Origin of the sequence: Clostridium sp. HBUAS56017 (assembly GCF_007115085.1) — a bacterium.
GTDB classification, from domain to species: Bacteria; Bacillota; Clostridia; order Clostridiales; family Clostridiaceae; genus Clostridium; species Clostridium cibarium.
Window position 1 is genome coordinate 1 of record NZ_SULK01000002.1, and the last position, 57,671, is coordinate 57,671.

The following is a 57,671-nucleotide window of genomic DNA, read 5'->3' on the forward strand; positions in this document are numbered from 1 at the left end:
CTAATGAACCGCCGTATACCGAACGGTACGTACGGTGGTGTGAGAGGTCGGTAGATAAAATAATTATCTACCTCCTACTCGATTTATTTCATAAATAGCAAATTAATATTAGCTTTTACTATTGGAAGTGCAAAAATTTTTCTTTGATATTTAAGTGTATTAGCTTTATTATTTAGCTAAATAGAATTTGCATGTAGTTAAAAAGTAACTATTTTCAAATCTATAGTTTCAGAATTTTCGTCTAAAGATATATTTACTGTTACTGAATCTGATTCTATTATATTTGTGCTTTGCCCTTCTCCAGATACTTTATGTTCAAATGTTTTGGTATTAACTGAATCCCCTAAATCTATATCTCCACTTCCATGATTTGTGTTTGTTTTATAAGAATATTTTAAATTCTTATGAGCTTTTAAATCTGATAAATCACCCTTATAGGTAAAAGTTAATGCTCTTTCATCTTTAATTCCATTTAATGATTCAGTGAATTGTACTTGCCAATTTGAATTCTTACCTTCATATTTATATTCTTTTTTGTTATTGTTTTGTGGTGAACACCCTGTAATAATCAATAAAAATAATATTAATATTATTTTCGTTTTTCTCATTTCTTCACCATCCTATTTTTTGTAAATTTCTTATTATCAACATATTATCATAATTACACCAAAAAAATAATGTTTTGAGAAGCTGTATCCAGAATATTATTAGGGATAATAATAGTTTTAAAGTTGAATCTATTCTTTACACAATTTTAATGTATAATAAAGCAAGTAATGTATAATAATTGATAGAGCGTATTGTTAATTTATATTTTTGATCTTACAAAGATTAGTGAAAGGACGATGTTATGATTAATAAAAATCTTAATAACAAGCTTATTAATATAATTGTTTTTATTTTATTCATTATAGTAATATGTATGGGGATAATTTCTGTTATTGAATGGAAAAGGACAAATGATTTGATTTTTATTATATCTGGACTTGTTAGTATTTTAGGTATTTTATTTAATATCTACCTTTTATCAAGAGTAAAATCAAAAAAATAGGCAGTGATATTTTTCGTGAAAGAAGGAGGATAATATATGACTGATGAAGTGTTTGTAAAAAAGTGGTCTACAATAATTGAAAAAGGATATAAAAATTATATAATACCTAGGGTTATTTTAGGGGCTAGTTTAGGAGTATTTGGAGGAGTGTTAACTACATGGGTGTCATATATAACCTGGAATAAGGGTGCATTTAATTCTATAATGCGTTATATTGGCGCTGCTTCTATTGGTACAGTTATAGGTGTAATAATAGCAAGTAATTCTTTATGGAGAACTAATGAAAAAAGATATTTTAAATTTATGTCAAAGAATCAGAAGTTATAATTAGATAGATACATCATATTAACTAACAGAAACAATATTGTACAGGAAAATAGTCTTATCTAGATGTAATACTTACTCATCTTAATATGACAGATCCCATGGGACTGTCGCAGAACCATCTGCAAAAAAGGCTGTGCCATTCCCTTCTTTAGATTCACCAAATATAGGATCAATTTGAGTGAGGGGTTCTACTACTGTGTTTGTTGTTTCTGCAAGTGCTGAAACAGGTGTTACCAAAGTAACTGCCACCATACCTAAAGCTATTAATTTCTCGAATTTCATTGCTTGTGCTCCTAAATCTGTATTTGAGTTCAGATTACACTATATGGTAGTAAAGCGCTCAAGTTTTTGTATAATTTTAAATTAATTGAAATAATTCCGAAGAATATTAAAAGTATAGCTTGCTTTTGATATTATTTTTTCAATTTATAACTTTAAAATTATGTGGTTGATATATTTTACAATTAGTGACATAATATATATATAATAACAGATAAGGATAATTGAGGGGGACTGCGAGCAAAATGAATATTGAAAGCAAAATAGAAAACACAATTGTAAACGAAGTTTTTAAATTATTTACACAAGACAAATTTCAAGAAGGTAAAATGATATTAAAAAAAATATATTTGCAAAGCTATAGTCATATAAAAAGTTTAAGGGTTAGACGCTTGCTCATTCATAACCTAGCTTGGGTTGAAGATGAATTGGGGGAAGTTGAAAGTTCTAAAATACATATTAAGATGATTAAAGATGAATTAGAAAATGATCCTGATTATATAGATAAAAATATATCTGATTATTGCTTAATCTTAAATCTTTATTGTGAGATATTTAAGGATGAAATCAATATTAATGAGTATAAAGAAATTAATCTTTTTATATCTAACTATCATCATGAAAATGGAAGTTTAGGTCGAGAATATGTTGCATTAGCTAATGTGTATTTAATAGACAAAAAATGGGATAATATAATTTCATTGGTTTTAAAATTAAAAAAATATAATGTAAATAAATATTTTATAGATGGAATGCTAGAAGCATTAGGGAAACATAATGTATATGCTTTTCATAAAGCATATCATTTATTGAATGGAGGTGAGGTTTATGTTTAATTTTTTATTTAATTTTACTACTCTAATAAAAGACATGTGGGGATAAAAAATAAAATCACATGCTTGGTAGGCAAGGGAGCTGTCGCACTAATTAATTAGTGCGACAGCTTCTTTATTTCGCTTAAAATAATTTTTACACATTTTTATGATATCTGCCAAAGTAAATCTTACTTTCATGATATAAGAGAACTATCGTTACATAAATCTTTATAATTTTTTTTAGTTACATATGCATGTATTAAATTATGTAACATATACATATATTGAATTAGATTAATTTAATATTTAAAATTAAGGAGATAAAAAATGAAGCTATTGAAGTTTTAATTGTTGTTGATGTAGCAGGAGCTACAACAGACTCATCAAATTTTGGATAAAAGTATGTATATCTAGTAGATAATACAGGATATATAGGTGGTTCAGGAGAAGGTCAGTGTGAACTTTGTACTAAATGTCAAGCTGAACAAATTATTCATTGGAGAGTTGCTCCTATTTCTGCTGATGACAATATATCTATTTCTGGATTTACTAGTTGTGGTTCTAGTCAAATGGTGCCTAACATTTGTAATCCTAGACAAGAGGGAAGTGGAAGTGAAATATACTGGAGAGGGGTAGTAGACCCAAATGCTCAATCAGGTAGTTACCAATATTCAGTTAACCTTATCTTAAATGATAATACTACACCATTTACTTTTGACCCATTTATTATAGTTTCTTAGTGACATAAATATTACTTTAGTAAAATCAATAAAGGCATATACTTAAAAAAAGTATATGCCTTTGTTTTAAATTCTTTTCTATTAAGCTATTTTATTTAAGGAATGTAATTCAAGAAGTGGTCACTTACTTCGTAGTCATCTCTAGAAAATTCAGCCGAGATATGTTTATTTTCCAAATAGCATTCCGAATTTTTCCAGGATTTTAGGTTTATCATCATAAGACATGATTACTTCAATAAATCTTAGCTTATCTGAATTATGGACAGCATCATTTAAAGCTTCTTCAAGTTCAGTTTCACTTTGAACCTTAAATGAAATAAAATTTCTTTCATGAGTTAAAATGCTAGGTAATTTATGATATTGCCAAATTCCAATATCATTATAAGGTTGATATTTCCCATGAATTGCTCTTTCAATAGTATAACCATTGTTATTGATGAGAAAAATAATGGGGGTTATATTCTGTCGTAGTATGGTTGATAATTCTTGAGCAGTCATTTGGAAAGAACCATCACCAATTATTAAAATATTTCGTCGAGTTCTATCTGCAAGTTGTGTTCCCAAGAGTGAAGGAAGAGTATAACCTATGGATGCCCATAAAGGTTGACCAACAAAGGTTGCTTTATTTGGGATAGGCATTATAGAAGCACCACAAAAAGCAGTACCTTGATCAGCAAGTATAACATCTCCTTCTTGTAAAAAACCACATATATATTGCCAAAAACGTTTTTGTGTTAACTTTTCATTTGATTTGGATATAAATCTTGAAGTGAATGAAGAAGCATTAGAGAGATTAGGACTAATGTTTAATTCTTCAGTAGGTCTGTGATGTAATAATAAGGTTAACTGATTAAGAACATCTTTCATAAAAATAGAATTATAATTCTTATCTTCAACCTTTGCAGTATAAGGATGAATTTCTATAACTTGATTATCAGAAAAACCTTGAGAAAATCTACCTGTAATAGTGTCTATTAATTTTACTCCTATACTGATAATGCAATCAGATTCATCAACTCTTTTTCTTACATAAGGAGAACTTAAAGTTCCACTATAAACTCCAATAAATTGAGGATGTGTTTCAGGAAAAACTCCTTTTCCCATACTTAAAGATGCAACGGGAAAACCTGTTTTTTCAGCTAAGTCATATAAAGTTTGTTGAATTTCATAACGATTTACTTCAAAGTCAGTTAAAATAATTGGTTTTTTAGATTTATCAATCTTTGTAATAGCATCATGAAGGAATTGTTTCAATATTTTTTCATTTCCCTTGGTCGATTCAGCTAATAAAGTTAATAAAGATTTTTTAGGCTTATTAATAGGTTTATCACATATATCAATTGGTAAATTAATATGAACGGGACGTTTTTCTTTTAAACAAACTAATAAAATATGATCAATTTCTTGGTCAGCATTTTCTTGTGTTAAAAATGTTTGCGCAACAGTTACTTCCTTAAACATATTTATAAAGTGTTGAAAATTTCCATCTCCTAATGAATGATGAACGTACAAGCCCTTTTCCATCACTATTGTAGATGGTGTACCAGTAATTTCTACTACAGGTACATATTCTGCATAAGAACCTGCAATACCATTAATTGCACTTAATTCTCCAACACCATAGGTTGTAATAAGTGCTGATATTCCATTTATTCTAGCATACCCATCTGCTGCATAGGCTGCATTAAGTTCATTACAATTTCCAATCCACTCTAGTCCATCATGAGCAATAACATGGTCTAAAAATGAAAGATTATAATCACCTGGAACGCCAAATATATGGCTAACGCCTAATTCATAAAGTCGATCTAATAAGTATTTGCTTACTGTATATTGATTATTCACACAAAACACCTTCTTATATTACTAGAAATATATCTTATATTTTATAATTAAGTTTTCACTAACTTTGAATTTATACATAATTTTATAGCTTCACTAATAGGAAGCTGTAATCTATCATCTAATCCATTTTATATCTAATTGTCGTTAATTATGCTATCATTATTTACAAAAAGTGTAAATTGTATTTTTGCCTAAATTTATATATTTTTTCGCTAGTGCTTAATTATGAGCAAATACAAATTATTAAATAAGAGTAATAAATAACATAATACAAAAAGTTAAGTAATTAATTGAGATGCAGTAAACATTTCAAATACAAAGAAGCTATCTTTACTTTATTAAGATAGCTTCTTATAATTATAACTATTTAATTGTTTTAAATTCAAAACCTCTTTCTTTAAACATATCTATTATTGATTGCAATGATTTAACGGTTTCTTCTTTTCCATAAGTATCATGCATTAAAAATACAACACTATCTGCATTAGGACCTAAAGCATTGAGAGTTTGTTTACTTATGTCTAATAATTCTTTTGCTGTTTTATTTGGCTTTCCTTCAGCATCTTTTGATAAAGCATCCCAATCTATGCTAGCATAGCCTTTTTCATCAAGGATAGGCCTTATTTCTGTTCTTCCATCCCAAGACCAATATCCACCTGGAAATCTTATGACTCTTGTTGTAAAATCTTTACCTAGTATGCTTTTTAAAGTTTTATCACACTTGTCCACATCTCCCATAAAATTAGTAGGACTTATTACTCTATTAGGATATAAATAATGAGTATTATGACTATAGGTATGATTACCTATAGCATGTCCTTCTTTAACAGTTCTCTTTAATAGTTCCTTTGATTCTTCTGAACTTTCTGCATTTTTTCCCATTATCATAAATGTAGCTTTTATTCCATTCTCTTTTAATATGTCTAATACTTTAGGTGTATTAGTTGTAGATGGGCCATCATCAAAAGTTAAATAAGCAATTTTCTTTCCATCTGTACGTACTGGATACTTTATTTGATTTTTATTTAATTTATTTGTAATATTAGATATTGTAATAGCATCCTCAGCATTTGGATCCTTTTCTAATGGAATATATCCACTATTATCTAAATCAGAATTATCTGTTTTATCTTCTGTATTAGGCTCATTTGTCACTATAGAATCTTCTACAACTTCTGCCTTGGTATAAAGTTTTTCTTGATCGCTTTCAAACTTTATCTTTGCTGCAACTCCACAAACAATAATAACTATTATAATTGTTATACCTAAAATAATTCTTTTTTTAGCATTTCTTTTATATCTTTCTCTTCTTTGATTCATAACACTTTTTCTTATTTTCTGTTGTCTCATATATATAATGCCTTTCTATTTATAATATTATCTACCAATTATTGTACTATTTTGTAGATATATATTCAAGAAGTATATATTTTAAGTTTATAAAGAAAAAGGTAGGATTCGTGTATAACAAACATGAATTCTATCTTTTAAAATTAAGTATGGTGTATCAAAACGTATTTCTTAAAATTTTACTATGGTTAGGGTTTATTTTTCTTGTAATATCAATTTTTTTACAAAAAATAAGAAAGAAACAACTGAAAGAATTGGATAACATATTCTAATTATATAAGGAGTGAATATGGACAAAAGAATAAGAATATTGGTGATACTTAACTATATTAGTTGTTCTAATAACTAAAAATATGGGTCTCTGTATCAATGGAACAGAGACTGAAATTATATTATGTTTCTCTGCTAAAAGAAAAATGAAATAAAACATATCTTGAATGTATTAAGGTCTGTTCTGTTCCATCCATTGAACAGCCCAATCTATCAAGGGTCTTTGTTTCATAAACCTTACATCTGCATTACCAACCTTATTAACTTTAATGTTCATTTCTTTATCATATTCAGCTCCAAGTTTAATGAAATCACGATCATCTACTGCCTGAGTTTTATATGTTACCCATTTTCTAATCCCATTAACTAAAATAGCGCTACTTTCATCTACAAATTTTTTGCTTGAAAAGTTTGCTTTGGCTTCTGCTAAATGAAGAGAAGTATTTTTATCATAGCCTACGCCAATTAATAGTACATATCCATCTAGCTCATATAATTTATCTAAGGGTGAGCCTTTTCCAAAAATATTACTTAAATCATGTGTAGATGTAATATATTCAGCATGCTTGCCGATTGAAGCAATTGACCTAGCTGGATGTTCTGTTCGTTTAGCACCTGGCCATTTTCTGAACATTTCTGCAACAATGCCCATACCTATAGCAGGAGTAATTTCCTTATCATAAGCGGGCCAGTTTTCTCGAATTATAGGCCAATATTTTTCAGGAACTTCCCAATGAACTCCGCTAGATGGATCTAAGTTTTTCCAGGTTTGCGAAGGCATAATTAAAGTTCCTTCATCTCCAACAATTTCTAGAAGTGCTCTTATTAAAGTTTCAGCACCTCCAACAACAAAGCCTAATTTACTTAAAGAAGTATGAACAAATATAGTTTGTCCTTGAGATAGCCCGCAATTTTTAAATTGATTAATTAAATCTTCTTTGGTTAGTATTGATATTTCCTCCATTTTAAAACCTCCTAAATAGAAATAGAGTTTAAATCTTAAATATTAGTCTATTTACATAATAAGTTATTTAAATTTAAAATACAAATATTACCTTTTGAGTTTTTGTAGTACAAACATTTCCGAAAAAACCTAAACAGATATATAAGATAGTTGGATACAGGCATAATATATTTTAATTTTACTTCACCATATATATGGTAATATTCTAAAGAATATGCTGGTAAAATGCTGGGTGAGGGAGTGTAGGAATATAATTCACATAATTTATTTTAGAAACATAGTATGTATTATATTAAACTATTTGGAGGAAGTTCTAATGGGCTATAAAGAAAATCAATATGAACATTGTTCTAAAGATAAAAATAAATGCTTAATCCCAAATCATAATCATGAATTCCTATCAAGTACAGATTATGCTAGAGACGATGAAGGAGAAATCCACAATCATCGTATTGCTGGAGTAACTGGACCTGCAATTAGATTTGGTAATTCTCATGTTCACAAAGTAGAAGCCTTTACAGATACTTTTGGCGATCATTTTCATAGAATATCAGATACTACTGGGCCTGCAATTTTTCTTCCAGGAGGAAAACACATTCATTTATTAGAAGGAGAAACATCTTTCAATGATGGACATGATCATGATTACTTCTTTGCTACACTAATTGAGAATCCTAGTGAAGTACCAGAGAGTAAAAAGTGTTAAGAATTATATTATGGAGTAAGAATTTTCTTACTCCTTTTTATATTAATAAATTAGAAAAATAGCTATGAAAAATAAACATATTTATGGAAGTATATAAATAATTATAAGTATACCCAAATTTCAAGTGGATAGGGGTGATAAGCATGGATTTTTTAAGTTTAATTAAAGATAATTTATTGGAGCTTATTCCGGCAGTGTACATTTTAGGGCTAATATTAAAAGGTACAGAGAAAGTACCTGATAAATATATACCTGTCATTCTCCTACCAATAGGAATCGTAGGTGCTTTTGCATTTGCTGGCATAAGTGCGCAATCAGTTGTACAAGGGATATTAATTACTGGAGCTGCTGTTTATGTTAATCAACTTTTCAAACAGGTTAAGAAAAATGAAAATTAAAAAAATTGCTATAATCTATAGCAATTTTAATATTCCTAGGTTAGGCTCAAAAAAAATAATATAGTTATTTAATTTTACATGAGTACCATATCTTCTTTTATAATATTCTAAAGTTAAGTCAAGAAAGTGAGGTGTAACATCTAAATAGTTGGCTAAATCACTTTTATTTGTTATTCCATCTTTGAAAGCTGATGTTAAGTGTGACAATGTAATTAATTTTTCACAAGCCCACCTTCTTGCTATTGATTCTTTCTTTTTAGAAAGTATAGAATTATCTAAAATATCTCCTGTACTAGTATAGAAGTGTCCAAGCTCTTCGGCAAGGATACATTTTTTTTCTGTATTTGTTTCAATTTTGTTATCTATAGCTATTACTCCATCAGAATAATATCCTTTAGCTTTTCCTTTAAATGAAACTTCCAATATATCTACGTTGTCATTTGTAGCTTTAGCAATTAATTCGTCGTATTCCATACATATCCTCCTATGAAAGTATATCCATTTATATGAATAGTATAACATAAAATACGAACAAATGTTCTAAAAATTAAAATATTTTATTTTTTCTTTTTTGAAATTACATACCTTATAAAGTTTTCTATGTCCTCTAGATCATCTTCTGTAAACTCTTCACCTTCAAAATGGGCAGCAAGAGTATTTATATTATTTTCTTTTACTAATTTATTTATTTTGTCCATTGGCTTAATGGTGTTATTGTAATTTCTTATTTCTGATTTACCTAGAAGATAATCCAAGGATATGTTGAAGTAATTTGCTATTTTAATTTTTATTTCATCATTAGGAGTACTATTACCATTCTCGTACATAGAGATTGTGGTTTTTCCAACTCCTAAAATTTTACCCAAGTCAGATTGAGTCATATTATTTTCTTTTCTTAGCTCTTTCAATCTATCTGATAAAGCAATCATATTTACTCTCCTTTTAAATACATGTTCAATAACATTGTACTTAATATTGAAAAATATTAAAAGATAAATTTAAAAATCTATATTGACGGTTCAAGTAATTTGGACTAATATAATGAATATAAGTTCAAGTAATTTGGATAGGGGTGAGAAAATGTTAAAAAAATTAAGATTAAGAAATGGCTATACTATTGCTGAAATAGCTAAGTTACTAGGTTATAAGAGCAAAAGTGGATATTGGGCATTAGAAAATGGTAAAGTTGAACTTACTATGTCTAAAATAAAAAAACTTTCCAAGATATATGGAGTAGAGATGAAAATTTTTTTTGAATAGTAAGTTCAAGAAACTTGAAAGAGGTGTTAAGATGAAAAATGCAATAAGTGGGTTTAATCAAGTGAAGCTTATAGAGTTTGGATTAGATTTAAAATATGCGTTACTTTTACGATATTTTGTTGATTTTAGGGATACTAAAAGTATGACTATAATTATAGTTAATAATGAACCATACTATTGGTTAAGTTACAAGCATATGAAAGAGAATATTCCTATAATTGGAATAAAGAGCAATGACGCTTTAAGAAGAAGACTAAAAAAACTTGAAGAGTGTAAGATCCTTGGACATTATCATAAGCTTCAAGGTGGAAGTTATTCTTATTATTGTCTTGGAGAAAATTATCCTTTGTTAATGTTAGATAATACTGAAAAGAAAAAAGATTATAATAACTATAATTCAGAGATTAAAGCAGAGAAAGGTTCAGACTTAAAAGTAGGATTCCTTGAGAAAAAAAGTTGCACTCCTCCTACTGAAAATAAGGAACAAAATAATCTTTCTACTATAAATAATAAGTTTAAATATAATAAATATGATATAGAGGAAATATGGGGATTATATCCGAATAAAAAGGGAAAGGCAGAATCTATAAAGAAAATCCCGAAGATATTAAAGAAGATATCAAAGGAAGAGCTTATAAGATGCATTATGAATTACAAAGGGGAAGTGAAGTATAAGGATAAAAAATATGTTTTAAACAGATCTACTTTTTTTAATGGGAGATATGAAGATTATCTTGAAGAAGAAAGTGAAAATTTAAGCCTGGTGAGTAGTGGAGAAGACAATATTTCATTTAGCATAAATCTGGAGGAGGATATGTAAATGAGTGAATTAAGAAGATTGCCTTATTCTACTGATGCTGAAGAAGCTGTTTTAGGATGCATTATCAATAATATAGACAAGCTATTATTTGTTGGAGATGTTTTAGATATAGAAGATTTTTATTGGGAGAAAAATAAGTTAATATTTAAAATAATTAAAAAATTGTATGAGAAAAATATTAACGTAGATTTAATTACATTACTTGAAGAAATAAAGGCTAGTGGAGATGTAGAAGTCTGTGGGGGGATAAGTTATATAACTAAATTAAGTGTTGATGGAGCATTTAATAACAATATCAATGATTACATTAGGATTATAAAGGATAAAGCTAATAGAAGAAAACTTATCAATGTGGGTAAAGAAATAGTATTGAAGAGTTATGAAGAATGTGAAGTTAATGAGGTTATTAATGAAGCTGAGGATTTATTACATAAAATATCTAATAACAAGAATTTGGAGAATATAGAACCTGTTAAAGTAGTTTTAAAGGAAGCTTTAAACAAAATAAAGGAAACATGCACCTTGGAAGATGATATCTTAGGAAATTCAACAGGTTTTTTAGAAATAGATGAAACAATATCTGGTCTTCAGAAAGGAGATTTTATAGTTATAGCAGCTAGACCATCCATGGGGAAAACTGCATTTGCTTTAAATATAGGGCAATATGCTTCAAAAAAAGCATCTGTTTTAATATTTTCTATTGAGATGACTAAAAAACAACTTATGGAAAGATTGTTATCTTCTAAGTGTTTAATACAATTTAACAATATTAAAAATGGAAATCTAAATGATGAGGAAATTTCAAAGTTAGTTTTGTCTACTAATGATTTAGAAAATAGAAAGGTTTTTATAGATGATAAAACAACGAATCTTTTAGAAATGAAAGCTAAGTGTAGATATTTAAAGATTAAGGAAGGATTAGATATTGTAATTATAGATTATCTTCAATTAGTGGAAGGAATGGAAAAGAGCTACTCTAGAGAGCAGGAGATAGCCAAAATATCTAGAGAATTAAAAAAACTGGCAAAGAATTTAGATGTAACAGTAATAGCATTATCACAATTATCAAGAGCAGCTGAACAAAGAAATGACCATAGACCAATTCTTTCTGATCTTAGGGAATCAGGCTCTATTGAGCAAGATGCAGATATAATAATGATGCTTTATAGAGATGAGTATTACAATAAAAATTCCAAGGATAAGAATATAGCTGAAATTATTATAGGTAAAAATAGAAATGGTGAAGTAAGGACAGTAAAACTTGGATGGATTGGGAAGTATCAAAGATTTGCACCATTAGTTAGGAGGAGTTAAAATGAATATAAATAAAGAAGAATATAAGGAATTAAGAAAAAAAGCAGAAATGAAACTTAGAGATTATCCTTACTATTTAATATCATTAGAAAATCCAGGCTTTAAAGGAGCTACAAAATGGGGGGAAGTATCAGGTCGAATAAATAGTTTCAATAGTACAGTTGAGAATTCTGTTTTGGATTTAGATTATATGAAAGGTGTAGTAAATGTAATTGATTGTGTTATGGAAAGATTAGATTCCAGTAGTAAGAGAATTATAGAGACTGCCTATTTTAGAGATGATATATTAAGAGAAGAAGTACAAGCAGAACTTATGATAGATAGAAATAGGTATTATAGATTAAAGAAAAAAGCATTAGAGAAATTTATGATAGTATTTAGATAATTTTTTGAGAAATAATTAGTGACAATTTTATGTACAAATTTATGTACATAAGTGATACGATTTTATATACCAATGGGAAAATACATGTTAGAATTTATGTATGGTGAAAAACTGTACAGAGAGCCATGACAAAGCACAAGCTAAATGAAGCTTGTGCTTTTTATATGAAAAAAGGTACCTTATAAAAGTTCATAAAAGATTTTAACCCTAAAAGGGGGTGAAAGCTAAGTGACAATAATAGAAAGTTTAAGATTATTGATAAAGGATTGTCCCTATTTACAAGAATTTAATAAGGGAATTAATAATGAGAATAAAGATAATACTTCTTGTTTATATGAATTAGAAGAAATACCTACTGAGCCTATTTTAAAGAAATACGTGAATGGAGACAGTATAAATCAATATGAATTTATGTTTATAACTAAAGAAGCTTATGAAAAAGAAGTAATTAAGAACTTAATTGAAAGTGAGTTTGACAAGCATCTTATTTCTTGGCTTCGTAAGATAGTAAATAATAAAAATTTACTAGAACTAGATAGTAATAGACAAATACAAAATATAGAAGCAAGCTTAACAGCTGAAGCTTTGGAAAAAGAGAATTTAAAAGAACAATATCAAATTAAATTTAGATTAACTTATTATGATGGAGGAAGATAATTATGGCAAATGAAACAATTCAAAGACATCAATTAGCAGATTATTTAATGGTAGGAGGAACTTATGAACTTATGGGTGCAGGGTTTAGCACATTAGATGAAAACCCAACAGCTCAAGTTGATACAAAGACTTATGTTAATGATAAGTCAAGCACAAGTGTAATAAAAGGATATCAAACTCAGTTTGCTTATACTTCAGATTTAATTAAATCTGAAAAAGCAATAATGGCTTTATATGAAGTTGGTAGAAATCAATTAACTGGAGCAGATGCACAGTTTGATTATATTAGAGTAGAACTATTTAATCCTGTAGTAGGTAAAGAAAATACATTTAAAGCAAGAAAGTTTAAAGTTACATGTGAAGTAGCAAGTTTTGCAGGAGCAGGTGGAGAAACTGTAGTTGTAAGTGGTAATCTTTATGCAATTGGTAAAATTGTAGAAGGTGAATTTAACACAGTGACTAAGGCATTTACCGAAGCTTAATTTTAAATTTAAAAAAATAGGAGAGATGATTATGGTTATTAATGGAGTTGAACTTGAGGAATTAGATATATTTGATGCAAATACAATGGAAAGATATGAAAAAGCTATGGACAAAGTGGTTAAAAGTACACAAGAATATAAGGAGTTAAAAGGTTCAGAAATAGTTAGAAAAGAATGTGAAGTTATTTTTAAGTGTTTTAATGAATTATTTGGTGAAGGTACAGATAAAAAGATATTTGGAGATAAAATAAATATCATAACTTGTCTTAAAGCATTTGAAGAATTAGTTGAACAAATTAATTCTAAGCAAGATGAATTGGAAAAGTTAACTTCAAAGTATTCACCTAATAGAGCTAAACGTAGAAGTAAAAAATAATGAATATTTTAATTGATTTGCTACCTGAAGAAGTAACTATAGATGGGGTTAATTATAAAATTAACTCGGATTTTCGTACCTCTATGTTATTTGAAATGATGATGCAAGATAATGAAATAGATGAAAGTGATAAACTGATAAGAACTATTGATTTATATTATCCTGTTATTCCCGAGAATATTGAACAAGCTATAGAAAAAGCATTATGGTTTTACAGATGTGGAAAAAGTATTCAAAATGGTAAAAGAGATAATAATGGCAAGAGCGAGCAAATTTATTCTTTTGAATATGATGATGAGTATATATATTCAGCATTTCTAGATCAATATGGATTTGACTTGCAAGATACTCAAAACCTGCATTGGTGGAAGTTTAAAGCTATGTTTAAATCTTTAAAGGAAGATAATGAAATAGTGAAAATTATGGGATATAGAGCTATGACTATTTCAAATAATATGTCAAAGGAGCAAAAAGATTTTTATAGGAGTATGAAAAGGCTCCATGAAATACCAAAATCTAAATCAGAGCAAGAGAAAATAAATGATATAGAAAAAGCTTTATTAGGAGATGGAGACTTAACTAAGATTTTATAATATGAAAAGATAGCAATTAAGAAGTTTATTTAAATATAAACTCTCTTAATTGCTAATTTTTTTAAAGAAAGGCAGGTGAAATACATGTCGAATAAGAAAAAGAGTAATAAGAAAAGTAAGGAAACTGAAACTACAGAGGTTAATGCTGATACAAAAGATAAATCCGCTGAAGGGGAGAAGGAAGTAGGTTTTCTTAAAAAGTTAGAAGAGGCTGCAAAAAGTTCTTGCGAAAATATAAAGAAGTCAGTTAGTGGAGCAATAAGTATTATAGGTGATTTAGCAAGTAAGATGGGATCTGATACAACAAAAAAGGCTGAGGAAGTAAAAAAAGCTTATGAAGATATATCATCTAAACTGTTTGAGAAGTTTAAGGGACCTGTAGAAAAAATTCTGGATATAGCATTGAATTCTCTTAATCAAATATCGGATGCAATTAATAGTGGAACAATATCTGATGATTTAGATGGCATTGCAGATTCTATTGGGAAGGTAATAGATGTTTTGGGGGATGTTATAAAAGAATGGCTGCCTAAAATAATAGATTTATTGAAATGGGTTATTGATAATAGTGGAATTGTTGAAAATGCTATTATTATGATAACAGGTGCTTTAATGGGCTTGAAAGCAGTAAAAGAAATAGGAAAAATAACTGAAACTTTTGCAGCTCTATCAAATCCAATAGGTATCGTAGTTACAGTTGTAGCAGGTCTCGCAGCTCTATTCATCAATTTATGGAATACTAATGAAGGCTTTAGAGATGCAGTAATAAGTGCATGGGAGGCAATAAAAGAAGCATTTTGTGCTGTATGGGATGTACTAGTGGAATTCTTCACAGAAACAATCCCGGATGCATGGCAAACAGTATGTGATCTTTTTTCAGGAATAGGAGATTGGTTTGCAGAAATTTGGGCAGGTATACAACAAGTATTTATAGATGGATGGCAAGCAATAGTAGAATTCTTCACAGAAACAATACCATCAGCCTGGGAAGAATTATGTGAATTTTTCTTAGGAATACCAGAATGGCTAGGAGAATTATGGATCACCATACAGCAAGCATTTATAGATGGATGGCAAGCAGTAGTAGATTTCTTTACAGAAACATTGCCAGAATGGCTAGCATCTTTAGTTGAATGGTTAGGACAATTACCAGAACAAGTTGGATATGCTTTAGGATTTATAGTTGGAAAAATTATAGAGTTTGGTGAGGCTTGTTGGGAATGGATTACTGGAACATTACCATCTATAATACAGGGAGTTATAGATTGGTTTGCGACACTTCCGGATAGTATATGGCAGTGGCTTCTTGGGGTTTGGAATAATATAGTTACCTTAGGAACGAATATATGGAACTGGATTACTGTTGATTTAGCTTCAATAATAGGGGGAATCATAGGCTGGTTTAGTAAACTACCAGGAGATATATGGAATTGGTTAGTTAATGCTTTTAATAATGTAGTCCAATGGGGAGCTAATGTTTACAATAGTGCAGTGCAAGCAGTTTCCAATATGGTAAGTGCAGTAATAAACTGGTTTGCAGGATTACCAGGGTCTATATGGCAATGGCTTTGCAATGTAGTTAGTAGTTTGATTCAGTGGAAAGATGATATGGTACAAAAAGGTGTGGATGCAGCATCAGGACTTATTAACTCAATTATAGATACAATTTCTAGTTTACCAGACAAGATGCTTTCAATTGGTGAAAATATAGTTAGAGGAATATGGGATGGTATTACAGGAATGGCTTCTTGGCTTAAAGATAAGGTTAGTGATTTCTTTGGTGGTTTTGTAGATGAAATTAAGGATGTGCTAGGGATTCATTCTCCATCAAGACTTATGAGAGATTTAATTGGTAAGAATATTGTAAAAGGTATTGGAATTGGAATAGAACTTGAAGAGCCAAATCTTGAAAAAGCTGTACTTGGGGACTTATTAGGACTTACAAGTAAAATGAGAGCTACTGTTGACTATGAAACAGCCAAAACATCCAGTAGCGTAGTTGGCTTTGGTGAAAATTTAAGCAGTAGATCGAATATTATTAATAATAATGAAAATGGTGTAACTCAAAATATTACTATAAATCAACCGGTTAAATCTCCAAGTGAAACTGCTAGAGCAATAAAAAGAGCAGGGAGGGAATTAGCTTTTGGATAAATATAGTTTGAATATAAAATTAGAATGCGGCGAAATAAATAATAAAAAGCTTTTGGAAATAAGTAGTAATTCTGAATATAAACTTCTTGAAGTTGAAGGTCTTGAAAGCTCAGAATATGATGTGAATATCACAAATAATTCACAGTTTGATGGAGGTCTTGTAGAAAGTAAGAGAATATCATCTCGTAGTATAGTATTTTCAGCAGAGTATACTGGCAATGGGGATTTATCATTAGAGAGGGAAGAATTAATTTCATTTTTTAATCCTAAGAAGACAGGAACTTTAATTGTAAGTTGTGGTAATGGTGAACGTAAGATTGATTATGAAGTTGAAAGTTTTAAAATAAAACAAGCTAATATATATGATCCATTAAGTTTTTCAGTTACGTTAATTTGTCCAGATCCATATTTTAAGGACATTAATGTTACTGAAAAAGTCATAGCAGTATGGACAGGTGGATTAAGCTTTGAGTTTTCACTGCCATTATCATTTAAAACAAGAAATGCTAATAATGGTGGAGTTATTTCAGAAGAAGTAATTGTAGGTGGACATGTTGAAACTCCATTAGAAATTGAATTTAAGGGACCAGCAGTGAATCCAACAGTAAAAAATGCAACTACAGGAGAGCTTATTACAGTAAATCAAAAGATAAATGAAAATGAAATTCTATATATTAGCACAGCATATGGAAATAAGAAGGTAAAGATACTTGGTAGGGGAGAACCTATAAATGCATTTAACTATATTGACTTAAAATCTACTTTTTTTAATTTAATACCAGGTAAAAATATAATTCAATATAGTAATACAGATGAAACATTAACTGAGCAAAATGTTTCTATAAAATTTACAAACAAATACTTAGGAGTTTAGGAGGTGATATCTTGGAGTATAGTGGTTTTTTTAATGGAAATTACAAATATGGCCAAGAAGAATTTAGTAGATATTTTGAAAATATCTATGAAAATGGAGTAAGTTTTAAAGATAAAGATAAGTTGGCTCCATATGAAAAAGATCAAATGACTTTAAAGGTGACAAATGACGGATTACGATTAAAAGTTGCACCGGGATTTGCTATTGTTAAAGGTTATTATTTATACAATAAGGAAGAGAAAGTATTAGATATAGCTAAGCCAACAGAAGGAAAGAGAATAGATAGAGTTGTAGTTAGATTAAATTCAACAGTAGGAAGTAGTTCTATGAGTGTTGAATTAAAATCTGGAACCAATGTTAAAGAACCTGATCTAACAAGAAGTGATAATATCTATGAATTATCTCTAGCAAAAGTAATTATTAGTGCGGATGGAAGCATTATAGTTGAAGATGAAAGAGCTTATGATGGCCTTTGTGGAGGAATTAGACCTAAAAATGTATCAGCTTATGAAAATATGATAGCAAAAATAGATGAAGCTTTTAATAAGTGGCTTAGCGAAGAACAAAATAAAGGTAGAGAGATTTATATACAAAGCGATAAGCCAAAAGAAAGCGTGAGTGGATCTATATGGATAGACATATCAGCAGTATAAGAATATTCGATAAAAATATTAATTTTCTAGGAGAAGTGGATGATTTCACTTCTCTTTTCTTTATAAGAAAATGGGATACTTATGGAGAATTTGAATTTCACCTTACTAACATAGATAAAGACCTAATAAAAATAGGAAATATTATAATGATAAATAATGATGAGAATAAGGTTGGAATAATAGAATACATCGAGATAAACGAAGAAGATAGTGATGATATAAAGGTTAAGGGGTATAGCTTATTATACATGCTCACCTTTAGAGTCACAGTTCCTCCAGAAAATTGTGATGTTCATAGTTTTAATGATATGTCTGTTGAAAAAATTATGGCTTCTTTAATAAAGAGAAATGCTATAGAATCATCAAATGGTAATAATGAGCGTATTATTGGAAACTTAACTTTGCAAAATTTAGATTATAACGGACATGAAGAGGCTGGAAATATCATTAAAACTTTTGAAACTAAGTATGCAAATCTTTGTGATGAATTGACAAAGCTTTCTAAGACTAGAGGGTTAGGTATCACAATAGATCTAGATTATTTAAATAAAAAATTTGTATTTAGGATATTAGAAGGTAGGGATTTAACAGTGTCTCAGAGGGGAAATTCTCCTGCAATTTTTTCTGTTGAATATGATAATGTAAAAAAACAAAATTATATTGAAAATAAAATAGGGTTTAAAAATTGCGCATATGTTGCAAAATCTAAATCGGCAGAAGAAAAGGATATCGATGTAGTATATGATGATGACATTGGCATAGTTAAAGGTTTAGACAGAAGAGAAATACTTATTGATGGTGGTAATTCTGGATTCAAAGATCAACTTGATGCTTTAGGAAAAGAAAAGTTAAAGGAAAAGAAACAGGAACTAAAAACATATGAGTGTGAAGTGAATCCAGAAGGATACAAAGATACATGGGATTTAGGAGATAAGGTAACTACTATAAGTAAGAGATATGGATTTAATTTTGATAATAGAGTTAGTGAAGTTAAAGAGGTATATGAATCAAATACAATAAAAATAGAACCTACATTTGGAACGTTACAACCAACTGTTTTGGAGGTTGTTAAGAAGGATAGTAAACAAGGTTTAGAAAGTAAAAGTAATACTGAATCTGTAACAAAAGTTGGAGAAAAAGGAGAAACGGGACCACAAGGACCTAAAGGAGAGATGGGGCTACAAGGGCCGAAAGGGGAGACTGGACCGCAAGGACCCAAAGGAGAAATGGGGCCACAAGGACCTAAAGGAGAGATGGGGCTACAAGGACCACAAGGAATATCAGGGAAAAGCGGTACACAGGTAGTAATACAATCATCTCAGCCACAGGGGTCGGCTAGAGGAGATATATGGATACAAGTAATGTAAAGAAAGGTGATAATTATGGCAATAAAAAAAGGAATATATAAATATGATACAGGTGTGAAAGATCAAAATGGTAATGAAATATTTGATGAGATATATTTCAAAACTTTGGGTAGCTTAGTTGAAGATGACACATCTCATAGATTTTCAACTGATTCAGAGAAAGCTGTATGGAATGGCAAAGCAGATAATGTTGTTGTGACACAAATAGCAAATGGATTAATGAGTACAGCAGACAAAAAGAAGTTAGATGGAATTCAAACAGGAGCAAATGTCTATGTGCATCCAAGTTCTCATGGAGCTGCAATGATTACTGAAGATTTTAATCATAGGTTCGTAACAGATGCGGAAAAGATAGTATGGAATAATAAGACTAATGATGTTTCCTTGGTAGGAATGGTTTCTTATTTTGCTATGAAAACCCCTCCAGCTGGTTGGATTAAATGTAACGGGGCTACTATTAGTAGAAACACATATAGTAGATTATTCAGCGTAATAGGAACAACTTTTGGTGAAGGTGATGGAAAAACAACTTTTAAACTTCCAGATCTTAGAGGTGAATTTATTAAAGGCTGGGATGATGGAAGAGGATTAGAGAATGGTAGGCTATTTGGTAGTTGGAATGGGAATCAAGCACAAATAAATAAATATGAATCATCTGGATATGGATTGTTAGGCGGAAATGGAATTGGTTATTGCGACAGAGTATATGTTAACACAGAAGATGGTAATTATGCACATCCTAGAAACGTAGCGTTATTAGCATGTATTAAATACTAAGAAAGAAGGTTTTGGAAACATGGAAATATATAATTATAATTCAGAAGGATATTTTGTAGGCGCTAGCGAAGCAGCTGAAAGTCCATTAGAAGAAGGAGTTTACTTAATTCCAGCTAATGCAACTACAATAGAGCCGCCTGTAGCTGATAAAGGTTTTATACAGTTTTTTGATGGAATAACTTGGGCAGTTAAGCCTATTCCAGTAGAAGAAAAAAAGTCTGGATCAGAAGAAGTGCCTAAAAATGAAATAGCGGTATTAACGAAAGAAAACATACAGTTAAAATTATCTATAGCAGAAATAGTAGAAAAGCAAGAAAAAGATAAATTAGAAATACAGTTAGCTTTAGCAGAATTAACAGAATCATTGAGTAAAGGAGGGAATATATAAATGGTACAAGTATATGCTGATTTAGTAGAATTAGGACTAAGAGCATTGGAGAAAAATGATAATGGAATAATACTAGTTCCAGTTTTGTTAAAAGAAAAAGTTAAAGAAGAGATTGAAAAAAGAAAATTTAGCAATAAGTAGTATTGAACATGTGCTTTTTATTAGCTTCAAGAGAGAAAGAAGGTGAGCAAGATAGAAAAAGTAAATACAGCAAAAGCGTTAATAGCAAGTATAGGAGCATTCCTAAGTGCTAAGCTTGGATTGTTATATATAATAATACCACTTCTTATGGCCGTTATGATAATTGATTATCTAACAGGTATGTTATCAGCTAAAAAAGAAGGGACAACCAATAGCAAAGCAGGTATGTGGGGAATAGTTAAAAAGTTACTTTATGGAGTAGAAATAGCTGTAGCTATGATTGTGGATTGGACTATTATAAATGTGGCAAATAGCTTAGGCATAAGTATTAGAGTAACAACATTTTTTGGACTATTAATTACAATATGGCTTGTTATAAATGAAGTGGTCTCTATATTGGAGAATTTAATAAAGTTAGAGGTGCCACTACCAGAATTTTTAATGGAAGTTGTAAAAAATTTCAAGATTGTAGTAGAAAGCAATGGTAATAAGTTAGCTGAAAAGATTAAAGTAGATGAAAAAGAATGATTTTAATAGAGTTTATAGAAAAGTTTATAATTTTTCATAACATTTTATTCTAAGATAAAACTCTAGCTTATGAAATAAAGCCTGTAAATTATAATAGCACCTTATGGTAAAATAAAAAATATCATAGAGTGCTATTTTTTATAGACAAAAGAATATTATTTTATATTTAATATCGTAATAGAAAGCCTTCCTATTAATTGAATAGTTGGAGAAAATATATTAAAAACTTTAATGTTCATATCGAATTTTAGTTTACTATATAGAAAAAAATTACAATTAATAGTATAATAATAAATATAAGTAAAATATGAAATGTTAACAACTTATTTTGGAGATTTTTAGGAGGTGATTTTGATGGATATTTATACAATTGGGCATTCAAATTACACAATAGAAAGATTAATAGATATGCTTCGAAGATATGAAATTGATTGTGTTGTAGATATTAGAGGAATCCCTTATTCAAAATATAATATTCAGTTTGATTTAGAAACAATAAAATATTTATTAACCAAGGCAGGATTTATGTATTTATACATGGGAACAGAGTTTGGAGCAAATAGGAAAAGTAAAGCTTCGTATACAAAAGAAGGTTATGCAAATTTTGAAAAGGTTGTCAAGGAAGAAGAGTTTAAAACTGGAATCAACAGATTGAGGGAAGGGTGTAAAAAAGGTTACAAAATTACATTGCTCGGCGCTATGCAAGATCCTATAAGATGTCATAGAAGTATTTTAGTAGGAAAAGCACTTAGAGATTATGGCTTTAGTGTTAAACATATATTAGATGATTATTCTTTAGTATTACAAGAAGATATAGAAGAAAAACTATTAGATAAGTATTTTGCAAATAGAAACCAAGTAACTATGGATTCCTTACTAGGAAATGACCTAAGCCAAGAAGAGATGATTAACGAAGCATACAGAAAAGCAAATAAGGAGATAGGATATAGGATAGAAAATTTAAAGTTTTCAGATAGCTTTTGATTTGTAATATTTATGGTATAATATTTCTATTACAATAAAATAATAACTTCTTTTACAGTTATTATAGGAAAAGAGGCTATTTAAAGATGGTTATAAGGAAAAACGTATTACGTCTAGCTGTACCGATAATGGTTGAGCAAACTTTTGTTATGCTGCTTGGTGTCTTTAATACTATGATGGCTGGTCATATTGGGGAAGAAGCTGTTTCTGCTATAGGAATGGTTGATTCATTAAATAATATATTTATATCTTTCTTTGCTGCTTTATCAGTAGGAGCTACCGTAGTAGTTGCACAGCAAAAAGGAAAAGATGATTTGAAACAGGTTAATGAAACAGTTAAACAAGCGCTTATTTCAGGTTTAATTATTTCATCAGTAATTACAATGTTTATGTGGATATTTAGGGTAGGGTTAATAAATTCTTTCTATGGCTCAGCTACTGAATTGGTAAAAGCAAATGCTAAGATATATATAGAATACACATTAATTACATATCCATTTATAGCAATAGAGCAAATTGCAAATGGAATATTAAGGGGATGTGGAGATACTAAAACTCCTATGATAATAACTATTTTTATGAATATAATTAATATTATTTTAGGATATATTTTGATATATGGAATTGACTTAAATTCTCTAGGAATTAATTTTAGTACACCTTCATTTGGAATTAGCGGGGCAGCAATTGCGATAGCTATTGCAAGATTAGTAGGAACTGTTGTAATAATTTCTAACCTAGTAAGAGGAAGTAATAATATAAAATTGAGAAGAATTCTTCCTTTTAAATTTGATATTAAGGTTCAAAAGGAGATATTTGGAATAGGAGTTCCTGCTGGAGTAGAGCAGCTCCTATTTAATGCAGGTAAATTTATTGTACAAGTATTCATAGTAACTATGGGTACTGTATCTATAGCTTCAAATACAATAGGAATGTCTATTTGTCAAATTCCAAACGTGTTAGGTAACTCTCTTGCTATAGCTGCAACAACGTTAGTAGGTCAATATGTGGGAAGAAATGATGTTAAAGGTGCTAAGGGAACCTTGATTTATTTGTGCAAATTTGCAACGGTGTTTATGGTGATAATAGGAATAATATGTGTACCTTTAGCACCAACTTTAGCAAGTTTATATACTGATAGTGAAGATGTTATATCACTTTCAGCAACTTTAATTAGAGCAAATGGAATAGCTATGGTTATTTGGCCGATATCTTTTGTTTTTTCAGCAGGATTAAAAGGAGCTGGAGATACTAGGTATACAATGGTTACAGCTATTACAGGTATGTGGCTTTTTAGAATTTTAATAGGATATCTTTTAGGAGTAATATTAGGTCTTGGTGTACTCGGAATTTGGATTGGAATGTTTAGTGATTGGTTAGTAAGAGGAAGTTTATATTCTATCCGATTAAAGGGGACAAAATGGCTTAAACATAGAATTGTATAAAATCAATAAAGGAGTAAAACTTTAAAGTTTTACTCCTTTATTGATTACATTTTTGAATGGAAAGTTCTGTTTATAACATCTAGTTGTTGCTCGTGAGTTAGTTTTATAAAGTTAACTGCATATCCAGAAACTCTTATAGTTAATTGAGGATATAATTCTGGATGATCCATTGCATCTAATAAAGTTTCTCTGCTAAATACATTAACATTTAAATGATGAGCATCTTGAACGAAATATCCATCCATTAAGTTGCTTAAATTAGCTATTCTATCTTCTGGTGTTTTTCCAAGAGCATCAGGTATTATTGAGAAAGTATTTGAAATACCATCCTGTGAATGTTCATAAGGTAATTTAGCAACTGAGTTTAATGATGCTAATGAACCACTAGTATCTCTTCCGTGCATAGGGTTAGCTCCTGGTGCAAATGGTTCGCCTGCTTTTCTTCCACATGGGGTACTTCCAGTTTTCTTACCATATACAACATTTGAAGTAATAGTTAACACAGATTGAGTATGATATGCATTTCTATAAGTCTTATTTTTTCTTATTTTGTCCATCATATTTTTTACTAAAAACACTGCAATATCATCTACTCTATCGTCATCATTCCCGTATTTAGGGAAATCTCCTTCTATTTCAAAATCAACAGCTATTCCTGCTTCATTTCGTATAGGTTTAACTTTTGCATACTTTATTGCTGAAAGTGAGTCTGCACAAACTGAAAGTCCTGCAATACCACAAGCCATTGTTCTAAATACATCTCTATCATGAAGAGCCATCTGCAAACTTTCATATGAATATTTATCATGCATATAGTGAATTACATTTAATGTATTGACATATAATTTAGCTAACCAATCTGTCATAACATCAAATTTCTCCATTACTTCATCATAATCAAGATATTCAGAAGTCATTTTTTCTGTTCTTGGCCCAACTTGAACGCCAGACTTTTCATCTATGCCACCATTAATGGTATATAGAAGAGTTTTAGCAAGGTTAACTCTAGCGCCAAAGAACTGCATCTGTTTTCCTACTCTCATGGCAGATACACAGCAAGCTATAGCATAATCATCTCCCCAGTAAGGAACCATTAAGTCATCATTTTCATATTGTACAGAACTTGTATCAATAGAAACTTTTGAACAGAAATTCTTAAATCCTTGAGGTAGTCTTGTTGACCATAGCACTGTTAAGTTTGGTTCTGGTGAAGGTCCTAAAGTATAAAGGGTGTTTAAAATTCTAAATGAATTTTTAGTAACTAAAGTTCTACCATCAAGTCCCATACCACCAATAGATTCAGTTACCCATGTAGGATCACCTGAGAATAAGTCATTATATTCTTGAGTTCTTAAGAATTTAACTAATCTTAATTTCATTACAAAGTGATCCACTATTTCTTGAGCTTCTTCTTCTGTTATTATGCCGCTTTGTAAATCTCTTTCAATATATATATCTAGGAATGTAGAAGTTCTTCCAATGGACATAGCAGCACCGTTTTGTTGTTTTATTGATCCTAAATATCCAAAGTATAACCATTGTACAGCTTCTCTTGCATTTGATGCAGGATAAGATATATCAAAGCCATAAACCTTCGCCATTTCCTTTAGTTCATTAAGGGCAACAATTTGGTCAGAAATTTCTTCTCTTAATCTTATTATTTCTTCATCTATAGTACTAACTTCTAAAGATTTTTTTTGCTTTTTCTTATCTTCGATTAACTGATCTACACCGTAAAGAGCGACTCTTCTATAATCTCCAATAATTCTTCCTCTTCCGTAAGCATCAGGAAGGCCAGTTATTATTCCATATTTTCTAGCTAGCTTCATTTCATCAGTATAGGCATCAAAAACACCTTGATTATGAGTTTTTCTATATTTAGAGAATATTTCAGATATTTGTTTATCTACTTCATAACCATAAGCTTTTGCAGCATTTTCTGCCATTCTTATTCCACCTTGAGGCATAACAGCTCTTTTTAGTGGGGCATCAGTTTGTACGCCAACAATTTTTTCTAAAGCTTTATCTATATATCCAGCTTCGTATTCATTTATACCTGAAATAGTTTTTGTATCTACGTCTAAAACTCCACCATTAACTCTTTCTTTTTCTAATAGTTCACATACTTCGTCCCATAACTTTTTAGTGTTTTCTGTAGCACCTTTTAGAAAGTTAGAATCTCCATTATATGGAGTATAATTTTGTTGTATAAAGTTTCTTATATCAATTTCTGTTGTCCACTTGCCATTATTAAAATTTAACCATTCTTTTTTCATAACAATTTCCTCTTTCTCTAAAATTTAAATAGTAAACTATTAATTGGTATTAAATAATAATTATTATTGATTAGTTTCTTTATCATAATATACCATTATTAATTAAGAAAAACAAGATAAAATATTTAAGAAAAATTAAATTTGAAAAAGAAACTATAAAATGATATTATTAATAAGTAAAAATTAGATAGACAGTTCGTTAGACCATCCTGTCTTTAAACAAAACTAGGCAAAATAAGATAACTATAAGTGAGCCTTCAAATTTTCTTGTTTAGCAAGGCGAACATACTCAGTGAGTGAATACGAGTCGAGTTTTCTTTTAGTTTATTTTAAGATGTCTATTTAGCATTTTAAAATAAACTTTTTTTATTTTTAAGTAATTTATTATGAATGGAGAGAAACAATGTTTACTATAAAAAGTGAAGTTCAATTTGATATGGCACATTATTTAAGTGGATATGAAGGGAAATGTTCAAATATTCATGGACATAGATATAGATTAATAGTTAAGCTAAAATCTGAAACATTACATAAAGAAGGTCAATTAAGAGGTATGGTTGACGATTTTTCAAATTTCAAATTAGCCTTAAAGGAAATTGAAGAAACTTTTGATCATAAATTAATCATAGAAAATAATGAAGAAGGTATTAAACTAATTAATAGTTTGAAAGATTTACCTATGGAATTTCAGATATATAAAGTTGAATATAGACCTACAGCAGAAGAAATGTCTAGGGATATATTCAATAGGTTAAAGAAAAAAGGACTGGCTGTCTGTGAAGTTGAGTTGTTTGAAACACCAAATAATAGTTGTATATATACGGAGGAATAAATATGTTTAATGTTGTTGAAAAATTTTTGTCTATAGATGGAGAAGGACCAACTTCAGGTGAACTTGCAACATTTATAAGATTTCAAGGTTGTAATTTAAGATGCTCCTGGTGCGATACAAAATATTCATGGGAGAAAGAAAGTTCAAATGAGAAGTTAAGTGCTAAAGAAATATATGACTATATAAAAGCTATGGGAAGTAGGAATGTTACATTAACAGGTGGAGAACCATTAATTCAACCTGGCATAGAAGAACTGCTGAAAATTTTAAATTGTGATAATACATTAAAGGTTCATATAGAAACGAATGGAGCAATAGATATTAAGCCTTTTAAAGATAAATATGAAAATTTAATATTTATAGTTGATTATAAACTTCCGCTTAGCAAAATGAGTGAATTTATGAATTTGGATAATTTCAAATCAGTTGGAGAAAAAGATGTATATAAGTTTGTAGTTGGAAGCAATGAAGATTTAAATACGGCTTATAAGCTTATAAATGAATATGAACTAGTTTCAAAATGCTTAGTTTATTTAAGTCCTGTGCTAGGAAAAATAGAGCTAGAAGAAATAGTTGACTTTATTAAAGAAAAAAAATTAAACTATGTGAGACTACAAGTCCAGTTACATAAAATCGTATGGGATAAAGAAAAGAGGGGAGTATAGGTATGGCGAAAAATATAGATACTAAAAAGATTCAAGAATGTATTAGAGAAATTTTAATAGCTTTGGGAGATGATCCTAATAGAGAAGGTCTTATAGATACACCTAAGAGAGTTGCAAAGATGTATGAAGAAGTATTTGAAGGAATGAATTATTCCAACGAAGAAATAGCTGAAATGTTTGGGACAACTTTTGAAGAAGAGGAGTATGGAGGTGAAAATCACAAAAATCTTGTTGTAGTAAGGGATATAAAGATCCATAGTTATTGTGAACATCATCTAGCTCTTATGTATAATATGAATGTTACTGTAGTTTATAGGCCAAAAGAGAAAATAATAGGTTTAAGTAAAATTGCTAGAATTGCAGATATGGTTGGTAGGAGATTACAATTACAAGAACGTATTGGAAAAGATATAGCTGAAATAATATCTATTGTAACTAAGAGCGATGATATTGGAGTGCTAATTACTGGTGAGCATAGTTGTATGACATCACGTGGAATAAAAAAACCAGGAACGTTAACTACTACAACGACTTTTACTGGTGAATTTGAAAAGAATGATATATTAAGGCAAGAAGCCTTGCTTATTATGAAATAGGAGTGGATTTTAATGAATAAAAAAGCTGTAGTTGTTTTTAGTGGAGGACAGGACTCTACGACATGTTTGTTTTGGGCACTTAAAGAATTTGATGAAGTAATTGCTGTAACTTTTAATTATAATCAAAAACATAAGAAGGAAATAGAATGTGCAACTGAAATTGCAAAGGAGTTAGGAGTAGAACATCATATTTTAGATATGGAACTTCTTAACCAATTAGCACCTAATGCTCTTACTAGAGATGATATAAAAATAGAGGCTGGCAAAGATGGAGGATTACCATCAACATTCGTAGAAGGAAGAAATATGCTGTTCTTAACTTTTGCAGCTGTTCTAGCAAAAGTTAAAGGAGCTAGACATATAATAACTGGAGTTTGTGAAACGGATTTTAGCGGGTATCCTGATTGCAGAGATGTATTTATAAAATCTCTAAATGTTACATTAAACTTAGCTATGGATTATGAGTTTGTACTTCATACACCTTTGATGTGGATAGATAAAGCACAAACTTGGGAAATGGCAGATAGTTTTGGCAAGCTAGACTATGTAAGAAATAAAACTCTTACTTGTTACAACGGAATTGTTGGAGATGGATGTGGAGAATGTCCTGCGTGTCTTCTAAGAAGAAGAGGACTTGAACAATATTTAAAGAGTAAAGAGGGGAATAAATAATGAGCGGAAGAAAAAAAGATGAATTAGATGGAATAACACTTTTGGGGAATCAAGGAACAAAATATAATTATAGTTATGATCCAAATGTGTTAGAAATTTTTGATAACAAACATCCAGATAATGATTATTTTGTGAAATTTAATTGTCCAGAATTTACAAGCCTTTGTCCAATCACAGGTCAACCTGATTTTGCTACTATTTATATTAGTTACATGCCAGGACCAAAGATGGTTGAAAGTAAATCTTTAAAATTATATTTATTCAGTTTCAGAAATCATGGGGATTTTCATGAAGATTGTATGAACATAATTATGAAAGATTTGATAAAATTAATCGAGCCAAAATATATTGAAGTGTGGGGAAAGTTTACTCCAAGAGGTGGGATAAGTATTGATCCATATTGCAATTATGGTATGAAAGGTACTAAATATGAAAAGATGGCAGAACATAGAATGATGAATCATGATCTTTACCCAGAAAAGGTAGATAACAGATAGGTAAATTTTATATTATAAATCAAATTGATGAACAGGTGATATAATCACCTGTTTTTTTAGAATAAATTAGTAGATTAGTGGGAGACTAACATAAAGGTGATTTTTAGGAGGTTTTCCAATGTTTCGAAGTAAAGATTTATATATGAAAAACATTTATGACTCCAATGGAAAAAAGTTAGGCATATCGAAGTCGATTTATATTGATTTTTATAGGGGACAGGTGATAGGAATAGGATTTAATAATTATAAAATGAAGGGAAAGAGAAATTATGTTGATGTAAATGATATAATTTTATTGGAAGACAATGATATTTTAGTAAAAAGTGTTGGTAAGGGAAGTGGACTAAAATTTTCTGATATAAAGGATTTGGAAGTAATAGATAAGCTAGGTAATAGCAAAGGTATAGTAGAAGATATACTTATAGAGAAAGAAAGTTATAAAATTAAAGGATTAATTGTGAGTCCTGGCATTATAGATAGAATATTAAGGGGAAAAGAAGTAATTCTTATTAATAATTCTGTACTTGGAGAAGATTATATTCTATATTTAGGGGAACCTAATATAGTTTTTAAAAATATTCCTCATGAGATAAATAAAAATGGATACGTTAAAAAGGCATAAAAAGTTATTTTGGAGCTTAATATTCATATTTATAAGTACTTTTTCAATTTTTTTCTATATATTTAGTTATGCATTTAAAGAAACAATAAATATTATTTTAATATCCTATTTAATTGCATATATTTTAGTTCCTATTAGAAATTTTATTAATGAAAGAACAAAAGTGAAAAACAGCATAATTTCTATTGTTTTAATTTTATTTTTGATAACTATTTTTGTGATATCATTAATATTATTGATTCCTTCTATTTTTAGAGAAATTAATAATTTAGGACCAGTTATAAAAAGAATAACTATGCTTATAGAAGAAAAGTTAGAGAATTCTAGGTATTTTAATTCGACTTTTGTTAAGTTTATATATGAAGAAAGCAAAGTTAAGATTGGAGAATTTTTGAATTTCCTATCAAGGGAATCTATTGAGTATATAATTTCTATAAGTGAACATATATTATCTATGGCTGTTGTTCCGGTGGTTACTTATTATTTTTTAAAAGAAAATAAAGAGATTAATGCTAAGTTTTTAAATTTAGTTCCACTAAAAAAAAGAAGAGTAACTAAGAAAATAATATCTGATATTAATAGACTTTTAAGTAGATATATTGGTAGTCAATTGGTTTTGTCTGCTATTGTAGGAGGAATAACCTTTTTTGTATTGATAGCTTTAAAAGTGAAATTTTCAATAGGGCTTTCAATATTAAATGGTATCTTGAATATTATTCCATACTTTGGACCTATTTTTGGAGCTGCTCCAATAGTTTTTATAGCATTATTAGACTCACCTACAAAAGGACTATGGACAGGGATTGCTTTATTGATACTTCAGCAGATTGAAGGGAATATATTATCACCTAAAATAACAGGAGATAGTATAAATATTCATCCTTTAATGATAATTATATTACTAATCATAGGAGAAAACTTTGGTGGGTTTATTGGAATGCTAGTAGCAGTACCCATAGGAGTCATAATCAAAGTTATTTGGGAAGATATTAATTACTATATATTTTAAAAGTATATTTTAAAAGTTTTTGATAAGAATATAAAAATATTGACAGATGTTAAAACTTAAAATATAATTTAGAAGAAAATGAATATTAAGTGATGATTAGGATTAGTAGATATATCATTGGTATTAAGAGAGAAAGTGGTTGGTGAAAACTTTTTACAATATATTTCGAAGCTACCTAGGAGCTATATAGTATCTAAGAGATGTATTTTTTACATAATTAGGGTGGTACCGCGGAAGTATGCTTTCGTCCCTTTGCTGGGGATGAGGGCTTTTTTTATTTATTATGATCTAATGGAGGAATAAAAATGAAGAAGATAGGAACTAATGATCTAAGAGAAGAGTTTTTAAAATTCTTTGAAGGTAAAGAACATTTAAGAATGAAAAGTTTTTCTCTTGTTCCCAAAAATGATAAGAGTTTATTATTAATAAATGCAGGTATGGCACCATTGAAGCCATATTTTACAGGGCTACAAGAACCACCAAAAAGAAGGGTTACTACATGTCAAAAGTGTATAAGAACTGGTGATATTGAGAATGTTGGAAAAACTTCAAGGCATGGAACATTCTTTGAGATGCTAGGAAACTTCTCTTTTGGCGATTACTTTAAGGAAGAAATAATTCCTTGGGCATGGGAGTTTATTACAGAAGTTTTGGGAATTTCCAAAGATAAGCTATATGTGACAATATATCTAGAGGATGATGAGGCTTTTGAAATTTGGAAGAATAAAACTGATGTAGATGTTGATAGAATCTTTAGATTAGGAAAAGATGATAATTTCTGGGAAATCGGAGTGGGACCATGTGGACCATGTACAGAAATTCACTACGATAGAGGAGATGGCACAATAAGAAATGTAGATGACTTCTTAAAGGCTGCCGATGAAGATAGAGTAGTTGAATTTTGGAATTTAGTATTTACTCAATTTGATAAAGATGAGGATGGAAATTACAACAAATTGGATCATCCTAATATAGATACTGGAATGGGACTTGAAAGAATTGCAACAATAATGCAAGGTGTTGACAATATATTTGAAATAGATACTGTTAAAAATATTTTAGCAAAGGTATCTAGTTTATCAGGGGTTAAATATGGAGAAGATAAAGATAAGGATGTTTCACTTAGAATAATAACCGACCACGTTAAAGGTGTAACTATGCTTATTTCTGATGGAGTTGGCCCAAGTAATGAAGGTAGAGGATATGTTCTTAGAAGACTACTTAGAAGAGCTGCAAGACATGGAAGACTTCTTGGAATTAAAGGATTATTCTTAACAGAAATAGTAGATGAAGTAGTTAAAAACTATGGAGGTGCTTATCCAGAACTTAAAGAAAATCAGGAATACATTGAAAAAATAGTGTCATTAGAAGAGGAAAGATTTAATGAGACTATAGATTCTGGTATGAATATACTTTTAGGTTATATTGATGAATTAATAAAAGATGGTAAGGATACTTTAGCTGGAGATAAAGCATTTAAGTTATATGATACATTTGGTTTTCCTTATGAATTAACAGAAGAAATTTGTGATGAAAAAGGATTAAAAGTTGATAAAGAAAACTTTGAGAAAGAAATGGAAGATCAAAGAACAAGAGCTAGAAATGCAAGAGGTGAATCTTCTTATATGGGTAGTGAAGAATTAGCTATAAATAAGATAGATGCATCTGTTTCAAGTGAATTTGTTGGATATAAGTCACTTGAAGTTACTAGCAAAGTGATGGTTTTAGCCAATGAAACAGAATTTGTAAAAAGTTTATCTGCTGGGGAAGAAGGATTTATCCTAACTGATAAAACTCCATTTTATGCTGAAATGGGGGGGCAAGTAGGAGATAATGGTGTTATTTTAGGTAAGGGCTTAGTTGCTGAAGTATATAATACTAAGAAGAATGTTGGTGGAAAAACTATACATTATGTAAGAGTTCAAGAAGGTATTATAAGCGAAGGTGATGAAGTTACTCTTAAGGTAGATAAGTTAAGAAGAAATAATATAAGTAGGAATCACACTGCAACGCATATGCTACAAGAAGCATTAAAAGAAGTTATTGGCGAGCATGTGAATCAAGCTGGATCTTATGTTGACGATGAAAGACTAAGATTTGACTTTACACATTTCCAAGGCTTATCATTGGATGAATTAGATAAGGTAGAAGCTTTAGTAAATGAAAAAATCATGGAGGTTTATTCAGTTGAAACTAATCTTATGACTTTAGAAGAAGCAAAAGAGAGTGGAGCAATGGCTTTATTTGATGACAAATATGGAGATAAGGTAAGAGTTGTATCAGTAGGAGAGTTTTCTAAAGAATTATGTGGTGGAACTCATGTAGGTAACGCTGGAGAAATAGGGCTATTTAGGATAATTGGAGAAAGTGGGGTTGCAGCTGGTACTAGAAGAATAGAAGCAGTAACAGGATTTAATGCAATTAAGTTTATAGAAGAAAAGCAAAATATATTAAAGGATGCATGTCATGCCTTAAAATGTAATGATAAAGATATAGTAAACAAGATAATGGCACAAAATTCAGAAATTAAGGAAAAAGAAAAAGAAATTGCTGAATTAAAGAGTAAGCTAACAAGTGGTATCGAAGAGGAGATATTAAAGTCTGCTAAAGTTATAAATGATATAAAGGTAATTTCATATTCTTTAGAGAATGTTGATGGAAATGCGCTTAGAGATTTAGCTGATAAGATTAGAAATAAGATGGGTACAGGAGTTGTTGTTTTAGTTAGCAATACTTCAGAAAAGGTTAATTTAGTCTCTATGGCAACTAAGGATTGCACAAATTTAGGTGTTCATTGTGGTAAAATAATTAAGGAAGTTGCTTCAATAGTTGGAGGAAGCGGTGGCGGTAGACCTGATATGGCTCAAGCTGGCGGAAAGAATCCTGAAAAGGTAAATGAAGCAGTGGAAAAGGTTTTTGAAATACTTAAATCTTTAGCAAAATAGTGTACATTTAGAAAAATGTAGAGTATAATTGTATTAGTATAAAGGAATATCATAAGGGTATACTAAAGGTAACAGTTGGATTCCTTAACAATTTGTAAGGGGGTGAGCTGCAAAGTTTGCAGCAGAATTATGAGTAACAATATAGAACAAACAATGCAATTTGATGTATCTAAAAATAAAGAAGCGTTAACAAAAGCAATATTAACAGAGGTCTATGATTCTTTACAGAAGAAAGGATATAATCCTATAAATCAACTTGTTGGATATCTAATTTCTGGAGACCCTACTTACATTACAAATTATAACGGAGCAAGAGCTTTAGTACGGAAACTCGAAAGAGATGAAATCCTTGAAGAAGTAATAAAATCTTATTTAGAGATAAAATAAAGGGTGCCCGTTAAATATCGGGCACCTTTAAATATGTTAAAGTACAGGAGTACAAGTATGAGAATATTAGGATTAGATGTAGGTCAAAAAACAATTGGAGTGGCTATTTCAGATCCTTTGGGATTTACAGCACAAGGTATTACAACAATAAGAAGGCAAAATAAAGTTAAGGATATTGAGATGCTTAAAAAGATATGCAATGAGTACGAAGTTGAGACTATAGTAATAGGACTTCCTAAAAATATGAACGGATCTATTGGGTTTGCAGGAGAAAAAATAATTGAATTTTCTGAATTGATAAAGAGTGAAATAGAATTAAAAATAGAGTTTTGGGATGAAAGACTTACAACTGTTGCAGCTCACCGAGCAATGTTAGAAGCAGATATGTCTAGAGGAAAAAGGAAAAAGATAGTAGATAAGATTGCGGCTACGTATATACTTCAAGGTTATTTAGATAGAATAGCTAACATGAGGTAATAATTTTATTAACTGAAAATTATTATTGACAATGTGAGCATATAGTCATTAAAATGATTACAAAAGGAGATAAAAATAAATGGTTAAAGAATTGGAATTTATTTACCTGTTAAATGAAGAGGGTAAAGAAGAAAAAATGAAAGTTATTACATTCTTCAAAATTGAAGATTTAAATACAGAATATGTTGTTGTTACTCCAGCGGGTGTGGATGCTGATGAAGCGTATGTCTTAAAATATATAAAAGATGAAGATGGAAATGAAAGTTATATAACTATAGAAGATGAGAAAGAGTTTGATTTAGTTGCAGAAACATATGAATTATTAATGCAAGAGGATATAGAAGAGTAATTAAAAAGAGAGGTGTTGTTAATGAGTAAGGTTATCGATATAGACTACAATGTTTTAAAAGAGGAACTAAAGAAAAAAGGATATAAGTTAACTCCTCAAAGAAGAGCTATTGTAGATACTATAGTAGATAGTGAGGGCAAGCATTTAACAGCAGAAGAAATTTATGATGAAGTTAAAAAGAATTGCCCAGAAATAGGTTTGGCTACAGTATATAGAACGATTTTATTACTTGAGGAGATAGGTGTAGTTAGTAGACTGCATTTAAATGATGGATGTAGTAGATATGAATTAGTTCATAGTGATGAAACTCATAGGCATCACCATCTTGTATGTAATATTTGTAATAGAGTTATAGAAGTTGAAGATGATCTTTTAGAAAAACTTGAAGCTAAAATTGAGAGTAGTTATGATTTCAAGATAGTTGATCATTCTGTTAAGTTCTATGGAATCTGTAGTGAATGTCAGAAAAAATTAGATGAATAAAAGGATATCTTAATTTAAGTGAGAGTTCCTTTGTTTATATAAAAATTAAATAAGGAGGGGAAATATGAGAACAGAAAGAGCGAAGGTTAAGATAATACCTCTTGGAGGCTTGAGTGAAATCGGTAAAAACCTAACAGCTATTGAGTTTAAGGATGATATAGTAGTAATAGACTGTGGCCTTAGATTCCCAGACGAAGATATGTTTGGAATAGATGTGGTAATTCCCGACGTCTCATACCTAATTAAGAATCAAGAGAAAATTAGAGGTATTTTTTTAACTCACGGACATGAGGACCATATTGGTGCATTACCTTATGTACTTAAGCAATTAAATGTTCCTGTATATGGTACTAAGTTGACTCTTGGAATTGTTGAGACAAAGCTTAGAGAACACGGGTTATTAGGATCAACTGAACTTATAAGAGTTAAGCCAAGGGATATTATTAAGTTAAATGTCGTTTCTGTTGAATTTATTAAAACCAGTCATTCTATTGCAGATTCAGTTGCAATTGCAATTCACACACCTTTAGGTGTAATCCTACACACTGGAGATTTTAAAATTGATTACACACCAATTGATGGCGAGTTAACTGATTTTGCAAGATTTGCAGAGCTAGGGAAAAAAGGTGTGTTAGTTATGCTTGCAGATTCTACAAATGTAGAGAGAACTGGATATACTATGTCAGAAAGAACGGTTGGAGAAAGTTTTTTAAGAATTTTCAATAAGGCATCAGGAAGAATAATTGTTGCAACTTTTGCATCAAATGTTCATAGAATTCAACAAATCATTGATGCAGCAGAGAAATATGGAAGAAAAGTTGCTGTATCGGGAAGAAGTATGGAAAATATAGTTCAAGTAGCTATGGAACTTGGATATTTAGAAATGGAAGAGGGAACATTAATATCAATTGACCAAATTTCAAAATATTCAAATGATCAAGTTGTATTAATCACCACAGGTAGCCAAGGTGAGCCTATGTCTGCGCTAGCAAGGATGGCAGCATCAGAGCATAAAAAGATAAATGTGATTGAAGGCGACACTGTAATAATTTCTGCATCACCAATACCAGGAAATGAAAAATTTGTTTCTAGAGTGATCAATCAATTATTTAAAAAAGGTGCAGAAGTTATTTATGAATCCTTGGCAGAAGTTCATGTGTCTGGGCATGCTTGTCAAGAAGAGTTAAAACTAATGCAAACATTGGTTAAACCAAGATTCTTCATACCAGTTCATGGGGAATATAGACATTTAAAGCAACATGCGGAGTTAGCTTGTAAATTAGGTTTACCAGATAGAAATTTTGTAATAGCTGAAAATGGCGATGTAATTGAAGTTACGAGAAACTACATTAAAAAGAGCGGTACTGTAACATCAGGGCAAGTTTTTGTAGATGGATTAGGTGTAGGTGATGTAGGACATATTGTTTTAAGGGATAGAAAACATTTATCTCAGGATGGTATTCTTACTGTTGTAGTTACAATAGAAAGGGATACTGGAACTGTAATAGCTGGTCCAGATATTATTTCTAGAGGCTTTGTATATGTAAGAGAATCTGAAGGACTTATGGAGGAAGCTCGAGAAATAGTTAAGAATGTTCTTAGGGAATGTGAACAAAAGAAGATTACTGACTGGGCAACTTTAAAAGCTAATATGAGAGATGAATTAAGAGAATTCTTATACGAAAAAACAAAGAGAAAGCCTATGATTTTACCAATTATAATGGAAATATAATATATTGACTTTTTTCGTATATAAGTTTAAAATAAAAATGTTGTTGAAAATTGGATACGATAGTATCCAATTTTATTTTGGAAAAAATTATTTATAGGTTTACATAAAGAGAAACCAAATTTATGGAGGTAAATAATGGATTTAATTAAAAGAGAAGATATCAGAAATATAGCTATTATAGCTCACGTTGACCATGGTAAGACAACACTAGTTGATGCCTTATTAAGACAAAGTAATATTTTTAGATCAAACGAAAAAGTAGAAGAAAGAGTAATGGACTCTAATGATTTAGAAAAAGAGAGAGGAATTACAATCTTATCTAAAAATACAGCTGTAATGCATGATGGTGTAAAGATAAATATAATAGATACTCCAGGGCATGCTGATTTTGGTGGAGAAGTTGAACGTGTACTTAAAATGGTTGATTCAGTTTTACTTGTAGTTGACTCTTACGAAGGACCAATGCCTCAAACTAAATTCGTATTAAAGAAAGCTTTAGAATTAGGATTAGAACCAATTGTTGTTATAAATAAAATTGATAAATCAGATGCAAGACCTGAAGAGGTTATAGATGAAGTGTTTGAATTATTTATTGAACTAGGAGCTAATGACGAACAATTAGATTTCCCAATAATATATGCATCAGCTAGAAATGGATTTGCTAGATATAACGTTGAGGATACAAATGAAGATATGCAACCTTTATTCGAGACAATATTAAAAAATGTAGATTGTCCAGAAGGTTATGTTGATGCTCCATTACAAATGCTTGTTTCTACATTAGATTCAAATGCATTCGTAGGGAAAATAGCTATAGGGAAGATTCATAGAGGTAAGGTTAAGAAAAATCAAACTGTAACACTTATCAGCAATGATGGATCAACAAAAAATTATAAAGTAACAAATTTATTTACATATAACGGATTAAAGAGAGAAGAAACTGAAGAAGCATCATTTGGTGATATAGTGGCATTAAGTGGTGTTACTGAAGCAAATATTGGGGATACAATTGCAGATTCAAATGAGCCAGAAGCATTACCATTTGTTCATATAGATGAACCTACATTAAGCATGAACTTTATGGTTAATGATTCACCACTTGCAGGACAAGAAGGAGAATTTATAACTTCAAGACATTTAAGAGATAGGCTTATGCAAGAGTTAGAAACAAACGTAAGTTTAAGAGTTAGAGAAATAACTCCAGATTGCTACGAAGTTTCAGGTAGAGGTGAATTACACCTATCTATATTAATTGAAACTATGAGAAGAGAAGGGTATGAATTCCAAGTATCAAAGGCAAATGTTATTTTCAAAGAAGAAAATGGTAAGAAACTAGAGCCAATAGAATATTTAACAATTGATGTTCCTGAAGAATTTATGGGACCTGTAATGGAAAAGCTTGGACCAAGAAAAGCAGAAATGGTTAATATGACATCAGCTGTAAATGGTTATTCAAGACTTGAATTTAAGGTGCCAGCTAGAGGTCTAATAGGATTTAGAAATGAATTCATGACAGATACAAAGGGTAATGGAATTATGAACCATGTATTTGATAGTTATGGTCCATATAAAGGAGAAATTCCTACAAGAAGCAGAGGATCAATAGTTTCTTTTGAAGCTGGAGATGCAATTGCATATGGATTATTTAATGCACAAGAAAGAGGATCGTTATTTATAGGAGCAGGTACTGCTGTTTATGAAGGTATGATTGTAGGTGTGTGTGGTAGAGCGGAAGATATTGATATAAATGTATGTAAGGGTAAGAAACTTACAAATACAAGATCATCAGGCGCAGATGAAGCTGTTAAACTTGTACCTCCAATAGTAATGTCTCTTGAAAATTCACTTGAATTTATTAATAATGATGAGTTAGTTGAGGTAACTCCATTGAACATAAGAATGAGAAAGAAAGTTTTAAATAGTGGAGATAGAAGAAGACTTATAAGTAGAAATAAAAAGTAATTTATTTATTTTTGTAGTATTAAGTTGGTATAAGTATATTTACACTTTATAAACTCTATAAATAGTATTATAATTAAGTAAATAGCCGAAAAGGCTATTTACTTTTGTATATAGGGGGATTTTATGAAGAAAAATACTATCAAGATAAAGTTTAGTAGAATTATTACAATCATAATTGCTATTTTATTAGGTGGAGCATATTATTATAACAGTATAGTGAGTAGACCATTAAAATCAAACAATGACACCATAGAAATAAATGTTGGTGAAGGAGAAGCTTTTAATTCTATTTTAGATAAGCTAGATAAAGAAGGAAATTTGCGAAATAAGTTTATAGTTAAATTGAGTTTGAAGATATCATATAAAACTATTAGTTTATTTCCAGGTGAATATGAAATAAAAAAAGATAGTTCATTAGAAGAATTGATTAAATCTCTAGAAGCAGAGGATTCAAGTAAAAATCAAGTAGCTATTTCTATTCCAGAAGGTTATTCTATAGAAAGTATTGCTAATAGGTTTGAAGAAAATGGATTGTTTTCAAAAGATGAATTTTTAAATGAAGCTAAACAATATGAAGTACCCAAGTTTGTGAAAGCAGATAAGAATAAAAAGTATAATTTAGAGGGGTATCTATATCCTGATACATACTTTTTTGATAAAGGGGTAACTCCAAAAGAAGTTATTAATACTATGTTAAATAATTTTCAGGTTAAGATGAAGGAAATTTCAGATGAAACTGGAAAAACAATAGATGATAATGAAATAGAAACTATAATAACGAAGGCATCACTTGTTGAAAAAGAAGCTGTATTAGATGATGAGAGACCTAAGGTGGCTTCTGTTATTGAAAATAGATTGAAAAAAGGGATGAAATTAGAATTTTGTTCAACAGTTAATTATGTTGTAGGATATGATAAGAAGGTAGTGCTTACAAATTCGGATATAAGTGTTGAATCACCTTATAATACATACAAATATGGTGGCTTACCAATAGGACCCATTGCAAGTCCAGGCAAAGAATCTATTTTGGCAGTGCTAAATCCTGAAAGTACAAATTATTTATACTTTCTATCGTTAAGGGGACAAGGCGGAAAGCAATATTTTTCTGAATCGGAAAAAGAACATAATGATATGAAAAAGAAACAAGGTTATTAATTAGGAGGAAAGTATGAGCGGAATTACTTATGATTATATGGAAGAATATATTAGAGGACTCATTCCAGATAAACAAGGTATATTAAAGGATATAGAAAATTTTGCTGTAGAAAATGGTGTGCCTATAGTACAAAAAGAAACTGGTAAATTTCTCGAATTTATGGTTAGCATTAAAAAGCCTTTGAGAATTCTTGAACTTGGAACAGCAATTGGCTTTTCTTCTATTCTTATGTATGAAGCAGCAGGTACAAATCCTGATATTGTTACTATTGAAAGAGATGAAAAGATGATTGAATTAGCTAGACTAAATTTAGAAAAGTTCAATCTACAAGAGAAGATAGAAATAAAAGAAGGCGATTGTTTAGAAGTCTTAGAGAATTTAGATGAGCCTTTTGATTTGATCTTTATGGATGCAGGTAAAGGGCATTATAATCATTTTTTGCCTCATTGCTTGAGATTACTTAAAAAGGATGGTATTATAATTGCTGATAATGTGCTTTTTAGGGGAATGATAGCTTCGAATGATTTGGTAAAAAGAAGAAAGATAACAATAGTAAAAAGAATGCGTACATATTTAGATATGGTATCAAATGATAAAGATTTGATCACATCTGTAATACCAATGGGAGATGGTATTGCAGTGACAAAGAGGAGGTAAAAAAGTGAAAAATAGAATTAAACCTGAAATTTTAGCACCAGCAGGAAGTTTGGAAAAATTAAAAATAGCAATAGATTTTGGAGCAGACGCTGTTTACTTAGGTGGTGGAAAACTTAATTTAAGAGCATTTTCTAATAATTTTACCAATGAAGAAATAGCAGAAGGTGTAAAATATTGCCACGATAGAGGAAGAAAAGTATATGCAGTTGTTAATGTTTTTGCGAGAAATTATGATCTAAATGGTGTTGAAGAATATATAAAAGGTCTTGAAGAATTGGGTATAGATGCAATTCTTGCAGGTGATCCGGCCATAATAGTAGCTGCTAAAAAGGCAGCACCTAATTTAGAAATTCATTTAAGTACTCAAGCAAATACTGTAAACTGGATGGCTGCAAAATTTTGGTATGATCAAGGAGTAAAGAGAATTGTTCTTGCAAGAGAACTTACTTTCAATGAAATTAAAGGATTTAAAGAAAACCTACCAGAGGATTGTGAACTGGAAGCTTTTGTTCATGGGTCAATGTGCATAGCTTATTCAGGAAGATGTTTAATATCAAATTATATGCTAGGTAGGGATGCTAACAAAGGTATATGTTCAAATGCCTGCAGATATAAATATGCTTTGGTAGAGGAAACTAGACCGGGAGAATATTATCCTGTTGTGGAAGATGAAGATGGAACATATATAATGAATTCTAAAGATTTATGTATGATAAAACATATACCAGAACTTGTAGAAAGTGGAATACATTCTTTGAAAATTGAAGGAAGAATGAAAAGTGAATTCTATGTTGCATCTGCTGTGAAAGCTTATAGAGAAGCAGTTGACTCCTATTTTGAAAATCCAGAAGGATATGAGTTTAAAGAGGAATGGATGCATATACTTAACAGAGTTAGTCATAGACAGTATCATACTGGATTCTTCTTTGGTAGAAATGGTGAACAGAATTATGATGTATCTTCATACATAAGAAATTATGATATAGTTGGAATAGTAAAATCATATGATCCAGAAACAAAAGTTGCAACTATATTACAAAAGAATAGGGTATTTAAAGATGATTGTGTTGAAGTTTTAAGAGCTCGTACACCTGATTTTAATGTAACATTAATGGATATGTTTGATGTTGAAAAAAATGTAGATACAGATGTGGCTAATAGGGCGCAAATGATATTCACAGCAAAGGTAGATAAGCCATTAAAAGAAAATGATATGTTGATTAAAGGAAAAAAAGTATTGAGTCTTTAAGGATACAAGGAGGATAATTAATGAATAAACCTATATTAATAGGAATTACTGGAGGATCTGGCTCGGGTAAAAGTACTATAGCAAATGAAATTTTTGAAAGTTTTGGTGGGGAAAAGATTGTGATGATGCAACAAGATGCGTATTATAAAGATCAAAGTCACCTTAGCATGGAAGAAAGGGTTAAGACAAACTATGATCATCCTAAGGCATTTGATAATACTCTTTTAGTAGAACACTTAAAGACATTATCAAAAGGGGAATCTATAGAAAAACCAATATATGATTTCACTATACATACAAGATCTAGGGAAACTATACCTGTTGAACCTAAGGAAATTATTATAGTTGAAGGTATACTTATTTTAGAAGATAAGAGAATTAGAGATCTTTTAGATATAAAAGTATATGTGGATACTGATGCTGATGTTAGAATAATAAGAAGACTTCTTAGAGATATGGAAGAAAGAGGAAGAACTATTGACTCAGTAGTAAATCAATATCTTACAGTGGTAAGACCTATGCATTTTCAATTTACAGAACCGACAAAGAGATTTGCAGATATTATTATTCCCGAAGGTGGACATAATAAAGTTGCTATAGATATTCTTGTAACCAAGATGAAAGATATACTTAATTAGTTGAATAAAACACTTTCACTCTGTCTAAAATTTATGATAGAGGGAAGGTGTTTTTTATTTTTATTCCAAGATATGATTCAAGAATAAGATTAACATTATATATATTTACGGTCTTGTTAATGGCTCTAACCGTTAGGCTTTTCTATCTTCAAGTTTTTCCGTCTGAAGAGGTTCTAGGAAATTATCAATCTCTTCAGTCAGAGAAAATAAGCGATTCAGAGTATAGGCTTTTAGATACTAATGGAAAGGATTTGTTAAGGTATAATAAAAAATATGTATTAGTAATAGATAAGAAGCCATTTAGTTTAAATAATTATGAAGAAACTCTAGAAGATTTGATGGCATTAAATTTTATAATGAAAGGTGAAGATGAAAATTTTAATTATACAGACGTTATGAAGTCAAGTGGGAAATTATATTATAACATTTCAGAAGATGCATATAAGAAAATTAATGAACTTGAAAATATAAAAGGAATTTATACTTATGTTTATGATGAAACGGATAAAAAAGAAGCGTGGAAAATAAGTAGTATTTTAAGTCAAATACCTGAAAAAGATAAGGTAATAGAAGATTCCATGGAAGAGCATATATATAATTTAACTTCAAAAAATCAGGAGCCTCAAAAGGAATTTTCTTTAAACGATAGATATATTTATTCAAAAGATAAACAGGTTTTGGTAGATAAAAATACTAACATTAAATTGACAATTAATAAAGATATAGAGGAAAAAATTAGAGAAATTCTTGAGAGGAAAGAGTTCGATAGCTTAAAAAATGTCGGAGTAACAATAATGGAATCAGATACAGGAAAAATAAGAGCTATGGTACAAAAAGATGAGACTCAAGCTAATGTTAATCTTTCTATAGAAGGAGTTGGATATGAACCTGGATCCGTGTTTAAATTAATTACATTAGGAGCGGCTCTAGATAAAGGAGAAGTAACGCTCAGTGATGTATATACATGTAAGGGAGCTATATGTAAAACGCCTCATGGAAGTTTAGCATTAGAAGATGCTTTGGTTAAATCATGTAATGATTGTATTGCAAAAGTTGGAACGGAAATTGGATATGATACAATTATTGAATACTCAAAGAAGATGGGGTTATTTTCAAGAGTACTTGGAATACAAGGGGATGGAAGGAATGAAGCAGTTGGAGAAATACCAAAAGAAGAGGCAGGAGTTAATAATATATCAATAGGTCAGTGTTTAACTGTTTCACCACTTCAAATATTAGGGGCGGCAAATACTATTGTAAATAATGGTGTATATATAAAACCATTTATTATAGAAAGTACTGTTGATAGTGATGATAATATAATAGAAGATTTTAAAACTCAACAGTATAGAGTATTTAGTGAAACAACAAGTAAGTTAATGAAAAAGGCTATGATGCAAGTTGTGTTAAGAGGTACGGGTGTAAATGCAAAAGTGGATGGGATTACAATCGGTGGGAAAACAGGATCGGCAACTAGTGGTGATAAAAATACTCATGGATGGTTTACTGGTTTCTTCACAATAAAGAATAAAACATATACAATGACAGTTTTTACGCCTAATATAGAGGGTAAAGGAGGTGCTGGGGAGGAGCTAGGAGGAGGAAATACGGCAGCACCAATATTTAGAGAAATAGTTAAGTCATTAAATTCATAAACTAAGTAACTTAAGGTAGTATTCTGTCAACAAAATGAGAAAAACTAAATAAGATTTTAATAATTTGAGATATTTAGTCAATAAATACTCCTATTCTGAATAGTATAGTAATAAGCATGGATAGGAGGAGTAAGATGTTTTTAATAACTAATGTTTTAGATCTTATATCTAGCTCCCTATTATTAACAGGTTACATCAATGGTAATAATACATTTCCATTACCTTTAGATGAAAAAGAAGAAGAAGTGTATTTGAAAAAGTTAAAAGAAGGAGATAAGAGAGCAAAGAGTGTACTTATAGAAAGAAATTTAAGGTTAGTTGCTCATATAGTAAAAAAATATTCTTTTCCTAATAAAGATGTTGATGAACTTATCTCGATTGGAACAGTAGGACTAATAAAGGCTATTGATTCTTTCGATATTGGAAAAGGAACTAGACTTGCAACCTATGCATCAAGATGCATAGAAAATGAAATATTAATGCTTTTTAGAAATAATAAGAAACAAAAAAGTGAGGTATATTTACAGGATCCTATAGGAGTTGATAAAGAAGGAAATGAAATTTGTTTAATTGATGTGTTAAGTAGTGAAAAGGATTCAGTAATAGATAAAGTTGAAAGTAATCTGCAGATAAAAGCATTGTATAATAAGATGTTTGAAATTTTAAGTAAAAGAGAATGCAATATTATTATGATGAGATATGGGCTGGAAGATGGCAGATGTAGAACTCAAAGAGAAATTGCAAGCTTGCTTAATATTTCTCGATCTTATGTATCAAGGATTGAAAAAAAAGCATTAAAAAAATTAGAAAAGGCGCTTTATACCAAGCTCTAAGAAAATAGCTAAATTCTTCTAACAACTTGGAGGAATTTAGTTTTTTTCATAGAATAAGTATTTTGTTGTGTAAAAAATATTAAAAAATGGATAGGAGTGGATAAAAATGCGTTCTATCAAAGAGCTGTTATTAAAAACAGTAGAACTTAAAGCGTCTGATTTACACCTTACAGTAGGAATTCCGCCTACAGTAAGAATTAATGGTGTGCTAGTAAAAATGGAAGGAGATAATTTGACTGTTTCTGATGTGAAAGGATTTGCTAAGGAAATTTTAGCAGATAATTTTGCTAAATATAGTGAAATTGGAGAATACGATATTTCATATGCATTAGAAGGTGTTGGTAGATTTAGGGTAAATGTTTTTAAGCAAAGAAATAGTGATGCAATAGCTTTAAGGGTAATTACAATGGAAATTCCTACATTAGATCAGTTAAATCATCCTAAGATAATAAAAGAGTTAACAACCAAAAATAGAGGGCTGGTACTTGTAACAGGACCTACTGGAAGCGGTAAATCAACAACACTAGCTGCAATGATAAATGAAATAAACAATTCAAGACAAGCTCATATAATTACTTTGGAAGACCCAATAGAGTATTTGCATAGACATAATAAGTGTATTGTCAATCAGAGAGAGATAGGAAATGATAGTAAAAGTTATAGTAATGCATTAAGAGCAATTCTTAGAGAAGATCCAGATGTAATTCTAGTAGGAGAAATGAGAGATTTTGAAACTATAAGTATAGCTATAACAGCTGCTGAGACAGGACACTTAGTGTTTTCCACACTTCATACCATTGGTGCAGCAAAAACAATTGATAGAATTATTGATGTTTTTCCACCTAATCAGCAACAACAAGTTAAGGTACAGTTAGCAGCTGTATTACAAGGAATAATTTCTCAGCAGTTGTTACCAAAACAAGATGAAAAAGGAAGAGTTGCTGCTTTGGAAATAATGACAATTACTCCTGGAATACAAAATTTAATTAGAGAGGGTAAAACTCATCAAATTGAATCAACAATTCAAACAGGTAATAGATATGGCATGAAAACAATGGATATGTCATTGGCAGAATTATATAGGAGTGGAGTAATTTCAAGTGAAGTGGCAATGAACTTTGCGGTAGAAAGAGAAGTGCTGCAGAGAATGGTGATTATGTAATAGAGAACCATAAATTCCTATAGAAATTTCCTTATAATTTCTGTAGGAATTTTAGCTTGTAAATGATAAAATCAAAATTATAGAATTTTAAAGGATTTTGTAATTTTATGTTGAATATGATATATAGCTTAACTAGCAAGGAGGAATCATATGAGATGCAAAAAAAAATAATAGCAGCAGTTGACTTTGGTAGTTCAAAGCTTTCGGCTTCCTTAGGAAGGGCTGAAGAAGAGGAAATTAATATTCTTGGAACTTCATTTTTGCCATCACAAGGAATAGAAAAAGGCTTTATAACTGATGAAGTTAAATGTGAAAAAGCATTTACGGAATTATTGGACAAACTTAAAGCTATTACAAATGAATCAATAACAGAAATATATGCAGGTATATCTACAAGGAGATTAAGAATTGTTGAAGTATTTCCGACTATTAATCTAAAGGAAGGTAAAGTATTTAGTAAGCATATTAAAAGAGCAATTGAAAAGGGTAAAAAAATAGTTAATTTATTAGAAGGAGAAGAAGTAGTAGATATAATAATTAATTATTATAATTTGGATGATAAAATAATTTATGATAATGTTACTGGTTGGATGGGGAATATTTTAAAGATTAATATTACTGCTATTTTAGGGCCAAGTATGGAACTAAATAAATTCAAGAAAGTTATAACTGATAATGGATACATATTTAAAGGTTTTAAAGTTAATATAGTAGCAGGTAGAAAGATCTTTTTACAGGAAAATAAAAATATGGATTCAAGAGTGCTAATTGATATTGGCGGTGAAACATCTGATTTTGCATTATTTAATAATGGAGTTTTAAGATACTTGGATAATATTCCTGTGGGAGGGAATAACGTCACAAGAGATTTATCAGTATGTGGTAAGTTTTCAATGGGTGAAGCAGAAAATATAAAGTTGATTTATTCTAGTAATTATGAAACAATCTATAATGACGAAAGCATAGAAGAAATTGTAGAGGTTGGTACATCAAAAGTATCAAAGACACTGTTTTATGAAGTGACTAAAGCAAGACTTGAAGAATTATTAAAAATTGTTAATAGTGGATTAAAAAACACTTCCTATTATCGAGGAATTTGTAGTATAATAATATACGGAGATGGTATAAGTTACTATCAAAATATTTTAGATTTGGTCAAAAATGAGTTTAACCAAAATGCTAAGATAGTGACCAAAGATGATTTGGGAATGAAAAATTCTTTTAATATTACATCATTAGCACTTGTTAAGGATGTATTTGATAATTTTAAATTATTAAGTAAAAATTCAACAGAAATTGAAGTGGAATATTTATTAAATGAAATGAAAGATGATAAATCTTTAGAGAAAACAGAAAGTGGAATTTTAGGCAGACTTAAAGGTTTTCTTAAAGATATATTCTAAAGGAGGAATTACTTTGTTAGATTTTGAAGTTGATATGCAAGAATTAACTAATATAAAGGTTATTGGTTGTGGCGGTGGAGGAAGCAACGCTGTTAATAGAATGATTGTTGAAGGTGTGAAAAATGTAGAATTTATCGCAATTAATACAGATAAACAAGCTTTGATGCTATCACATGCAAATCAAAAAATACAAATTGGAGAAAAATTAACAAAAGGTCTAGGAGCAGGAGCTAATCCTGAAATAGGACAAAAGGCTGCAGAAGAAAGTAGAGAAGAGATTACAGCTGCTATAAAGGGAGCTAATATGGTGTTTATTACTGCTGGAATGGGTGGAGGTACTGGAACAGGTGCAGCACCAGTTGTAGCTGAGATAGCAAAATCTTTAGATATATTAACAGTGGGAGTTGTAACTAAACCATTTCCATTTGAAGGAAAGAGGAGAATGAGATTTGCTGAAATGGGAATAGCTAATCTTAAGGAAAAAGTTGATACATTAGTCATTATTCCTAATGAAAGATTGTTGTCAATGGCAGATAAGAAGACAACTTTATTAGATTCATTTAAATTGGCAGATGATGTGTTAAGACAAGGTGTACAGGCGATTTCAGATTTAATAACTATTCCGGGTGTAGTAAATGCTGACTTTGCTGATATTAAGGCAGTAATGTTAGATAAAGGACTTGCACATATGGGAGTTGGATATGGTAAGGGAGATAATAGAGCTGCAGACGCTGTAAAACAAGCAATTGCTTCTCCGTTATTAGAAACATCTATAAATGGTGCTACCGGAGTAATTTTAAACTTTACAGGTGGAGGAGATTTAGGGGCTCTTGAAGTTTATGAAGCAGCTGATGTTGTAAGAGAATCAGCAGACCCTGATGCAAACATAATTTTTGGTGCTGTTATAGATGAAACATTAAACGATGAAATTAGAATAACTGTAATAGCTACAGGATTTGAAGCTGAAGTAACTAGTGAATTATTTGTAGAGAAAAAAGTTCAAGAAAGAGCAAAAGTTGCTACCTCAGAGGAAAAATCAGAAGTTGCAGCTACTGTTGTTGAAGAGAAGGAAGTAGAAGAAAAACAATCTTATAATACTCAAGAAGATGATTTAGATATTCCTGTATTTTTAAGAAGAACAAGAAAATAGAGTTAAATAAGAAAGCCAGTCAAATGTGACTGGCTTTTTTTTTATATCTAAAAAATATATGATTGCTTTTAAAGATTTTAATATATTAGACATGAGAATCTACTTTGAAATTAGATTTTATTGTTTCTATATGTAAAAAATATACTTAAAAAAAAGTTGTTCCAATAATTAAAAGTGACAAAATTTTGAAGAGCAATGATTTATAATAACCTTAAAGAAGGGGGATAAGAAATGGAAATTTATTTAGATGTTGTACTTATTGAAAATTTTATTGTTGATCTATTCTTATTGTCTATTACTTTTAATGTAATAAGAGTAGAGGTTAAAAATAAGAAATTAGTATTATCTTCAATATTAGGTGCAATATATACAATGGTTATGATTTTTCCGACGTTAAGTTTTTTTTCATTTATGCCAATACAATTTTGTGTAGCTTATTTTATGAGCCTAATAATTATGGGAAAAGAAAGATGGAAAATGGCTATAAAATCCACAGCGGTTTTCTTGATTGCTTCAGTAACATTAAGTGGAATATGTTTCTATCTTGCAGAGTTTGAAAATTCTTATACTTTTTGTAATGGTTTTAGTATTAATAATTTTTCTTTAAAATCATTGGTGCTGGCACTAATGATTATATATATAATTTATTTCAGAGCTATAAGCTACTTTAGGGAGAGATCAGTAATAAATAATTTCACATTTGATGTTGAAATTTATATAGACGATATAAAGTATTTGATTAAAGGCTTTTTAGATACTGGAAATGAGCTTAGAGAACCCATTACTAATTTACCATGTATAATTATAGAGGAGAGGTTGTTTTATAATTACAAATTTAATGAGGACAAGGTATATTATATAAATTATAGTGCGATAGGGTATGAAGGAAAGTTAAAAGGATTCAAAGTTGACAGAGTAATGATACGAGAAGAAGGTAAAGATTTTAGAGAGGTAAAAGCAATAATTTGTCCATGTAAAGATATATTAAGTAGAGAAAAGGACTTTAATGCTTTATTATCCAGAGGTGTAGTATAGAGGAGGAAATATGATTAGACTAGATATATTTTTTAACAGATTAGTAACAAAACTCAAATTATTTAGAAAGAAAATTCATTATATAGGTAGAAATGAGGCTTTACCACCACCGCTAACAAAAGAAGAAGAGGAGAAACTCGTAACAAAAATATTAGAAGGTGACGAGAATGTAAGAAGCACATTAATTGAAAGAAATTTAAGGTTAGTAGTATATATAGCAAAAAAATTTGAAAACACAGGTGTTAATATTGAAGATTTAATATCTGTGGGGACAATTGGACTTATTAAGGCGGTAAATACATTTAATCCAGAGAAAAAAATAAAACTTGCAACGTATGCTTCTAGATGTATAGAAAATGAAATTCTAATGTATTTAAGAAGAAACAGCAAAATTAAAGCGGAAATATCGTTTTATGAGCCTTTAAATATAGATTGGGATGGAAATGAATTATTATTATCAGATATCTTAGGAACAGAAAATGACACGGTATATAATCTTATTGAAGATGAAGTAGATAAGCAATTATTATTCATGGCTTTTAAAAATTTAAATGAAAGAGAAAAAGAAATTGTTAAATTAAGATTTGGATTATTTGGAACTAGAGAGAAGACTCAGAAAGAGGTTGCTGACATGCTTGGGATATCTCAGTCATATATTTCTAGACTTGAAAAGAAAATTATTAATAGGTTAAAAAAAGAAATTAGTAGAATGCTATAGTTTGTCTTTAGTATAAAAGAATCTTCTATCGGAGATAATTATTAATGCAGTTAGTTATTACTTCCGAAGGGGTTGATGATATTGATCATTAATAAAGTAGAAATATGTGGAGTAAATACATCTAAACTCCCAGTACTAAAAGAGAAGGAGAAGAGATCGTTACTTATACAAATGCATAATGGGGATAGTATGGCTAGAGAGACCTTTATAAAAGGTAATTTAAGGCTTGTGCTAAGCGTTATTCAGAGATTTAATAATAGAGGAGAAAATGTAGATGATTTATTTCAAGTTGGATGCATTGGATTAATGAAAGCAATAGACAATTTCGATTTAAATCAAAATGTAAAATTTTCTACATATGCGGTACCTATGATTATTGGAGAGATTAGGAGGTATTTAAGAGACAATAATTCAATTAGAGTTAGTAGGTCTCTTCGAGATATTGCATATAAAGCTTTAGTTGTAAGAGATAAATTAATAAAGGACAATAATAAAGAACCTTCTATATCGCAAATTTCAAAAGAACTTAATCTACCTAGAGAAGATGTTGTATTTGCTCTTGATGCTATTCAGGATCCAGTATCACTATATGAACCTATTTATCATGATGGTGGAGATGCAATTTATGTAATGGATCAGGTTAGTGATAGTAAAAATACTGATGAAAGCTGGCTTGAAAATATATCGATAAAAGAGGCTATGAAGAAATTAACAGATAGAGAAAAACTCATATTAAATTTAAGATTTTTTAATGGAAGAACACAGATGGAAGTTGCAAATGAGATTGGTATATCTCAAGCACAGGTATCTAGGCTTGAAAAAACAGCATTAAAGCACATGAGGAAAAATGTTTAAAGGCGTTAGGAATATTCTAACGCCTCATTTATTAGAATATTAAGTTATAATAATTTACAATTTGAATATAATGTATAAAAATCAAGATAAAGTCGGGGGATAGGTATGGAGGAAAGTTTAAATTCAATAAATGCAATGAAGATGATGGAAGTAATAGATATAAATGCTGGAGCTAAAGTTGGATTTATTAAAGATATAAAGATTGACTGTGATGAACATAGAGTTTTATCTATTATTTTACCAGGTGAAACTAAAGGATGGTTCTCTAAAACAGAAGATATAGAAATACCGTGGAACAAAATAATTAAAATAGGTCTAGATGTAATATTGGTAGATATAAATGGGACTAGTAATAATAATATTTGTGAATAATACTGGATATAGGAAAGAAAAATATGTATAATAACTTTATGAATTAAATAAACATAAGGAAAGGCGAGAATAAACATGAGGTGTCCCTTTTGTTCCTGTGAAGAGAGTAAAGTTGTTGATTCTAGATCGACAGATGATAATAATACAATAAGAAGAAGACGAGAATGTTTAGGTTGTGGAAAGAGGTATACAACTTATGAAAAGATTGAAGATATTCCTATTCTTGTTGTGAAGAAAGACCTAACTAGAGAAAACTTTAATAAAGAAAAAATAATTAATGGACTTATAATAGCTTGTCAAAAAAGACCGATTTCAAGAAAGCAAATTGAAGATATAGCAGATTATATTGAAAAAACAATTTCAAATGGAATGTTAACAGAAGTTCAAAGCAAATATATTGGTGAAATGATAATGGATAAGTTAAAAGAAGTTGATGAAGTTGCTTATGTTAGGTTTGCATCTGTTTATAGACAGTTCAAAGACATAAACACTTTTTTGGAAGAGATTAAAAATTTAATGACTACTAGTTAATTTGTAGGTATAATAAAGCTGCTGAGATTAATCAGCAGTTTTTTATATATTCCTAAAGTTAATCTTAGGTTAATTATTTTCATAAAAATAGATGGGAGAACTTTATAATGTTAAAATGAGGTTATAAAGTATTAAGGAGGAGTAATGAAAAGAATAGAGTTAAAAACCTTAAAAAGAATGAAGGATTATTTAGTTATAGAAAATGAAAAAACTAAGGTTGTTTTTTCTACAGCAGAAGAGAGTAAAAATTTTAATAGAAATACAGAGGAAGGACTTAATAACATTAATGGACTTACTAGAGAATTTCGCGTTGACAAAGTTATTTACTTAAGGCAAATTCATTCGGATACTATTTTTTCTTATAATGGAGAAAATGGCGAGGAACTCATAGAAAAAGAAGGGGATGCTATAATAACTAATGTTAGAAATAGTATAATAGGTGTTTTTACTGCTGATTGTGTTCCTGTAATTTTAGTAGATGAAGTTTCAGGTTCTGTTGCAGCAATCCATTCTGGATGGAAAGGAACTTTCAGTTCAATAACAAAGAAAACAGTTAGAAAGATGGAGAAAGAATATAGTGTGAATACAGTAAATATTAAAGCATATATTGGGCCACATATTAGAAAATGCTGTTATGAAGTTTCACAAGAATTGAAGGAAAAGTTTTTGTTAGAAAAAGGAATTGATGAAAAAATATTATTTAATGATAGAAATTTAAGCTTAGAAGAATGTATATTTAAAGATTTACGGGAATGTGGGATAGAAGAAGAAAATATTAATTCTATATCACTTTGTACTCATTGTTCTAATGAAGTTAAATTGTATTCATATAGGGCTTCAAATGGAGCATACGGAAGATTATTTTCATTTGTATTAATAAAATAGGGGGGATAAAAGTGGCAGAAGAAAAAATATTAGTAGTGGATGATGAAGAACATATTTTAGAACTTTTAAAATTCAATTTAGAGAATGTAGGTTATAAGGTTTTTACAACTAATAATGGAATAGATGCATTAAAGTTTGTAAAGGAAAATAAACCTGATGTTGTATTATTAGATTTAATGCTACCAGGGATGGATGGTTTTGACGTTTGTAAAGAGATAAAGAATAATAAGGATACTTCAGGGACTGCGATAATAATGCTAACTGCAAAAGGGGAAGAATTAGATAAAATACTTGGATTAGAGCTTGGTGCTGATGATTATATAACAAAACCATTTTCAGTAAGAGAGTTGCTAGCAAGGGTTAAAGCGTTGATTAGAAGATTGACAAGTGTAAAAGATTATAATGAAGAGTCTTTTGAAAGTGGAAGGTTGAAGATAAATTTTGAAAGACATGAAGTTTTAATTGAGAATAATAAAGTAGATTTAACCTTGAAGGAATTTGAGTTGTTAGAAATATTGATAAAAAATAAGGGGAAGATACTTCAGAGAGAAACTTTATTGGATAAGGTTTGGGGGTATGAATATATTGGAGAAACTAGAACTGTTGATGTTCATATAAGATATATAAGAAAGAAAATAGAGGAAGATGATAAGAATCCAAAGTATATTGAAACCATAAGAGGAGTAGGGTATAGATTTAACCCTTTAGATAGTGATGAGAAGTAAGATATTAGCTAGTGTCATAATAACTGTAATATTTGCTTTACTTAGTGCTACTTGTCTTTTTATAATTATTGCCAATGATAATGAAGTGAATAAAACCACTGAAGCTTTAGAAAACTTAAATAATTATGTTAAGGAATTAAATATCACTGATGCGAAGGTTATAGAATCTTACAAAATAAATGGTGTAGATGTTAGATGTACCTTTATAGATAAGAATGGGAAAGTTATTTATGATACTTATGGAAAGCTAGAAGAAAATCATTTAAGTAGAATTGAAGTACAAGAAGCGTTGAAAAATGGTAGTGGCTATTCAGTAAGGTCAAGTGATACAACTAGAATTAAAACTGTGTATTACGCATCGTTGCTTAATGATGGAACGATATTAAGAACATCAATTCCTTTTGAAACAGTGGTGTTTTTCAATTATGATACTATGATTTATTGGATTGTTATATTAATAAGTGTATTAGGATTTTCTGTGTTTTTGTCTACAAAACTTGTAAAGACCATAGTAGGACCATTAAAAGATTTAGAAAATGTAACAGCAAGGATTGCAAATGGTGATTTACATATTAGAGCTAACCAAGGAACGGGAGGAGAGATTGGATCATTAGCAAGAACATTTAATAATATGGCAGATCAATTGCAAAATCAAATTAATCAAGTTATAGACAAGCAGAATAGGTTAGAATCCATTTTAAGTTGTATGGAAAGTGGAGTAATAGCAGTAAATCGTAGAGATGAAGTAATTACAATTAATCCTTATGCTAGGAGAATATTTGGAATTAGAAAAAATATCACTGGAGAAAATATTTCAAGTTATATAAAGGATTATGATATAAATAATTTCTTAAATGGAAATGAAGAAGCAGAAAAAGAAATTAAGCTATTACATCCAATAGAAAGGGTGCTTAGAATAAAAAAAGCAACAATTGTGTATGATTTGGAGAAGATAGGAAAGGTAATAGCGGTACAAGATGTAACAGATATAAGACGACTAGAAAATATGAGAAGTCAATTTGTGGCTAATGTTTCTCATGAATTAAAAACTCCGTTAACATCAATTAAAGGCTTTGCAGAAACATTAAGATATGTTGAAGACGATGAAACTAGAAAAAAATTTTTAGATATAATAGATAAGGAGTCGGAAAGACTTAGTAGGCTTATTAATGATATTTTAGTGCTTTCAAAAATAGAAAGTGAATGTATAGGAGAAGAAAAGGAATTTTTACCAAATGGAGAAATTGATGATGTAATGAATATGGTTAAAAATTTTGCAAATTCTAAGAATATAAAGATAAAACTTGAACAAACTAATTCAGAGATGCTTTATGGAGATAAAGATAGATTTATTCAAATAGTATTGAATCTAGTGGAAAACGGAATAAAATATTCTAATACTGGAGCGACAGTTATTATACGAAGTTTTAGTGCTGAAGGTGAATATGTATTACAAGTTGAAGATAATGGAATTGGAATTCCGGAAGATGATATTCCTAGAATATTTGAAAGGTTTTATAGAGTTGATAAGGCAAGAAAGAGTGGAGGAACAGGGCTTGGTCTTGCTATAGTAAAGCATATAGTTAAAACATTTAACGGAGAAATAACCGTTAAAAGTAAGTCCGGTGTTGGTAGTGTGTTTACTGTGAAAATTAAACATATCTAATAACAATAAAAAACTTATTCCAATGTTAAATTTAATTAACATTCTTCTAATATAACTTAACATTAATCAAATATTTGGTTAACTTTCGAGGTTTATCATTAACATTGTAAGATAAATAAAAGATTTCGGAGGGGAAGTTATGAAAAAGAAAAGCTTAAAATTAGTACTTGGAACATTGCTAGTTACTATGCTCGGAGGTGCATTAGTAGGCTGCGGTTCTAATAATACAGACTCTGGAAATGGTAGTGAAGAAAAAACTATTTCTATAAGTGGGTCTTCAGCATTATTACCACTTATGGAAAAGTCAATAGAGGGATTTAAAGAAAAAAATTCTGGTGTTGAAATTAATGCTCAAGCAGGTGGATCAGGGATAGGATTAACTCAGGTATCTGAAGGATCAGTAAATATAGGTAATTCTGATATTTTTGCAGAAGAAAAATTAGATAAAGACAAAGCTGGTGAGTTAACTGATCACAAAGTTGTGGCACAAGGATTTGCTGTAGCTGTTCATAAGGATTTAGGTGTAAAGAATTTAACTAAAGATCAAATTAAGAAGATTTTTTCAGGAGCGATAAAAAACTGGAGTGAAGTTGGAGGTCCAAACAAAGAAATATTTGTTGTTCATAGACCAGCATCTTCAGGAACAAGAGTAACTTTTGAAAAAACTCTTTTAGATGGAAATAAGGCATTTGAAAATGATTCAATTGGAGCAACTCAAGATCAAAATGGATCAGTATTAAGTGCTATGAAGCAAAATGACGGGGCAATAAGTTATTTAGGGCTTGCTTATATGAGCGGCAACGAAGCTAAATCAACTTTAGTTGGAATTTCAATAGATGGAGTTGAATGTAATAAAGATAATATTACAACAGGAAAATATCCTTTCTGGTCATGGGGGCATATGTATACAAAAGGTCAAGCTACTGGATTATCAAAAAATTTCATAGAATATATAATGAGTGATGAAAATAAGTCAGCTGTGGAAGAATTAGGATTTATATCAGGAAGTGAGATGAAAGTTAAATAATTTATAATATTAAGGAATGAGAAATATGGAAAAAAGAAGTTTTAAAGAACGTTTTTTTAATGAATATTTAGGAAAAACATTTGCAAGCATATGTGGTATGCTAATAATTATTATAACCATTTCTATTATTGTATTTATTGCACAAAAAGGCTTACAATTGTTTATCAAAGGAAACTTCAGTATAACAGAGTTCTTATTCTCAGATGAGTGGAAACCAGGTGGAAGCCCAGCATCCTTCGGTGCTTTGGCTTTCATTTTAGGTTCTACAATAGTGTCTATGGGTGCAGTAATCATTAGTGCGCCTGTTGCTATTTCTCTGGGGATATTTGTTAACGTTATATCTAAGAAGTTAGGAAACAAGATAATAAAACCTTCACTTGAAATATTAGTTGGTATTCCATCTGTAGTTTATGGATGGGTTGGTGTTTCATTACTTGTACCATTTATAAAACAAAATGTAGGAGGTATAGGATATTCTCTTTTGGCGGGTATTTTAGTGCTTGCTTT

Annotated in this window: 65 protein-coding genes and 1 other annotated feature (1 of these 66 running past the window's edge); of the genes, 57 read left to right on the forward strand and 8 right to left on the reverse strand. The window is 29.9% G+C overall.

Going from position 1 to position 57,671, the window contains the following annotated elements; translation table 11 throughout:
• Window positions 1-197: 197 nt before the first annotated feature.
• Window positions 198-608 (reverse strand): hypothetical protein, encoded by a 411-nt coding sequence (locus tag FAY47_RS02175; protein ID WP_143314777.1) that lies wholly within the window; start codon window positions 606-608, stop codon window positions 198-200.
• A 242-nt stretch (window positions 609-850) separates the two neighbouring features.
• Between FAY47_RS02175 and FAY47_RS20590 the strand changes: the two genes are divergently transcribed.
• Window positions 851-1,051 (forward strand): hypothetical protein, encoded by a 201-nt coding sequence (locus FAY47_RS20590; RefSeq protein WP_143314778.1) that lies wholly within the window; start codon window positions 851-853, stop codon window positions 1,049-1,051.
• 36 nt (window positions 1,052-1,087) lie between these two features.
• Window positions 1,088-1,378 (forward strand): hypothetical protein, encoded by a 291-nt coding sequence (locus FAY47_RS02185; protein WP_143314779.1) that lies wholly within the window; start codon window positions 1,088-1,090, stop codon window positions 1,376-1,378.
• Window positions 1,379-1,459: 81 nt separating this feature from the next.
• On the opposite strand, the gene FAY47_RS02190 is transcribed toward FAY47_RS02185, so the two are convergent.
• Window positions 1,460-1,660 (reverse strand): hypothetical protein, encoded by a 201-nt coding sequence (locus tag FAY47_RS02190; protein ID WP_143314780.1) that lies wholly within the window; start codon window positions 1,658-1,660, stop codon window positions 1,460-1,462.
• Between the two features lie 242 nt (window positions 1,661-1,902).
• On the opposite strand from FAY47_RS02190, the gene FAY47_RS02195 reads away from it, so the two are divergent.
• On the forward strand, window positions 1,903-2,493 hold the full coding sequence (locus tag FAY47_RS02195) for a hypothetical protein (RefSeq protein WP_143314781.1): 591 nt from the start codon (window positions 1,903-1,905) through the stop codon (window positions 2,491-2,493).
• Window positions 2,494-3,041: 548 nt separating this feature from the next.
• Window positions 3,042-3,212, forward strand: coding sequence for a hypothetical protein (locus FAY47_RS20145; RefSeq protein ID WP_185966690.1), 171 nt, complete (start codon window positions 3,042-3,044; stop codon window positions 3,210-3,212).
• 165 nt (window positions 3,213-3,377) lie between these two features.
• On the opposite strand, the gene FAY47_RS02200 is transcribed toward FAY47_RS20145, so the two are convergent.
• The 3 genes from FAY47_RS02200 to FAY47_RS02210 form a co-directional block, all read right to left on the reverse strand.
• Window positions 3,378-5,057, reverse strand: coding sequence for an alpha-keto acid decarboxylase family protein (locus FAY47_RS02200; protein ID WP_143314782.1), 1,680 nt, complete (start codon window positions 5,055-5,057; stop codon window positions 3,378-3,380).
• 363 nt (window positions 5,058-5,420) lie between these two features.
• Window positions 5,421-6,377 (reverse strand): polysaccharide deacetylase family protein, encoded by a 957-nt coding sequence (locus FAY47_RS02205; protein WP_207706209.1) that lies wholly within the window; start codon window positions 6,375-6,377, stop codon window positions 5,421-5,423.
• A gap of 472 nt (window positions 6,378-6,849) precedes the next feature.
• Complete coding sequence (locus FAY47_RS02210; protein WP_143314784.1) at window positions 6,850-7,641, reverse strand: AAC(3) family N-acetyltransferase; 792 nt, start codon at window positions 7,639-7,641, stop codon at window positions 6,850-6,852.
• Window positions 7,642-7,957: 316 nt separating this feature from the next.
• On the opposite strand from FAY47_RS02210, the gene FAY47_RS02215 reads away from it, so the two are divergent.
• Complete coding sequence (locus FAY47_RS02215) at window positions 7,958-8,347, forward strand: YmaF family protein (protein WP_143314785.1); 390 nt, start codon at window positions 7,958-7,960, stop codon at window positions 8,345-8,347.
• A 143-nt stretch (window positions 8,348-8,490) separates the two neighbouring features.
• On the forward strand, window positions 8,491-8,745 hold the full coding sequence (locus FAY47_RS02220) for a phage holin family protein (RefSeq protein WP_143314786.1): 255 nt from the start codon (window positions 8,491-8,493) through the stop codon (window positions 8,743-8,745).
• A 15-nt stretch (window positions 8,746-8,760) separates the two neighbouring features.
• Here FAY47_RS02220 and FAY47_RS02225 read toward each other — a convergent pair whose 3' ends face one another.
• Both FAY47_RS02225 and FAY47_RS02230 read right to left on the reverse strand, forming a co-directional pair.
• Window positions 8,761-9,219, reverse strand: a complete 459-nt coding sequence (locus FAY47_RS02225; RefSeq protein WP_143314787.1) for an ImmA/IrrE family metallo-endopeptidase — start codon at window positions 9,217-9,219, stop codon at window positions 8,761-8,763.
• Between the two features lie 83 nt (window positions 9,220-9,302).
• Entirely contained in the window at window positions 9,303-9,674 is a 372-nt protein-coding gene (locus FAY47_RS02230) for a helix-turn-helix domain-containing protein (RefSeq protein WP_143314788.1), read from the reverse strand.
• Between the two features lie 151 nt (window positions 9,675-9,825).
• On the opposite strand from FAY47_RS02230, the gene FAY47_RS02235 reads away from it, so the two are divergent.
• The 18 genes from FAY47_RS02235 to FAY47_RS02315 all read left to right on the forward strand — a co-directional run bounded on the left by FAY47_RS02235 (window position 9,826) and on the right by FAY47_RS02315 (window position 23,943).
• Window positions 9,826-10,005, forward strand: coding sequence for a helix-turn-helix transcriptional regulator (locus FAY47_RS02235; protein ID WP_143314789.1), 180 nt, complete (start codon window positions 9,826-9,828; stop codon window positions 10,003-10,005).
• A 31-nt stretch (window positions 10,006-10,036) separates the two neighbouring features.
• Window positions 10,037-10,825: a hypothetical protein gene (locus FAY47_RS02240; RefSeq protein ID WP_143314790.1), complete on the forward strand. Its 789-nt coding sequence runs from the start codon at window positions 10,037-10,039 to the stop codon at window positions 10,823-10,825.
• Window positions 10,826-12,139, forward strand: a complete 1,314-nt coding sequence (gene dnaB, locus FAY47_RS02245; RefSeq protein WP_143314791.1) for a replicative DNA helicase — start codon at window positions 10,826-10,828, stop codon at window positions 12,137-12,139.
• 1 nt (window position 12,140) lies between these two features.
• Window positions 12,141-12,524 (forward strand): nitroreductase, encoded by a 384-nt coding sequence (locus FAY47_RS02250; RefSeq protein ID WP_143314792.1) that lies wholly within the window; start codon window positions 12,141-12,143, stop codon window positions 12,522-12,524.
• A gap of 228 nt (window positions 12,525-12,752) precedes the next feature.
• Window positions 12,753-13,181: a chloramphenicol resistance protein gene (locus tag FAY47_RS02255; protein WP_143314793.1), complete on the forward strand. Its 429-nt coding sequence runs from the start codon at window positions 12,753-12,755 to the stop codon at window positions 13,179-13,181.
• A gap of 2 nt (window positions 13,182-13,183) precedes the next feature.
• On the forward strand, window positions 13,184-13,663 hold the full coding sequence (locus FAY47_RS02260; RefSeq protein WP_143314794.1) for a hypothetical protein: 480 nt from the start codon (window positions 13,184-13,186) through the stop codon (window positions 13,661-13,663).
• Between the two features lie 31 nt (window positions 13,664-13,694).
• Entirely contained in the window at window positions 13,695-14,039 is a 345-nt protein-coding gene (locus FAY47_RS02265) for a DUF6673 family protein (RefSeq protein ID WP_143314795.1), read from the forward strand.
• The gene (locus FAY47_RS02270; protein ID WP_143314796.1) at window positions 14,039-14,632 is read left to right on the forward strand and encodes a bacteriophage Gp15 family protein; all 594 of its coding nucleotides are present in this window, start codon (window positions 14,039-14,041) and stop codon (window positions 14,630-14,632) included. Before FAY47_RS02265 ends, FAY47_RS02270 begins: the two co-directional genes overlap by 1 nt.
• A gap of 84 nt (window positions 14,633-14,716) precedes the next feature.
• Window positions 14,717-16,786 (forward strand): hypothetical protein, encoded by a 2,070-nt coding sequence (locus FAY47_RS02275; RefSeq protein ID WP_143314797.1) that lies wholly within the window; start codon window positions 14,717-14,719, stop codon window positions 16,784-16,786.
• A 7-nt stretch (window positions 16,787-16,793) separates the two neighbouring features.
• The gene (locus tag FAY47_RS02280; RefSeq protein WP_207706210.1) at window positions 16,794-17,660 is read left to right on the forward strand and encodes a phage tail domain-containing protein; all 867 of its coding nucleotides are present in this window, start codon (window positions 16,794-16,796) and stop codon (window positions 17,658-17,660) included.
• Window positions 17,661-17,671: 11 nt separating this feature from the next.
• The gene (locus FAY47_RS02285; RefSeq protein ID WP_143314799.1) at window positions 17,672-18,313 is read left to right on the forward strand and encodes a hypothetical protein; all 642 of its coding nucleotides are present in this window, start codon (window positions 17,672-17,674) and stop codon (window positions 18,311-18,313) included.
• Window positions 18,289-19,680, forward strand: a complete 1,392-nt coding sequence (locus tag FAY47_RS02290) for a hypothetical protein (RefSeq protein WP_143314800.1) — start codon at window positions 18,289-18,291, stop codon at window positions 19,678-19,680. The genes FAY47_RS02285 and FAY47_RS02290 overlap by 25 nt, the downstream gene beginning before the upstream one ends.
• Window positions 19,681-19,695: 15 nt before the next feature.
• On the forward strand, window positions 19,696-20,457 hold the full coding sequence (locus FAY47_RS20780) for a phage tail protein (protein ID WP_143314801.1): 762 nt from the start codon (window positions 19,696-19,698) through the stop codon (window positions 20,455-20,457).
• 19 nt (window positions 20,458-20,476) lie between these two features.
• Window positions 20,477-20,845 (forward strand): hypothetical protein, encoded by a 369-nt coding sequence (locus FAY47_RS02300; protein ID WP_143314802.1) that lies wholly within the window; start codon window positions 20,477-20,479, stop codon window positions 20,843-20,845.
• The gene (locus FAY47_RS20150) at window positions 20,846-20,986 is read left to right on the forward strand and encodes a CD1375 family protein (protein WP_185966691.1); all 141 of its coding nucleotides are present in this window, start codon (window positions 20,846-20,848) and stop codon (window positions 20,984-20,986) included.
• 42 nt (window positions 20,987-21,028) lie between these two features.
• The gene (locus FAY47_RS02305; RefSeq protein WP_143314803.1) at window positions 21,029-21,514 is read left to right on the forward strand and encodes a phage holin family protein; all 486 of its coding nucleotides are present in this window, start codon (window positions 21,029-21,031) and stop codon (window positions 21,512-21,514) included.
• 354 nt (window positions 21,515-21,868) lie between these two features.
• Entirely contained in the window at window positions 21,869-22,498 is a 630-nt protein-coding gene (locus tag FAY47_RS02310) for a DUF488 domain-containing protein (protein WP_143314804.1), read from the forward strand.
• 86 nt (window positions 22,499-22,584) lie between these two features.
• The gene (locus FAY47_RS02315) at window positions 22,585-23,943 is read left to right on the forward strand and encodes an MATE family efflux transporter (RefSeq protein ID WP_143314805.1); all 1,359 of its coding nucleotides are present in this window, start codon (window positions 22,585-22,587) and stop codon (window positions 23,941-23,943) included.
• Between the two features lie 44 nt (window positions 23,944-23,987).
• Here FAY47_RS02315 and pflB read toward each other — a convergent pair whose 3' ends face one another.
• Window positions 23,988-26,219, reverse strand: a complete 2,232-nt coding sequence (gene pflB, locus FAY47_RS02320) for a formate C-acetyltransferase (protein WP_143314806.1) — start codon at window positions 26,217-26,219, stop codon at window positions 23,988-23,990.
• 403 nt (window positions 26,220-26,622) lie between these two features.
• On the opposite strand from pflB, the gene FAY47_RS02325 reads away from it, so the two are divergent.
• The 33 genes from FAY47_RS02325 to pstC form a co-directional block, all read left to right on the forward strand.
• Window positions 26,623-27,051, forward strand: coding sequence for a 6-carboxytetrahydropterin synthase (locus FAY47_RS02325; RefSeq protein ID WP_143314807.1), 429 nt, complete (start codon window positions 26,623-26,625; stop codon window positions 27,049-27,051).
• Window positions 27,052-27,053: 2 nt separating this feature from the next.
• Complete coding sequence (gene queE, locus FAY47_RS02330) at window positions 27,054-27,716, forward strand: putative 7-carboxy-7-deazaguanine synthase QueE (protein WP_143314808.1); 663 nt, start codon at window positions 27,054-27,056, stop codon at window positions 27,714-27,716.
• A gap of 2 nt (window positions 27,717-27,718) precedes the next feature.
• Window positions 27,719-28,312: a GTP cyclohydrolase I FolE gene (gene folE / locus FAY47_RS02335; RefSeq protein WP_143314809.1), complete on the forward strand. Its 594-nt coding sequence runs from the start codon at window positions 27,719-27,721 to the stop codon at window positions 28,310-28,312.
• Between the two features lie 12 nt (window positions 28,313-28,324).
• Window positions 28,325-28,984 carry a 7-cyano-7-deazaguanine synthase QueC gene (gene queC / locus FAY47_RS02340; protein WP_143314810.1) on the forward strand — a complete coding sequence of 220 codons (660 nt, stop codon included), beginning with the start codon at window positions 28,325-28,327 and terminating at the stop codon, window positions 28,982-28,984.
• Window positions 28,984-29,481 carry a preQ(1) synthase gene (queF, locus tag FAY47_RS02345; protein ID WP_143314811.1) on the forward strand — a complete coding sequence of 166 codons (498 nt, stop codon included), beginning with the start codon at window positions 28,984-28,986 and terminating at the stop codon, window positions 29,479-29,481. Before queC ends, queF begins: the two co-directional genes overlap by 1 nt.
• A gap of 118 nt (window positions 29,482-29,599) precedes the next feature.
• A complete protein-coding gene (locus FAY47_RS02350; protein ID WP_143314812.1) occupies window positions 29,600-30,103 on the forward strand; it encodes a PRC-barrel domain-containing protein in 504 nt (167 codons plus the stop codon).
• On the forward strand, window positions 30,081-31,112 hold the full coding sequence (locus tag FAY47_RS02355; RefSeq protein ID WP_143314813.1) for an AI-2E family transporter: 1,032 nt from the start codon (window positions 30,081-30,083) through the stop codon (window positions 31,110-31,112). The genes FAY47_RS02350 and FAY47_RS02355 overlap by 23 nt, the downstream gene beginning before the upstream one ends.
• 83 nt (window positions 31,113-31,195) lie before the next feature.
• Window positions 31,196-31,367, forward strand: a binding site (T-box leader).
• Window positions 31,368-31,417: 50 nt separating this feature from the next.
• On the forward strand, window positions 31,418-34,057 hold the full coding sequence (gene alaS, locus FAY47_RS02360; RefSeq protein ID WP_143314814.1) for an alanine--tRNA ligase: 2,640 nt from the start codon (window positions 31,418-31,420) through the stop codon (window positions 34,055-34,057).
• A 129-nt stretch (window positions 34,058-34,186) separates the two neighbouring features.
• Window positions 34,187-34,444 (forward strand): IreB family regulatory phosphoprotein, encoded by a 258-nt coding sequence (locus tag FAY47_RS02365; protein WP_143314815.1) that lies wholly within the window; start codon window positions 34,187-34,189, stop codon window positions 34,442-34,444.
• 57 nt (window positions 34,445-34,501) lie between these two features.
• Window positions 34,502-34,921, forward strand: coding sequence for a Holliday junction resolvase RuvX (gene ruvX / locus FAY47_RS02370; RefSeq protein WP_143314816.1), 420 nt, complete (start codon window positions 34,502-34,504; stop codon window positions 34,919-34,921).
• A 79-nt stretch (window positions 34,922-35,000) separates the two neighbouring features.
• Entirely contained in the window at window positions 35,001-35,270 is a 270-nt protein-coding gene (locus FAY47_RS02375) for a DUF1292 domain-containing protein (protein ID WP_143314817.1), read from the forward strand.
• A 21-nt stretch (window positions 35,271-35,291) separates the two neighbouring features.
• Window positions 35,292-35,753 (forward strand): Fur family transcriptional regulator, encoded by a 462-nt coding sequence (locus FAY47_RS02380; RefSeq protein ID WP_143314818.1) that lies wholly within the window; start codon window positions 35,292-35,294, stop codon window positions 35,751-35,753.
• Between the two features lie 64 nt (window positions 35,754-35,817).
• Complete coding sequence (locus FAY47_RS02385; RefSeq protein WP_143314819.1) at window positions 35,818-37,485, forward strand: ribonuclease J; 1,668 nt, start codon at window positions 35,818-35,820, stop codon at window positions 37,483-37,485.
• Window positions 37,486-37,620: 135 nt separating this feature from the next.
• Complete coding sequence (gene typA, locus FAY47_RS02390) at window positions 37,621-39,447, forward strand: translational GTPase TypA (protein WP_143314820.1); 1,827 nt, start codon at window positions 37,621-37,623, stop codon at window positions 39,445-39,447.
• A 123-nt stretch (window positions 39,448-39,570) separates the two neighbouring features.
• Window positions 39,571-40,602: an endolytic transglycosylase MltG gene (gene mltG, locus FAY47_RS02395; RefSeq protein ID WP_143314821.1), complete on the forward strand. Its 1,032-nt coding sequence runs from the start codon at window positions 39,571-39,573 to the stop codon at window positions 40,600-40,602.
• Between the two features lie 13 nt (window positions 40,603-40,615).
• Window positions 40,616-41,260 carry an O-methyltransferase gene (locus FAY47_RS02400; RefSeq protein WP_143314822.1) on the forward strand — a complete coding sequence of 215 codons (645 nt, stop codon included), beginning with the start codon at window positions 40,616-40,618 and terminating at the stop codon, window positions 41,258-41,260.
• Between the two features lie 4 nt (window positions 41,261-41,264).
• A complete protein-coding gene (locus FAY47_RS02405; protein ID WP_243129519.1) occupies window positions 41,265-42,509 on the forward strand; it encodes a U32 family peptidase in 1,245 nt (414 codons plus the stop codon).
• Window positions 42,510-42,529: 20 nt separating this feature from the next.
• Complete coding sequence (gene udk / locus FAY47_RS02410) at window positions 42,530-43,147, forward strand: uridine kinase (protein ID WP_143314823.1); 618 nt, start codon at window positions 42,530-42,532, stop codon at window positions 43,145-43,147.
• 47 nt (window positions 43,148-43,194) lie between these two features.
• Window positions 43,195-44,802, forward strand: coding sequence for a penicillin-binding transpeptidase domain-containing protein (locus FAY47_RS02415; protein ID WP_243129520.1), 1,608 nt, complete (start codon window positions 43,195-43,197; stop codon window positions 44,800-44,802).
• A 134-nt stretch (window positions 44,803-44,936) separates the two neighbouring features.
• Window positions 44,937-45,635, forward strand: coding sequence for an RNA polymerase sporulation sigma factor SigK (gene sigK, locus FAY47_RS02420; RefSeq protein ID WP_143314824.1), 699 nt, complete (start codon window positions 44,937-44,939; stop codon window positions 45,633-45,635).
• 106 nt (window positions 45,636-45,741) lie between these two features.
• Complete coding sequence (locus FAY47_RS02425) at window positions 45,742-46,797, forward strand: type IV pilus twitching motility protein PilT (protein ID WP_143314825.1); 1,056 nt, start codon at window positions 45,742-45,744, stop codon at window positions 46,795-46,797.
• A 155-nt stretch (window positions 46,798-46,952) separates the two neighbouring features.
• Complete coding sequence (locus tag FAY47_RS02430; protein WP_185966692.1) at window positions 46,953-48,200, forward strand: cell division FtsA domain-containing protein; 1,248 nt, start codon at window positions 46,953-46,955, stop codon at window positions 48,198-48,200.
• A gap of 13 nt (window positions 48,201-48,213) precedes the next feature.
• On the forward strand, window positions 48,214-49,350 hold the full coding sequence (ftsZ, locus tag FAY47_RS02435) for a cell division protein FtsZ (protein WP_143314827.1): 1,137 nt from the start codon (window positions 48,214-48,216) through the stop codon (window positions 49,348-49,350).
• Window positions 49,351-49,581: 231 nt separating this feature from the next.
• Entirely contained in the window at window positions 49,582-50,385 is an 804-nt protein-coding gene (locus tag FAY47_RS02440) for a sigma-E processing peptidase SpoIIGA (RefSeq protein ID WP_143314828.1), read from the forward strand.
• 10 nt (window positions 50,386-50,395) lie between these two features.
• Window positions 50,396-51,103 carry an RNA polymerase sporulation sigma factor SigE gene (gene sigE, locus FAY47_RS02445; RefSeq protein ID WP_143314829.1) on the forward strand — a complete coding sequence of 236 codons (708 nt, stop codon included), beginning with the start codon at window positions 50,396-50,398 and terminating at the stop codon, window positions 51,101-51,103.
• Between the two features lie 81 nt (window positions 51,104-51,184).
• Complete coding sequence (gene sigG / locus FAY47_RS02450) at window positions 51,185-51,958, forward strand: RNA polymerase sporulation sigma factor SigG (RefSeq protein WP_143314830.1); 774 nt, start codon at window positions 51,185-51,187, stop codon at window positions 51,956-51,958.
• Window positions 51,959-52,063: 105 nt separating this feature from the next.
• Window positions 52,064-52,330 carry a YlmC/YmxH family sporulation protein gene (locus FAY47_RS02455; RefSeq protein ID WP_143314831.1) on the forward strand — a complete coding sequence of 89 codons (267 nt, stop codon included), beginning with the start codon at window positions 52,064-52,066 and terminating at the stop codon, window positions 52,328-52,330.
• A 75-nt stretch (window positions 52,331-52,405) separates the two neighbouring features.
• Window positions 52,406-52,861 carry a transcriptional regulator NrdR gene (gene nrdR / locus FAY47_RS02460; protein WP_143314832.1) on the forward strand — a complete coding sequence of 152 codons (456 nt, stop codon included), beginning with the start codon at window positions 52,406-52,408 and terminating at the stop codon, window positions 52,859-52,861.
• Window positions 52,862-53,005: 144 nt separating this feature from the next.
• Complete coding sequence (gene pgeF, locus FAY47_RS02465; protein ID WP_143314833.1) at window positions 53,006-53,746, forward strand: peptidoglycan editing factor PgeF; 741 nt, start codon at window positions 53,006-53,008, stop codon at window positions 53,744-53,746.
• Between the two features lie 11 nt (window positions 53,747-53,757).
• Window positions 53,758-54,471: a response regulator transcription factor gene (locus FAY47_RS02470; RefSeq protein ID WP_143314834.1), complete on the forward strand. Its 714-nt coding sequence runs from the start codon at window positions 53,758-53,760 to the stop codon at window positions 54,469-54,471.
• Complete coding sequence (locus tag FAY47_RS02475) at window positions 54,461-56,137, forward strand: sensor histidine kinase (RefSeq protein WP_143314835.1); 1,677 nt, start codon at window positions 54,461-54,463, stop codon at window positions 56,135-56,137. Before FAY47_RS02470 ends, FAY47_RS02475 begins: the two co-directional genes overlap by 11 nt.
• A gap of 139 nt (window positions 56,138-56,276) precedes the next feature.
• The gene (locus tag FAY47_RS02480) at window positions 56,277-57,164 is read left to right on the forward strand and encodes a phosphate ABC transporter substrate-binding protein (protein WP_143314836.1); all 888 of its coding nucleotides are present in this window, start codon (window positions 56,277-56,279) and stop codon (window positions 57,162-57,164) included.
• Window positions 57,165-57,189: 25 nt separating this feature from the next.
• A protein-coding gene (gene pstC / locus FAY47_RS02485; protein ID WP_143314837.1) for a phosphate ABC transporter permease subunit PstC crosses the window boundary here: on the forward strand, window positions 57,190-57,671 show its 5' portion. Its footprint extends 409 nt past the window's final position; 482 of the gene's 891 nt are visible here — the first part of the coding sequence; its start codon is at window positions 57,190-57,192; its stop codon lies beyond the right edge, outside the window.

What these genes read in the sequence shown, in the direction of transcription:
- FAY47_RS20590 (WP_143314778.1), top strand. Translation starts at nt 851, where the DNA reads ATGATTAATAAAAATCTTAATAACAAGCTTATTAATATAATTGTTTTT.
- FAY47_RS02475 (WP_143314835.1), top strand. Translation starts at nt 54,461, where the DNA reads ATGAGAAGTAAGATATTAGCTAGTGTCATAATAACTGTAATATTTGCT.
- FAY47_RS02350 (WP_143314812.1), top strand. Translation starts at nt 29,600, where the DNA reads ATGTTTCGAAGTAAAGATTTATATATGAAAAACATTTATGACTCCAAT.
- FAY47_RS02275 (WP_143314797.1), top strand. Translation starts at nt 14,717, where the DNA reads ATGTCGAATAAGAAAAAGAGTAATAAGAAAAGTAAGGAAACTGAAACT.
- FAY47_RS02425 (WP_143314825.1), top strand. Translation starts at nt 45,742, where the DNA reads ATGCGTTCTATCAAAGAGCTGTTATTAAAAACAGTAGAACTTAAAGCG.
- sigK (WP_143314824.1), top strand. Translation starts at nt 44,937, where the DNA reads ATGTTTTTAATAACTAATGTTTTAGATCTTATATCTAGCTCCCTATTA.
- FAY47_RS02315 (WP_143314805.1), top strand. Translation starts at nt 22,585, where the DNA reads ATGGTTATAAGGAAAAACGTATTACGTCTAGCTGTACCGATAATGGTT.
- folE (WP_143314809.1), top strand. Translation starts at nt 27,719, where the DNA reads ATGGCGAAAAATATAGATACTAAAAAGATTCAAGAATGTATTAGAGAA.
- FAY47_RS02235 (WP_143314789.1), top strand. Translation starts at nt 9,826, where the DNA reads ATGTTAAAAAAATTAAGATTAAGAAATGGCTATACTATTGCTGAAATA.
- FAY47_RS02430 (WP_185966692.1), top strand. Translation starts at nt 46,953, where the DNA reads ATGCAAAAAAAAATAATAGCAGCAGTTGACTTTGGTAGTTCAAAGCTT.
- dnaB (WP_143314791.1), top strand. Translation starts at nt 10,826, where the DNA reads ATGAGTGAATTAAGAAGATTGCCTTATTCTACTGATGCTGAAGAAGCT.
- FAY47_RS20780 (WP_143314801.1), top strand. Translation starts at nt 19,696, where the DNA reads ATGGCAATAAAAAAAGGAATATATAAATATGATACAGGTGTGAAAGAT.
- FAY47_RS02440 (WP_143314828.1), top strand. Translation starts at nt 49,582, where the DNA reads ATGGAAATTTATTTAGATGTTGTACTTATTGAAAATTTTATTGTTGAT.
- FAY47_RS02210 (WP_143314784.1), bottom strand. Translation starts at nt 7,641, where the DNA reads ATGGAGGAAATATCAATACTAACCAAAGAAGATTTAATTAATCAATTT.
- FAY47_RS02260 (WP_143314794.1), top strand. Translation starts at nt 13,184, where the DNA reads ATGGCAAATGAAACAATTCAAAGACATCAATTAGCAGATTATTTAATG.
- ruvX (WP_143314816.1), top strand. Translation starts at nt 34,502, where the DNA reads ATGAGAATATTAGGATTAGATGTAGGTCAAAAAACAATTGGAGTGGCT.
- FAY47_RS02385 (WP_143314819.1), top strand. Translation starts at nt 35,818, where the DNA reads ATGAGAACAGAAAGAGCGAAGGTTAAGATAATACCTCTTGGAGGCTTG.
- FAY47_RS02205 (WP_207706209.1), bottom strand. Translation starts at nt 6,377, where the DNA reads ATGAATCAAAGAAGAGAAAGATATAAAAGAAATGCTAAAAAAAGAATT.
- FAY47_RS02355 (WP_143314813.1), top strand. Translation starts at nt 30,081, where the DNA reads ATGGATACGTTAAAAAGGCATAAAAAGTTATTTTGGAGCTTAATATTC.
- FAY47_RS02365 (WP_143314815.1), top strand. Translation starts at nt 34,187, where the DNA reads ATGAGTAACAATATAGAACAAACAATGCAATTTGATGTATCTAAAAAT.
- alaS (WP_143314814.1), top strand. Translation starts at nt 31,418, where the DNA reads ATGAAGAAGATAGGAACTAATGATCTAAGAGAAGAGTTTTTAAAATTC.
- sigE (WP_143314829.1), top strand. Translation starts at nt 50,396, where the DNA reads ATGATTAGACTAGATATATTTTTTAACAGATTAGTAACAAAACTCAAA.
- mltG (WP_143314821.1), top strand. Translation starts at nt 39,571, where the DNA reads ATGAAGAAAAATACTATCAAGATAAAGTTTAGTAGAATTATTACAATC.
- FAY47_RS20145 (WP_185966690.1), top strand. Translation starts at nt 3,042, where the DNA reads ATGGTGCCTAACATTTGTAATCCTAGACAAGAGGGAAGTGGAAGTGAA.
- queC (WP_143314810.1), top strand. Translation starts at nt 28,325, where the DNA reads ATGAATAAAAAAGCTGTAGTTGTTTTTAGTGGAGGACAGGACTCTACG.
- nrdR (WP_143314832.1), top strand. Translation starts at nt 52,406, where the DNA reads ATGAGGTGTCCCTTTTGTTCCTGTGAAGAGAGTAAAGTTGTTGATTCT.
- FAY47_RS02300 (WP_143314802.1), top strand. Translation starts at nt 20,477, where the DNA reads ATGGAAATATATAATTATAATTCAGAAGGATATTTTGTAGGCGCTAGC.
- FAY47_RS02375 (WP_143314817.1), top strand. Translation starts at nt 35,001, where the DNA reads ATGGTTAAAGAATTGGAATTTATTTACCTGTTAAATGAAGAGGGTAAA.
- FAY47_RS02215 (WP_143314785.1), top strand. Translation starts at nt 7,958, where the DNA reads ATGGGCTATAAAGAAAATCAATATGAACATTGTTCTAAAGATAAAAAT.
- FAY47_RS02190 (WP_143314780.1), bottom strand. Translation starts at nt 1,660, where the DNA reads ATGAAATTCGAGAAATTAATAGCTTTAGGTATGGTGGCAGTTACTTTG.
- FAY47_RS02220 (WP_143314786.1), top strand. Translation starts at nt 8,491, where the DNA reads ATGGATTTTTTAAGTTTAATTAAAGATAATTTATTGGAGCTTATTCCG.
- FAY47_RS02455 (WP_143314831.1), top strand. Translation starts at nt 52,064, where the DNA reads ATGGAGGAAAGTTTAAATTCAATAAATGCAATGAAGATGATGGAAGTA.
- FAY47_RS20150 (WP_185966691.1), top strand. Translation starts at nt 20,846, where the DNA reads ATGGTACAAGTATATGCTGATTTAGTAGAATTAGGACTAAGAGCATTG.
- FAY47_RS02250 (WP_143314792.1), top strand. Translation starts at nt 12,141, where the DNA reads ATGAATATAAATAAAGAAGAATATAAGGAATTAAGAAAAAAAGCAGAA.
- FAY47_RS02195 (WP_143314781.1), top strand. Translation starts at nt 1,903, where the DNA reads ATGAATATTGAAAGCAAAATAGAAAACACAATTGTAAACGAAGTTTTT.
- FAY47_RS02380 (WP_143314818.1), top strand. Translation starts at nt 35,292, where the DNA reads ATGAGTAAGGTTATCGATATAGACTACAATGTTTTAAAAGAGGAACTA.
- FAY47_RS02325 (WP_143314807.1), top strand. Translation starts at nt 26,623, where the DNA reads ATGTTTACTATAAAAAGTGAAGTTCAATTTGATATGGCACATTATTTA.
- FAY47_RS02270 (WP_143314796.1), top strand. Translation starts at nt 14,039, where the DNA reads ATGAATATTTTAATTGATTTGCTACCTGAAGAAGTAACTATAGATGGG.
- FAY47_RS02310 (WP_143314804.1), top strand. Translation starts at nt 21,869, where the DNA reads ATGGATATTTATACAATTGGGCATTCAAATTACACAATAGAAAGATTA.
- FAY47_RS02400 (WP_143314822.1), top strand. Translation starts at nt 40,616, where the DNA reads ATGAGCGGAATTACTTATGATTATATGGAAGAATATATTAGAGGACTC.
- FAY47_RS02290 (WP_143314800.1), top strand. Translation starts at nt 18,289, where the DNA reads ATGGATAGACATATCAGCAGTATAAGAATATTCGATAAAAATATTAAT.
- FAY47_RS02480 (WP_143314836.1), top strand. Translation starts at nt 56,277, where the DNA reads ATGAAAAAGAAAAGCTTAAAATTAGTACTTGGAACATTGCTAGTTACT.
- FAY47_RS02265 (WP_143314795.1), top strand. Translation starts at nt 13,695, where the DNA reads ATGGTTATTAATGGAGTTGAACTTGAGGAATTAGATATATTTGATGCA.
- pflB (WP_143314806.1), bottom strand. Translation starts at nt 26,219, where the DNA reads ATGAAAAAAGAATGGTTAAATTTTAATAATGGCAAGTGGACAACAGAA.
- typA (WP_143314820.1), top strand. Translation starts at nt 37,621, where the DNA reads ATGGATTTAATTAAAAGAGAAGATATCAGAAATATAGCTATTATAGCT.
- FAY47_RS02240 (WP_143314790.1), top strand. Translation starts at nt 10,037, where the DNA reads ATGAAAAATGCAATAAGTGGGTTTAATCAAGTGAAGCTTATAGAGTTT.
- FAY47_RS02185 (WP_143314779.1), top strand. Translation starts at nt 1,088, where the DNA reads ATGACTGATGAAGTGTTTGTAAAAAAGTGGTCTACAATAATTGAAAAA.
- udk (WP_143314823.1), top strand. Translation starts at nt 42,530, where the DNA reads ATGAATAAACCTATATTAATAGGAATTACTGGAGGATCTGGCTCGGGT.
- FAY47_RS02225 (WP_143314787.1), bottom strand. Translation starts at nt 9,219, where the DNA reads ATGGAATACGACGAATTAATTGCTAAAGCTACAAATGACAACGTAGAT.
- queF (WP_143314811.1), top strand. Translation starts at nt 28,984, where the DNA reads ATGAGCGGAAGAAAAAAAGATGAATTAGATGGAATAACACTTTTGGGG.
- FAY47_RS02175 (WP_143314777.1), bottom strand. Translation starts at nt 608, where the DNA reads ATGAGAAAAACGAAAATAATATTAATATTATTTTTATTGATTATTACA.
- FAY47_RS02230 (WP_143314788.1), bottom strand. Translation starts at nt 9,674, where the DNA reads ATGATTGCTTTATCAGATAGATTGAAAGAGCTAAGAAAAGAAAATAAT.
- pgeF (WP_143314833.1), top strand. Translation starts at nt 53,006, where the DNA reads ATGAAAAGAATAGAGTTAAAAACCTTAAAAAGAATGAAGGATTATTTA.
- queE (WP_143314808.1), top strand. Translation starts at nt 27,054, where the DNA reads ATGTTTAATGTTGTTGAAAAATTTTTGTCTATAGATGGAGAAGGACCA.